This window comes from Thermostichus sp. MS-CIW-36 (genome assembly GCF_054059035.1).
In genome coordinates this window covers 1-57,041 of sequence record NZ_JBSSBR010000018.1, presented here as the reverse complement: position 1 = coordinate 57,041, position 57,041 = coordinate 1, and the positions used below count along the sequence as shown (strand labels likewise).

The window sequence follows — 57,041 nt, the reverse complement described above, 5'->3', positions numbered from 1 at the left end:
GGGATCCCTAGAAATTGGAAACCACGCTCATTTTCGTAGCGGTGCTTTGCCAGTTCGTAGTTCCCCCTTCGGGGGGATCCCTAGAAATTGGAAACAAATATTTGCGCCAGTCACCATAAACGTAACGAATTGTTCCCCCTTCGGGGGGATCCCTAGAAATTGGAAACCACGCTCATTTTCGTAGCGGTGCTTTGCCAGTTCGTAGTTCCCCCTTCGGGGGGATCCCTAGAAATTGGAAACTTTGTGGGGAGATACTCCACATACAGCTGTTCAGTGAATACGGTTCCCCCTTCGGGGGGATCCCTAGAAATTGGAAACCTCAGCGTGAACGATTTGCTCTTTGGTGTACTTCATATTATGTTCCCCCTTCGGGGGGATCCCTAGAAATTGGAAACTTCCTGGGTATACGACCCAATACTACAGTTGCAGTAGCGAGGTTCCCCCTTCGGGGGGATCCCTAGAAATTGGAAACCTTGAGTAACTTTACCTGCCAGTAGAGCTGGCTAATAGTTCCCCCTTCGGGGGGATCCCTAGAAATTGGAAACACTCGGGATCTCAGTGGAGCTTCCACCGAGTAGGGGAATCGTTCCCCCTTCGGGGGGATCCCTAGAAATTGGAAACTCCTGGGGCTTCTAGGGCCTGCTCAGAGAATATTCTGAGAAGTTCCCCCTTCGGGGGGATCCCTAGAAATTGGAAACTGTGTGAACCTGGGTGTGTTGGTGGGGAGGTTATTTACGGATGTTCCCCCTTCGGGGGGATCCCTAGAAATTGGAAACGTGGATCGGGAAAATCCACGGCTCTGGCTAAGTCGCGTTCCCCCTTCGGGGGGATCCCTAGAAATTGGAAACTAATGGCAGCCTTTGATGGTGGGGGATTAGACTACAGGTACCCGTTCCCCCTTCGGGGGGATCCCTAGAAATTGGAAACTTTTGTCTTTCACTGACCATACGGTCAGCTCACGCAACGTTCCCCCTTCGGGGGGATCCCTAGAAATTGGAAACAACAATTCTTCGGTTTCGAGTTTTTCAAACAGATCATGTTCCCCCTTCGGGGGGATCCCTAGAAATTGGAAACGAGCACCTTGGGATACGAGACAGCACGACAGTTGCAGTTCCCCCTTCGGGGGGATCCCTAGAAATTGGAAACCAGTCGGCTCGATGATCCCACGCTCTAATGCGTGTTCCCCCTTCGGGGGGATCCCTAGAAATTGGAAACACTAACTCGCTATGGAGACAGGGGACAAGCTGCAGCTTAAGTTCCCCCTTCGGGGGGATCCCTAGAAATTGGAAACCTCCACCACAAAAGAGCTATTCTGTGGAGTAGATGACCTAGTTCCCCCTTCGGGGGGATCCCTAGAAATTGGAAACCTGAGAATCCGCCGGAAGTCGACTTCCACGCTGCCTTCCTCGTTCCCCCTTCGGGGGGATCCCTAGAAATTGGAAACCTTTGATGGATTTAAAATCTAGGATTCTACGAGAAATGAGAGTTCCCCCTTCGGGGGGATCCCTAGAAATTGGAAACTTAAAGCGGCGACGTTTGCGCTCGGCACGTTGTGCCTTACGTTCCCCCTTCGGGGGGATCCCTAGAAATTGGAAACAACCAGGCCGTTGAACTTGCTACTCCCCCGAATGGCTTTGTTCCCCCTTCGGGGGGATCCCTAGAAATTGGAAACCGCACAATGTTAGGAATTAAGTTTTTACCGTTACTCTGTTCCCCCTTCGGGGGGATCCCTAGAAATTGGAAACCATCGTATTCCTGGACGAGAGTTGCCGATTGGTAATCGTGTTCCCCCTTCGGGGGGATCCCTAGAAATTGGAAACTGGGCTTCCACCTCCAGAATCAAGTTACAGATTAGGGTTCCCCCTTCGGGGGGATCCCTAGAAATTGGAAACTACCAAAGCATATGTTTGACACTGTCGTATGCATATGCTTCACGTTCCCCCTTCGGGGGGATCCCTAGAAATTGGAAACGTCGAGGACAATGGCCAGGGCCACTTGCGTGGTCTTCTGGTTCCCCCTTCGGGGGGATCCCTAGAAATTGGAAACCCTATAGCCACAAAAAATCCCCCGCCAATAAGGCGGGGTTTTTCCTTCGGGGGGATCTATAGAATTGGAAACCTAGGGATCCCCAGTTGGAAAGAAATTGGAAACAGAGAAAAGATTAGAGTAAAGCCGGTGCTGCTCGGCAGAGGCCAGGCAGCGCTGTTGGTGCTCAGGCCACTCCTGGAGGGCTAGTTTTTGTTGTTCCTGGAGAAGGGTTTGTAGGTCTGAGTCTGCAGGCAGCTCGCCTTGCAAAACCTGCAAATCGTTAAAGCGGCCCAGTTGATCCTGCAAGCACTTCAGGGTTGCTATCCAATCTTGCATGGTTTCCCCGTAAAAGGGCGCAAAAAACTCCACCTGATAGCGCAGCCGTTTGGTGGCCTTGCGCAGCTCGTGCAGTTGCTCAGCCTGGGCTTCCGTTGCGGGGAAAGCAGGGATCCGCCAGCCTGGCTGCAGCAGCCACTGGGCCAGCAGGGGAGTCAGCAAGTGGGGCAAGCTTTCCGGCAAAGGCAGCTCCGCCTGGGGCTTATAGCGGGGGTGAGCCAGCCACTGCTCGCAGGCAGCTTGAAACGCCAGGAAGTCAGCATCTTCAAGAATGCGGCGGGAGCGTTTCTCGGCTTGGGTTCGACGTTGCTGCAGATCTTGTTTTAGCTTCTCCAGTTCTGCCTGCTGGTCTGCCGGGATCCCTTCCCAGCAAGGTTCCTGCAGGATTTCCAGCAGCACGTCCAGATCCCGCTGCTTGCCCAAAGCACTGGCCAGCTTTTGCAGGCGTTTGGGCTTGAGAGGCTTGGGCAGCCGGACGGATCCCTGAAATACCTGCACCCAGGTGCCAATACGGCGCAGGGTCACCCGGATTTGGTGCAGAGACTCTGCCGCTTCTGGATGCTGGGTCAGAACTCGCTTTACGTGTTTCTGCAGCCGCTGCCATTGCTGGCTCAACAGCTGGTGGGCCCAGGCGGCCACGGTTGGCAAGGGCGCAGATGAGGGCAAGGTCAAGTGCAAGGACTCCGTCCCGCTGACGCGATCGGTTTTCAGCTCAGCAGCAACAGCGTCCACAGCCAGTCTCCTCTACCCAAAACGAGAACCAAGAGGGCAGCAGGCTCTTTTCACATTTTCACATAGGTCATCCAGCCTAGCTTGAGGTTACCCCCGCCTCTTCCCTTTTAACCTAATCTTAACCTTGGTAAACCGAGCAGGCTGTGGCCAGGGAAACTGTCGCGAGCTTTGGCCTGTCGCGCCATTCCCGTCAGCGGAACAGAGCATGACTCTAGTCAATAATAAGCTCAACTATACTGAAAATAATGTATAATATGTTCAGTACGGATTACTACCAGTTGATCTTTCTGTTTACTTTCGAGTCTGCCAACATGGTAGCCAAAGCAAAGCAGAAAATTGGTAGTAAGACGACACGGAAACTGCGCTTTGGGTATTCTACTCAAAGCTTTGCGGGATACCGCCATTCTGTTTGGAAACAAACAGAATGCTATCGCTGCATAGTTGAACAGTGATGTTCAGCAATGTTCAGCGTAAATGTATCAGTCTAGGGCTCCCGGCCTGCTGTCGCAAGTGGTAGGCGGGGTTCGACCACTGACCAGAGGCGGGCAGCCACCTCTGCCGGGGATCCCTGGGCTGAAATGCGGACAATCCGCTGTGGTTCTGCGGCAGCCAGGGTTTCGAATCCGCAGTAAACCCGCCGGTGGAACTCTAGGCCTTCTTGCTCGTTAGTGCTCTGCACCGCTAGCTCAACTGCGCCAGAAGAACGGGAGCGAGCCCGTTCTAGCCCCACCTCGGGGGGCAGATCCAGCCACAGGGTGAGATCCGGCTGTAGCCCGTCGGTGACCCATCGGTTGAGCTGGCGGATCTTCTCCAAGTCCAGCCCCCGACCGTACCCTTGGTAGGCCAGGGTGGAATCGGTAAAGCGGTCGCAAACCACCACCTGCCCTGCCGCCAGAGCCGGCGCGATGACTTTGCTCACGTGTTCAGCCCGATCCGCCGCGTACAGGAGCAACTCCGCCAGAGGGCTAAAGGGATCCCCGTGCAGCAACAGCTCCCGCAGCGTTTTGCCCAGCGCCGTGCCCCCCGGCTCGCGGGTACACAGGCAAGCGTAGCCTTCTTGGCGCAGCCGCTCAACCAAGAGGGCCTGTTGGGTGGTTTTGCCCACCCCTTCCCCGCCTTCTAGGGTGATGAACACACCGTCGTCCTGATACATTCACGCTGAACTCTCCTGAACATGGTTCAGGAAAGAAGCGATCGCATCCTGCCTATCTCTGAGCAGGAAGGCGGTATCCCGCAAAGCCCTGAGGAATACCCCCCGAGCGCTTTCCCCCTTCACTTCCCGGCAACCGTTGCGGTGGACTCAAGGATCAGGGGGAAACTTGGTCTACTATATCCCTCTCAATGACTTTTGCCAAACCGCCTAAAGCTCAGTAAATTCAGCAAAGTTCAGGGTTTTGGGGGTTAGAGGCATGCTCTGCAGGAGGGTTAGCGCAGGTTGAGTTGGGGCTGCAAATTAAAGGAGTGCCCCGGCACCACCACGTAGACGTCGGGGATGTTGGTGGGCTCCAGGCTTTGCAGGGCTAACCCTTCGATGTTGGAGCGCAGGGCGTTGTTGATGGTGGCTTCCAGTTGGGATAAAACCTGCGCCTCGTTGCCCTGAGCGGCCAAGCCAGGAAACTGGCTGTACACGGCGCGCGCCAAGCTGCTGGCCAAGGGGAGCTGGATCAGGGTGAGGTTGGATCCCCCCAGCTGGGGGCCCAAGGTGTTGGCCCGGCCGCGGATGCCCAAAGCTTGGAGGGCATTGGCCGTTTGGCTGACAGGGATGGTGCAAGTATCCATCTTGTAAACGGGCACTGAGGCCATGGTCAGAGCAGAAACGCTGGTCAGTTGCACCACAGTAAAGGAGGCAGTGCCGTTATAGGCAAAGCAAAAATCGCGAAAGGCTGCGGGCACATTGGCAGCGCGGATGGGGCGCTCATCGTCAAAGCCGCCCGACTCGGCGAAGATGTTGCGGATAGCGAATCCCCCGAAGAAGGCCAGCAGGGCCACCACCAGCAGGATCGTCAGATCGGAGGAGGAGACCCCCCCGCTGGAGCTGCCGCCTCGCCCACCACCGCCATATCCCCCACCGCCAACATAGCCGGAGGTGTAGCCGTAAGGAGCGGAACGGCTGTAGTCACTGCGGTAGCCGGATTCCCCAAGGACTCCGTCCCGCTTACGCGAGCGGCCAGCAAAGGACTCCGTCCCGCTACCGCGAAAGGCAGAGGAACGGGCGGATCCGTCGTAACCTCGGCTGCCGGAGACAGAACGGCGGGGAACTAGCGCTTGCCCAGGGCGCTCACCGGCTCCTCCTGCAGCGGCTTTCTGCCCCCCCTTTTCGCTGTCAACACGAGACCCCTCGTCTCGGCCAGTCTGGGGGGAGCGGTTGGAAGGGCGAGAAGTGGCCCCTTGCGCGGACTCCCTGTAGCTATCCCGCCCATTCTCCAAGGACTCCGTCCCGCTACCGCGATCGTCCAGCCAATCTTCTGCGCCCACAAAGGTTGAGCCCTCTTCCGGCAAAGGGGGTGGAGAACGACGACCTTGGCGCTCCCTTCCTTCACCAGAGTTTGCAACCGAGGAGACCGCGGCTTCCTCACCGGCAGAATCTGGAGCATAGCGGCTGGGATCGGGGGCAGCAGTCCGTTCCGCTGCTGCAATGGGATCTCGATCCTCAAACTCAGAAAAACCCATAGTTCTTCGAGCGCTCCCCTCAGCTGCCAAGGCAAGACGGCTTTCAATTTCACTCCCCCGAAGGGAAGGGACTATTGTATCCTAGCAGCTCCCCGGCCAGGACATCGGATGCTATTCCTGGGATCCAAGCCAGCCCATACGCTTCTCCAGGAGAGGCAACTGCGCTTTCAAGGCGCGCAAGGCTCGGCCTCGGTGGCCGATGGCCTCTTTTTGAGCTGGGCTCATTTCGGCAAAGGTTAGCCCCACTTCGGGCACCCAAAACAGCGGGTCATAGCCAAACCCCCCCTCTCCCCGCGGCTGGGTCAAGATCTCTCCTGAGCATACCCCTTCCACCAGGGCATGCACTACACCTTGGGGATCCACCAGGGCGATGGCGCAGTGAAAGGTGGCTCGGCGATTTGGGATCCCTTCCATTTCCCTGAGCAACCGCTCGATGCGGGCAGCATCGTTGGGGGCATAGCGAGCCGAGCGGATCCCAGGGGCACCGCCAAGGGCTTCTACCGCTAGGCCGGAATCGTCGGCAATGGCCCACTCCCCCAGAGACTTGGCCACGGCTCTGGCTTTGAGAAGGGCATTTTCGGCAAAGGTGGTGCCGGTTTCTTCCACCTCAATTTCTGAGGGCATGCGGCGCAGCTCCCAAGCAGGGGCATGGGCCTGGAAAAAGGCATTGAACTCGCGCCATTTGCCGGGGCTACTGCTGGCCAAGATCAAAGGACGGGTCATGGAAGGTTCCTACGAATCGTATGGATGTAGCGGAAAGCTGAGGAGGCGGAAGGCTGTCCAAGGGCTTCCTGCCTAATGGATCTCGAGAACCATGTTGTGCAGGGCTGTGTTGATCACCAGGGTGGATCCCCATCGCTCTACCTTGCCCCCATCCCAGTGCATGTGTCCGCAGATGTAGTAGCGGGGCTGCACCTGTTCCAAAAGGGGGCGCAAGGTGGGTGTGCGACGGTGATACCACTTCCCGCCTTCATCCAAAAAGCCTCGCGGCGGAGCGTGGGTCAGCAGCAGGTCAATGGGCCGGGGGGGCTGACTGTAGAGGGTGAGCAGCTCCTGCAAATGGGCGGAGGTCAGAGACCAGCTCCAGCCACAGGGGGGAGTCCAGGGTACAGCCAAAACCTGTAACCCCAGCCACTCAAAGCAGCAGGACTGGGTGATGGCCCGTCCCCAACGGCCAACCAGCAAATCCAAAACTGAAGCCGCCGGATCGTGGTTGCCAGGTAAAAAGAGCCAGGGTTTGCCCAGGCTCTCCACTGCCGCCAAAAAGGATTGCAGATGAACCACCTCTGCTTGGGCTGCCGGATGAAAGCCCTGGGTGGCCTTGCGGGAAGGTTTGCCGGCCTTGGAACAGAAATCCCCGCAGTTGATGTAAGCATCCACCTCCGGCAGATGGGCAAGGGCCTGCCGGATCAGCCGAGGGCTGCCGTGGTAGTCGGAGCCGAGCAGCAGCTTAATCCCCATGAGAATCAGCCGCAGAAGAATCCAGGTGGGATCCCTGAAGCAGGGCGGCAACCTGCTGCCAGGAGCTGCTGTACCAAGCTTGCTGGGCTTCCAGTTCTTCGTCGAGGGATCCCGTGGGGCCAAAATCCGGGCAGGCATACCCCAGAGAGCGTAATCCTGCCACCAACACTGCCGGAGACAGCCACCACTGCTGGGCCAAGCGCAGCAGATCCACCTGGCTGTGGGTTTGCAGGTATTGGCGGAGCTGGCGTTGCAAGCTGGCAGCGGAGGGCAGGGGCACCGCTTGCTGATGGACGGCAATCAACAGCTCGCTGCTGGGGGTGCAACAGAGCAGCCACTTGAGGTGATCCAGAGAAGGGGGCCAGCTCCACAACCAGAGTTGATCATAGCGGTGGCCGGCTTGGGGACGGTCGTAGTGGAGAGTCAGGTACCGCCGTTCGCGATAGCGGGCCGTAGGCCTTGAAGACAAGACCAGCGAGGGGCGGCGGAAGCCGTAGAACAGGATGGTTCCCTGCGCCTGAGGCCAGAGGACAGAAAATCGGTCTACAGCTTGCCAACGCAAAGGCTGGGTGGGCTGGGGGGTGGGGCGCCAGATCAACAGAGGTGAGGGCTCTGTCCCCCTCTGGGAGCCAGTCGAGGGCTTGGAGTTGGGCATGGGAGGAGTGGCATCCAGAGAGGCGGGGGAGATGGGAGACTTGCTCCCATCAGGGGTGCGGGGCGCTGTTTTCTCGAGAGGGGGGTTGCCGGCAGTGGCAGCCTCTTGGGCAGGTTGGATCCCGACAATTTCCAGCTCCAGTTGGGTTTCTCCCTGCCATGTTTTGGCCTTGAGGGTGTAGGCTACATCAACTCGCTCCGGCAGCGGATGGGTTTCCGCTCCCCGCCAACGGATGGCCCAAAGAGGGCGCTGGGGCTTCGCGTTTGTGATCCCCACCAACGCATCGGTGATGCTGGCCACTCCGCGGTCATCACTGGGGGTTTTGGCGGCTGAGTCGCTCCTGCCCGGACAAGAGGACTCCGTCCGAGTAGCACGTAACCCATGGGAGCGTTGCGTAGGGAGAGCAGGATCCCGGAGCAGCAGCTTCAGGTGGCCGGGAACTGGGCCAAATCGCTGCTGTTGCAGAACCTGCAGGTTGCGGCTGCAGAAGACCGGCTCAGGATTGCCGATGCCACAGGGCTGCAGATGCTGGAGCTCTCGATAGAGGTCAAGGGTGAGATCTGACAGCGACACTTCGGCATCGATTTGCACCAGCGGCTGGATCTGCTCCGGCTGCAACTGCTGTTGGGCAAACTGCCGCAATCGTTTTTCAAGAAGAGGCCAGTCTTCTGCTCTCAGGCTAAATCCCCCGGCAGCGGGGTGGCCGCCGTGCTTGGTGAACAGATCCTTGCAAAACTCCAACGCTTGAAACACGTCAAACTCGGGGATCCCCTGCCGCGCCGAGCCACTGATCTCCCCTTGCCGCGACTGGCTGCCGATGAACACCGGACAGCCAAAACGCTCTGCCAACCGCGAGGCCACAATGCCGATCACCCCTTTATGCCATTTCTGCTGAGGGGATCCCAAAATTGTTAACACCCGCTCCTGTTGCAGATCTCGGCCTTGCTGGGCAATTTGCTCGAGGGCTTCTGCCTCGATGCGCCCGCACATCTGCTGCCGCACCTGGTTGAGCCGTTCGCAGCGGCGGGCCAGTTTCTCTGCTTGCAGGGGATCGTCGGTGGTCAGCAACTGGATCCCCATTCTCGCCCGGCCAATTCGCCCAACGGCGTTGATGCGGGGCCCCAGGCCAAACCCAATCCACTCAGGCCGCAGCCCCTCCAGGGATCCCTGCATGCCCATCACCTGCAGAAGGGCGCGGATCCCTGCCACCTGGGAGGTGGGCAAGAGGTGCAGCCCCTGCCGCACCCAAAGGCGGTTAACCCCCGTCAGCGGCGCCAGATCGGCAATGGTGCCCACAGTAAACAGTTCCAGGGCCACCCGCTGCAAATGGCCATCACCACGGCGCTCGGCCAGCGCTTGGGCCAGGAGGTAGGCAACTCCCACCCCGGCCATCCCCCGATAGGGGGAAGAGAGCGGGAGCTGCTTGGGATTGAGGATGGCATCGGCAGGGGGCAACTGGGGCGGCAAGTCGTGGTGATCCGTCACGATCACCGTCAAGCCCAGAGCTTTGGCCAGTTGGATGGGCTCGTGGGCGGAGATGCCGTTGTCCACGGTGAGAATGAGGCGCACCCCCTCTCGGTGCAGCTCTTGCACCATGCGGCTGTTGAGGCCATAGCCCTCCGTCATGCGGCTGGGGATGCGGTAATGCACTGGAGCGTCCTGCAAAGCCCGCAGCAGCAGGGCCGTGCTGGTCATGCCGTCGGCATCGTAGTCGCCGCAAATGGCAATGGGCTCTTGTCGGCGAATCGCCCCGTCCAGCAAGTCCACCGCCAGGGGCAAATCGGCAAAATCCTGACTGGGTGGAGGCAGGTGGGCGGGATCCGGCTGCAGGTACTGCCGCACGGCAGCAGGGCTGGAGAGCCCGCGATTGAGTAAGATCTGAGCCAATATGGGCGAGATCCCCACTGCCTCGGCCAAGCTCTGGGCAGCCAACTTGTCCACCGGATGAAACAGCCAGCGTTGAGCAGGGATCCCGGCCATAGGGAAGGGTGGGGCTTGGATGGGGATAGAGGGTAGGCAGTGCTACAGTTGGCCTATAGGGTATCCTTTTGACGTTAGCTCAAAACGCTCCTCTGAATCTTTCCTGCCGCCGATGTATTCTCTGCTGCTTACCTATGGTCTTAACCCGCTGACAGGCTTAAAGCTGTTGGTCAAGTCCTCTGAGCAGACCTCTCTGTGGACACTGGCCCAGCAGCTTTGGGGCCGCCCCGGATCTCGGCGACGCAGGCCGCGCCTACAAATCTCGTTAGGCCGCTTGGTGCCAGAGCAAACCGAGCACTTGTCCAAGTTGGAAGTGCTGCTGCGTCTGCGGTTTTTCATTGCCCTCGAAGCGGAAACTCCAGAGAGTGCTGCCCACCACTGTCGCGAACGGTTCTTGCTTCCTTCCGGCCAGGGATCTGCCATTCAGCTTGCCCGCTACACAGAGGGCTCGCAGCAGTACAAGACGGAGATCATCCGCTTTGCCCTGGGGGGATCCCGCACCCTTGTGGCGAGGACTCCATCCCGCCGCCGTCGCCTCTGAAACAAACTCCCCGACAAGCCATAGCGATAGAGCATGACTCTAGTCAATAATAAGCTCAACTATACTGAAAATAATGTATAATATGTTCAGTACGGATTACTACCAGTTGATCTTTCTGTTTACTTTCGAGTCTGCCAACATGGTAGCCAAAGCAAAGCAGAAAATTGGTAGTAAGACGACACGGAAACTGCGCTTTGGGTATTCTACTCAAAGCTTGGCGGGATACCGCCATTCTGGTTGGAAACAAACAGAATGCTATCGCTGCATAGTTGAACAGCGATGTTCAGCAGTGTTCAGCGTAAATGTATCAGTCTTGCCAGCCTATCTATACTGGAGATGCACTAGATCTGTGTTTCTCCCGTGAACCCAACTGGGCTGCATCTTTGCGGTGGCAGTGCGGAGCATTCTATCGGTGGTGGGCGGCATCTGCAAGCCCATCCCTGGCACAGCCTTGCCCAAACTTCGGCTTACGCTAGCTTTGAGTTGTCCTTCCCGCAAGGGGGTGAACTGCGAGCTCTGGCACTGTGGGGGATCCCCGCAGGCCCAGGCAAAGACTCCATCCCGGATGCAGAGGTTTGAGTTGCCGCCAATCCCGCCAGAGGAGATGGATCCCATGTGCAACACCCGTCAGGACTACGGCTGGCTGAAATGCTCCGTACCCCTGTTGCCAGCGCAACCGGCCCTCTTTGCCGGATCCCTGGCGGCCTTTGCCCTTGTGCTCCACGCCGTTAATGGGAACGTCCTGCCGGCTGCTTTGGCCCTGACCCGTTACCAAGTGCATGTACTGGCGGATGGGGCGGCGGAGTTGGCTCAGGTGCGCACCCAGGTGCCGGATGCCTATTTTGTGCAAGGGGATGGGCAGGTTTTCATTCTGGCGGGGACGTTCATCAACCGCAGCCATGCCCAACGCCGTCAGGCCGACTTGGAACGGTTGGGGTTCTCGGTGCGGGTGGTGAGCCGCCAAGAAACGGATCCCCCTCTGCCCCCTGCTTTTCCTGCCCAAGCAGCACCCAGCCGCCCTGTTGCCAGCTCAAAAGCCTCTGTGCCGCCGACGCCAACGGCTCCCCCCTTGGATCCCCAGCGTCCCTTCGCCACCCACGTGCCCAACCCCGCCGGTGATCCTCGTCTGGAAGAGCGGGTGCGCCGCTTCTTTCCAGGAGCCACTGTGGTGCAGTACCGCGGCCAGGCTGCTTTGCAAACGGGAACCTTCTCCCGCCTGTCGTTGGCCCAGGATCAAGCCCGCTGGCTAACCGCTCAGGGGTTACCGGCAGTGGCGGTGTCGCTGGTAGGAGAAAATGCTGGCCAGGATCCCATCTCCAACCTAGCACAAGGAGAGCGCTATTGGGTGTTGGTGGCCGATCCCACCGGGGAGAAATGGCCTGCGCTAAAACAACTCCTAGAGGGATCCCTGCCCTTGATCTACGATGACCTGCGGGTGGTGCGCACAGGTGGGTTTGCCGACCCTGCTGCTGCCGCCGAGCAGGTGCGTTACTTGGCCGGCCAAGGCTATGAAGCGGGGATCTTCCCCGCCGATCTGCGCCGCTCTCAGCCTCTTTTGCAAGCGGATCCCGTCTCCTCCTCGCCTGCCCAGGCTGTTCCTCCTGGGGAAGAAGGTGGCAGCGGATTTTGGGTGGTGGTGCCGGCTGGGGAAGAGGCCCTAACCAAGCTGCAACAGTTTGCCCCTGATGCCTTCCTGCGGGGCTCAGTGATTCAGGTGGGCACCTACCGGCAACGGGCCAACGCCGAACAGGCGCGGCGCTCTCTGGCCGAAGCAGGGTTCGATGCCCGCATCCTGCCCGTGGAGTAGCCAAGAGCCACTTCCGCCATAAACGCTCTCCTCCTTCCCTGCCGTTGGGGATCCCCATTCGGCCCAAATGGCGACTTGGGTGAGTTTCTGCTTTTGACATACTCCCCACCCTACTGGCTTGTCAAAGCCTACAGCCCGCTTGGGCGAATAGAGCGGTTGACTACCCTGCCACTGCCCTGAGCCTACCGTAAAGCCCTCCTCAAGGACGGAGCGTTTGGGCAACTGGGCGAGGCTGGTAAGAAGGATAGGCCAGCCGTTGCACCACCTGTTTGCAATACACCACCTGTTTCAATAGCAGTGCGGAGCATTTTTCCTAGAGGGCTTGCTTAGCCTGCTGCAGCGTCTGCTCAAACACCTCCAGCGGCTGCGCACCGGAGAAGGCAATGCCGTTCAAGATGAAATGGGGAGTGCCACCGATGCCCAGTTGAGAGGCCAAGTCAATATCTCGCTGAATGGCGCGCTCTGCCGCCCGACTGCGCCGATCCCGATTGAATTTTTCTACATTCAAGCCCAGCTTCTCAGCAGTGGCCACATAAAACCCATCCCCAAGCTGAGATTGGTTGGCAAACAGCTCGTCGTGAAACTCCCAGAACTTACCTTGACGTTGGGCGGCCCAAGCAGCCCGGGCAGCCGACATCGCTTCTGGGTGGATGCTGGTCAGGGGCAGGTGCTTGTACACCAAGGTCACCTCATCCCCGTGGTCGGCCATGAACTGCTTGAGGGTGCTGTGGGCGCGGGCGCAGAAGGGGCATTGAAAATCGGAGAACTCCACCAACACTAACCTCAGAGCGTCGGATCCCAGTCGAGGGGAATCTCCGATGACGGCGCGTGGGTTCTCCCGCAGTTGACGGCCAAATTCTTCCGCCAGCCGCTGCTGTTGTTGCTGCTGCTCCTGGTACTGTCGCTGCTGGTATTCCTGTACGGCCTCCAGAATCACCTGGGGGTTCTTTCGAATGATCTGCAGCACCTGCTCTTCCAAATCTGCCGGGGCAGCCGCCGCCGCTGGTAGGAAAACCGGAGCTCCACTTCCCACTCCCAGCAGAACCGTCAGCCCGAACAAAAGTCCAGCCCGGGCCAAGCTCCGCCCCCAAGCGCGAAAAATCCTCACCAGCCTATGCATCCCAACCCCCCTCTCAAAAATGCCTAGAGCCGTCGCAACTCACCCAGCCTACCGTCAGATCCCAACAGTGTCTATCACTCGTTCGGGGGGGTTAGGAATTGGTGACCTGCAGAAGCTGCTCCTTGATCCGCTGCAACTGGCTGGCCCAGCGGGGATCCGGCTCAGAGGCTGCCTCACTTTCGGCGACGACGGTGGAGCGCCCACCCTTATTGCCGCGCTGGCGTTGCTTTTTGCTGGGGGCAGGGTTTTCTGCCGACTCTTTAGAGCCCTTGGCCTCAGAATCTCTGGACGCTCTGGAATCTTTGGAACCTCTGGACTCTTTGGATGAAGGCTCAGAGGTCGCTGTTTTGGATTCACCTTCTTCCCCTCGGTCGCGCGGCTGGGCGAGCTCAATGCGCAAGTTGACATCCCCAAAGCTGTGGCCGTTGAACTTTTCGATGTACTGCTGCGCCTGCTCTTCGGTGTTCACCGTTACAAAGCCGAAGCCGCGGCATTTGCCTGTCTTCCGATCCCGGATCACCTTGGTGGAAATGACCTCACCGGCAGAGCGAAAGAGCTTCTCCAGTGCCTGACGATCCACCTCTTCCGGCAGATTTCCAACATACAGACGCACAGGCATGATCCAGCGAAGCTCCTAATCGAAATAACAAAAGGCCAAAATGCAAAGCGCTACATCTAGGGCGCTCAAGCCCATAACATCAAACCCGGAACCCGGTAGTCCATTGTCACACCATAGCGCGCCGCAAAGCGCAACCCTTGGCAATCACGAAGCTATTTTTTAATTTACCTCAACCTGGAGCCGCGAAGACGAGGAGAACGGTTTTTGTGAACGACTGCTTTGTACAGCCGGTTTGTACAGCCGGCTTTTGCAGCTAAGCTAAGCCGGTGTTGTTCAGGCGATCCCGATGTTGAAAAGGTCGCGCCTGGGGGCCTGTGTAGTCGGCTACAAGATGTCCTTGCCCTCGCAGTTGGTAGCGGTAAGTCACCAAGCCTTCCAAGCCCACCGGGCCGCGCGGCGGCAGTTTTTGGGTGCTGATGCCCACTTCTGCCCCAAAGCCGTAGCGAAACCCGTCGGCAAAGCGGGTGGAAGCGTTGTGAAAGACCCCCGCTGCATCTACTTCATCCAAAAATCGCCGGGCAGCAGCGGCATCCTCGGTTACAATCGCTTCGGTATGGCGGGATCCGTACTGCTGGATGTGGGCAATGGCCTCGTCAAGGGAGTCAACCATCTTGATCGAGAGGATCAAGTCGGCGTACTCGGTGCTCCAGTCGTCCTCGGTGGCCGGGATCAGATCGGGCACCAGCTCGCGGCAGCGGGGATCCCCCCGCAATTCCACCCCCTTCTCCCGCAGGGCCTTGACCGCCAGAGGCAAAAACTGGGGAGCGATGTCTGCGTGCACCAGCAGGGTCTCGATGGCATTGCAGGCGGCGGGGTACTGGGTTTTGCTATCCACCGTCAGCTTGATCGCCATATCCACATCCGCTGCCCGATCCACGTACAGGTGACACAGGCCATCGGCATGGCCCAACACGGGGATGCGGGTATTCTCCAGGATGTAGCGGACAAAGCTGCTGGAGCCGCGGGGGATGATCAGGTCTACCAGCCCCTCCAGTTGCAGTAGGGCCTTGACCTCGGCGCGGCTGGTGAGCAACTGCAGGGATCCCTGGGGAAACTCCGGGATCTGCTGCAGGCCCGCCTGGATGGCCGCCATCAAGGCTTGACAGGAGAGCAAAGCTTCCGATCCCCCCTTGAGCAAGACGCTATTGCCGGTTTTCACCGCCAGGGCGGCAATTTGCACCAGAGCATCGGGCCGCGACTCGAAGATTACCCCCAGGACCCCCAAAGGGTAGGTGCGCCGTTCCAAGATCAGCCCCTCGTCCAGTTCCCGGATCAGCAAAGCTCGGCCCACCGGATCCCCCAGCCGGATCACCTGCCGCACTCCGGCCACCATGTCGGCCAGTTTGTGGGCATCCAGCTTCAGGCGAGCATAGGCAGATGCCGACAACTCCCCGGCTTTCACCATCTCCGCCGCCCGCTCCAAATCCGCCCGGTTGGCGGCCAAGATAGACTCTTGGTGCTCCAACAAGGCAGTGGCTATGGCCTCTAGAGCGGCATTCTTAATAGCCGTGGGCAAGGTGGCCGTGTGTTGGGCAGCAGCGCGGGCCAACTGCACTTGGGACAGCAGCGGGCGGTCTGAAGCAGAGGCAAGCGAGCTGGGGCAATCGGTGGCAAGGGACATAGAGTCAAACAGGGGCAAAGGTGCCCATTGATATGAAGAAGAGCTGTGAGGATAAGTTGTGTTGAACTGTGATCCCAGGAGCACCCCCAGAAGGGATCCCTATGCTAGGTTGGGCACAGTCGGTTGGGGTTATCTGTAGCCTACCAAAGTCTGGATCCCACTTGCTGCGGCAGGGGAGCCCTTCATCGCTCTCGATGCTTCTAAGCTGAAGTTCGCATAGGGGAAGACCCTTGCTCGAAACCCAGTTCCCTGACAATTAGAGATCCACCTCTGGAGATCCACCTCGTCAACCTTGACTTTTAGCGCCTTCCAGGAGAGCCAATGAGAAAGCGTGGGTTTGTGGTCAGTGCAACGGCTGCGGTGATGACAGCGGTATCGCTGGTCGGCGTGCAGCTATCCATGCCGGGCTGGGCGGGGTTTCGCCGGGATCCCAAAGAGGTGGTGGACGAGGTTTGGCAAATTGTCAATCGGGAATATGTGGATCCGTCCTTTAATTCCCTGGATTGGGAAGCGGTGCGGCGGGATCTGCTCAGCCGAGAATATGCCACCCGAGAAGATGCCTACGCGGCCATCCGGGAAGCCCTGAAGAAACTCAACGATCCCTACACCCGCTTTCTGGATCCGGATCAGTTTGCCAGCATGCAAATCGACACATCCGGTGAGCTGACCGGGGTGGGGATCACGCTGGGCATGGATCAGGAGACAAACGAGCTGGTGGTGATCTCCCCCATTGAAGGGTCTCCTGCCGACCGGGCTGGGATCAAATCCAAAGACGTGATCGTGCGCATCGACGACAAGTCCACCGAAGGCATGGACACCAACGCTGCAGTCAACCTCATTCGGGGCGAGCCGGGTACGCGGGTGCGGCTGACCATTCGCCGCGAGGGGGAAGGGCTAAAGGTGTTCGATTTGGTGCGGGAAAGAATTGAGCTGGCCACCGTGCGCTACGAGGTTCACGAGGAAAACGGCCTGCCCATTGGCTATATCCGGATTACCCAGTTTTCCGGCAACGCCGCCGAGAAGGTGCGCCAAGCCATTCGCGAGCTGGAAAAACAAGGGGTAGCCGCCTACGTTCTGGATTTGCGCGCCAACCCAGGGGGCCTGCTCTACTCCAGCGCCGAGATTGCCCGCATGTGGATTAACCGGGGCAGCATCGTCTCGACGGTGAACCGCCAAGGGGAGCAGGATCGCCTGACGGCCAACAACACGGCCCTTACCGATAAACCTTTGGCCGTTTTGGTGGATGGTGGCTCGGCCAGCGCCAGCGAGATTCTGTCGGGGGCTCTGCAGGATAACCGGCGCGCCGTGATCGTCGGCACGCAAACTTTCGGCAAGGGCCTGGTGCAGTCGGTGCATCCCCTGTCCGATGGCTCGGGGCTGGCGGTAACCATTGCCCGTTATCGCACTCCCAACGGTAACGACATCGACCACAAGGGCATTACCCCCGACATTTTGGTGGAATTGTCCGAGGAAGATCTGAAGCGGCTCAGCCAGAACCGAGAATTGGTGGCCACCCCAGCCGACCCACAGTATGCTGCTGCCATCCAGGCTCTGCAGGCTCAGATCTCTGCCCGTCGGCAACAGGCCCAGGAGGTCATTCGTTCCTCTTCACGTTAGCCGGTGTTGGGGGCGGTTTTGATGGGTCTCAGATCTGGCACTCCTGAGACTGGGGTTAAGCCGAGGCCCAAGCTATTTAAGACTATTAAGACTCTTCTCATTCGAGTTATTCGAGGAGTGTTGACCAGCGCCGGGCTGGGGATGCTTTTATTGTTTCTGTAGGTGGCGCGTAGCACAATGGCGGGGTCGAAGATCGCGGGATCCATAAACTTGGCCGGACGGGATCTGCTCAAGCTCAGCGACCTAACCCCGGCGGAGCTGTCGGCCCTGCTAGCCCAGGCGGCTGAGTTAAAGCGGGATCCCTATCGGGTGGAGCTGCGGGGTCGGGTGTTGGGGCTGTTGTTTCAGAAGGCGTCTACCCGCACCCGCGCCAGTTTTACGGCAGCCATGGCCCAATGCGGGGGCAGCACCCTGGATCTGGTGCCGACGGTGATGCAGGTGAGCCGCGGCGAACCCCTGCAGGATACGGCCCGCGTCCTCTCCCGCTACCTGGATGTGATCGCCATTCGCACCTACGACCAGAAGGAACTGGAAACCTTTGCCGAGTATGCCGATGTTCCGGTGATCAACGCCCTCACCGATCAGTTTCACCCCTGTCAGGTGTTGGCCGATCTGCTCACCATTCAGGAGAACTTTGGCCAACTGGCGGGCCTGACCCTGGCCTATTGCGGCGATGGCAACAACGTTGCCCACTCCCTGCTGCTGGGCTGTGCCATGAGCGGGATCCACATCCGCGTTGCCACCCCCCCCGGTTACGAACCGAATGCGGCAGTGGTGGAGCAAGCCTGCGCTCTGGCCCAGGGATCCCAGGTGTTGGTGCTGCAGGATCCCCAGGAAGCCGTCTCTGGAGCTCAGGTGGTCTATACCGACGTGTGGGCCAGCATGGGTCAAGAAGCTGAGGCCGAGGCCCGCAAGGCCACCTTTCTGCCCTACCAGGTCAATGCCGAGCTGCTGCAACGGGCGGATCCGCAAGCCATTGTGCTGCACTGCCTGCCGGCCCACCGGGAAGAGGAAATCACCACTGAAGTACTGGAGGGATCCCAGTCCCGCGTGTGGGATCAGGCGGAAAATCGCCTACATGTGCAAAAGGCACTCCTGATTCAGGTGCTGGGCGCAGGGTGACCCCTCACCCCCAGGCTAGAGAGCGGGTTAGCAAATGAGCTTACCGGAAAACTGGGTCTATGGTCATTTCGATTTAAACCAGGACACTGCACCCACACCCCAAACGTTGGTCGCGTCGGCGTTGCAGAGCAATAGCGTTGCGGAGCGATAATGCAGAGGGCCAGAAGGTTTTTCAAGGACTCCGTCCCGCTGGCGCGACCAGTAGCCTAGGCGTCTCACCCTAACCTGAAATGACTATATTTGACAAAACTGGCCCAAATCCTAAGCTGGCTACCGATTACTGCTGGGGCGGCGGGCGGCAATTGCCAGGCTGACATTGGGCACCCGCTGCAGGGTATCCATCACCTCCACCACCTTGCCGTGGGAGAGGGCCAAATCAGCGTTGATCACCACCAAGCGGCGCCCTTCAGCCGGCTTCTCGGCCAGGATGCGTTCCACTGCTGGGATCAGAGCAGAGATATCGGCAATCTTCTCCTGATTGACAGCAATCTGCCCTTCCGCCGTCAGGCTCACCGTTACATCCGGCTGCAGACGAACTTCGGCTGTGGTCGCGTCCGGCAGGTTCACATCCAGAGCCTCGGAGCGGGTGAGCACCAAGCTGGCGATCACGAAAAACACCAAGATCGAAAAAATGACATCGATCAAAGGCACGATGTTGATCTCGCCGGATCTAAAGTTTTCTTCCGGGATTCGCATAGGCTACGAGGGCTCAAGCGACGAGTAAGGGGGAAGGGTAGAGCTGCCGCTGGGGCTGGGCTTTGTGTAGGGGTACTGAGAAAGCTGCTGGGCCTGCATTTCTTGCCGCTGCCGATGCAGCAGCTCCAGCATGCCGCCGTACTCTTGGATCTTAGAGAGTTGCCGCAGGTACAAAGAGCGGAAGACGTTGGAAATCAACAGGGTGGGAATAGCCACAATCAGTCCAAAGGCCGTCGAGTACAAGGCTTCGGCGATCCCCTGACCTACCCCCTGGGTATCGGTGCCGCCGATATCCCCCAGTTGAATGGAGCTGAGGATCTGGATGATGCCGGTGACCGTGCCCAACAAGCCCAAGAAGGGGGCAACGGTGATTACGGTGTCGAAGACCGTGTTGAAGCGCTTCAGCAGAGGCACTTCTGCCGCCAGGGCCGTTTCCAGAGCCAGCTTAAAATCTTCCGGGCTGGCCTCGTTCAGCTCCAACCCGGCCAAAAAGATGCGGGCAATCGGCAGATCGGCATTTTGCTCCAGCAAATACTGGGCAGCGCGTGGGTTGCGGCGGTACTGGCTCAGGGCTTGCTGCACCACCTCCTCCTGCCGATGGGTGATCTTCCACCAAAACAGCACCCGCTCAATGCAACAGGCCACTGAGAAGACCGAGAACGTCAACAGGGGGATGGAGTAATACCAACCCTGGATCATGAGCTGCAAGACTCTATCCATCGATCCTGATTCCCCCCTCCAAGCGGCAATTTACGCTCATCTTGTCATAGCACTTTCTCGGCAGGGCTGGGATCCCTTCTTGCGCGGCGAAGGTTGCACCTTTTGGCAATTTTGCCCCCATGCCGGATCTCATCTCGTCAATTGTCAATCCAGAGGGCATACTGGTTGCAACAATTTTGGATCCCGAGGGCGTGAATTATGAAATTCAGACGCTGGTTGGGTCTTTGCTGCGCCGGCTTGATGGCCTTGCTGTTGACGGCTTGCGGCAAGGGATCCGCCCCCTACGACAGCATCGTGGTCAATTTTGTAAACACGGCCACCCCCAGTCAGATTGCTGCTATCGCTAAAGAGTATCACTTGACGCTCCGCCCCAGCAGCGACAGCGCTTTTGCCCGCCAAGAAGCGATCTACCTGTTTGACGTGGATGCCAACCACCTGGGATCCACGCGGCGGCTGGTTAAGCGGCTCACCGACGAAGCCTTGATCGAGTATGCTCACCCCAACTATCAATTCCAGGCGGCTTTCGTGCCCAACGACCGCCTCTATCCCCAGCAATGGAACCTCAGGGCCATCCGCATGCCGGAAGCCTGGGACATCTCCCAAGGGGAAGGGGTGACGGTAGCCGTGGTGGACACGGGAGTAACCCGAGTTCCCGACCTGGCCCAAACCCAATTTGTGAAGGGCTATGACTTTGTGGACGACGATGAGGAGCCGGAAGACCTCAACGGCCACGGCACCCATGTGGCGGGAACCATCGCCCAATCCACCAACAATGTCTTGGGTGTAGCCGGCATCGCCTTCAAGGCCAAGATCATGCCGGTGCGGGTGTTGGATGCCAACGGCTTTGGATCCCTGTCGGATGTGGTGGAAGGGATCCGCTATGCTGCCGACCACGGGGCTACGATCATCAACCTCAGCCTGGGTAGCCGCGCTTCTGCCCAACTGATGGAGGAGGCGGTGGCCTATGCCCATAGCAAAGGGGTGACGGTGATCGCAGCCGCCGGCAACGAAAACTCCAACCAGGTGAGCTACCCGGCCCGCTACCCGCATGTGATCGCCGTCTCGGCCACGGGGCCCAACGGGGAAAAAGCTCCCTACTCCAACTATGGGGTGGGGGTGGACATCTCTGCCCCCGGCGGAGCCAAAACTCCCGATCACCCCGAATACGGCATCCTGCAGCAAACCATCAACCGTCGTAACCCCAACGAGCCGGTCTTTGCCTACTTCCAAGGCACCAGCATGGCCACTCCCCACGTAGCCGGTGTGGCAGCCCTGATCCAGGCTCAGGGCATCAAAGACCCGGACAAGGTGGAAGAAGTGCTGAAAATGTCGGCTACCCCGGTGCCCGGCGACAAACAGAACTTCTACGGGGCCGGTCGTTTGGATGCGGCCAAGGCGCTGGCCAGGGCCACAGGACAACAGGAGGAAAACCCCTTGGTGCTCTGGTTGAAGGACTTCCTGCAGTACCTGAACAACAATGGCTACCTCAACCCACGCTTCTGGTTCGATGGTGGCCCGATTGCTCTGGTGCCGAAGCTGCTGATGGTGGTGGGCGGCTACATTATCCTGGTGCTGATCCGCTGGTGGCTGGCTCCCAAGCGGCTGCTGCAGACGGTGCCTTTGCTGGCTGGGATGCTTTTGGGCAGTGCCGGTCTTTTCCCCTTGCAGGGGCTGGCGATTGTCGGTGGCCCCCGTTGGCCCTTCCAATTGGCGGGTAGCTCCCTGCCGGAGTTGGGCACCGCCTTTGCCCAGACCAATGCCTTGAACCCCCTATTTGCCAGCGTGTTGATCCCAGGCCTGTTGATGTTGCTGCTCCTGGGCCATCGGCGCTGGCGCTGGGCGGTGATTGGCTTGTGCATTGGCATGGCCTCGCATCTGCTCTTGTCCGGATCCCTGTTTTATGAGGGGGTGCTATGGCTTGGATCCTCTGCTTGGTTGGGTCGCTCCTTCTTGCTCTTCAATGGCTTGCTCTGCCTGGGCCTGGCCTACTTGGGAGCGCAAGCGGCTACGGAATCTCAATCCACGGCAACCGGGCTGGCGCTGAGGCAGTGATGCAAGAGTACAGCGGTACCATCCAGTTCCTGGATATTGAAGGGGGGGTGTGGGTGCTAACCCTGCCTTCCGGCGAGCACTACGCCCTTTTCCGTGCCCCCAAAGAGCTCTTGCAAGAGGGGCTAGAGGTCACCATCCAGGGACAGATCAAAGAAGACATGGTGACGGTGGCTCAGGTAGGGCCGGTTTTGGAAGTCAGGAGCTTCCGGCGGCAGCCCTAGCTTGGCTTGCGGCTCCGGCCAAATAAAATCGGGGATCCCTGTTTGGGGATCCCTGCTTTTCTGGAGCGCTTTTATGTCATTTCGATTCAAACTAAGGCACTCACCCACACCTAAAACCACCTAAAACGCTGGTCGCGTCGTCGCGTCAGCGTTGCGGAGCAATAACGCATGGGGTCAGAAGGCTTTTTTCAGCAGCCCAGGCGTCTCACCCTAACCTGAAACGACGCTATTCGCCAAAGAGAGAAGGGATCCCCACTAGGAAAACGCAGCCTCCAGCTCCTGCAGCGTCTTTTTCACCTTGGCTTGGGCTGCTTCCACCTCAGGTTGGTCATAGGCTTTGGCAGCAAAGTCCAGTTGTTCCAAGCTGCGGCCCATCTCCTTGGCCAGGCGCAGCACTTCCCGCTTTTGCTTATCCGGCAGGGTAGCCGCCAGGCCGGTCAAGGTCTTACGAGTGAGTCCCATCGGCCCGTGGATGTAGGAGCGAATCTCCAACCAGTCCTCCGCCTCCACCAGGCTTTGCAGCCGCTCCACCTGTTGCTCCAGTTGTTGCAGCTCTCGGGGCAGGACAGCAGCCGCTTGCACAGGAAGGGATCCCAGCCATAGCCCCAGTGTCAGGATGGCAACCAGCAACACACTCCGCCAGCGACAGATCATCACACACCTCCCACATGCCTGCAACAGGCTTGATTTCTTGGCCATCATTGCCGTCAGTTTCTTGGCCATCATTGGGCAACCAAATGAATAGTTTACCTGCTGGCTGCACCCCAACCCCTTGGCCGCCTCTCGAAGAGCCCAACAAATCGGTTAGGCTAGAGCTGTAAAAGAATGTAAACGACACTCTCATGCAACGCATCATCCTCATGACCGGCAAGGGTGGAGTCGGCAAAACCTCGATGGCGGCGGCGACCGGCTGGCGTTGTGCCGAGATCGGCCTGAAAACTTTGGTGCTGAGCACAGATCCGGCCCACTCTTTGGCCGATAGCTTCGATCAGCCCTTGGGCCATGAGCCGGTCGAGGTCAAACCTAACCTTTGGGGGGCGGAGCTGGACGCCCTCAACGAACTGGAGCTGAATTGGGGATCCGTCAAAACCTACATTACCCAGGTGTTGCAGGCGCGAGGGCTAGATGGGGTGCAGGCGCAGGAGCTGGCGATTTTGCCAGGGATGGATGAGATCTTTGCCCTAGTGCGGGTGAATCGCCATTACGACGAAGGCAAGTTCGATGTGTTGATTATCGACTCGGCCCCTACAGGCACGGCCCTGCGCCTCTTGAGCCTGCCGGATGTTTCGGGCTGGTACATGCGCAGGTTCTACAAACCCCTGCAGGGGCTGGCGCAAATGCTGCGTCCTATTGCCGAGCCGATTGTGAAGGGGCTGACCGGGATCCCGCTGCCCAATGACCAGGTGCTGGATGCTCCTTATGAGTTCTATCAGAAGATCGAGCGGCTGGAGCGCATCCTCACCGATAACCGCATCACCTCCGTGCGGCTGGTCACCAACCCGGAAAAGATGGTGATCAAAGAATCGCTGCGGGCCCACGCCTACCTCAGCCTCTACGGGGTGGCCACCGATTTGGTGATCGCCAACCGCATCTTGCCGGATGGAGTGGTGGATCCCTACTTTGCCGCTTGGAAGGCTGCCCAGCAAAGATATCGGCAGGAAATCCACGAAAACTTTGCCCCCCTGCCGGTCTTCGAGATCCCGCTGTACTCCGAGGAGTTGGTGGGGTGGGATGCCCTGGCCCGCCTGAAAAAAGACCTTTGGGGGGATCGCAACCCGGCGGACGTGCTCTATGCCGAGCAAACTCTGAATGTGGTGACCGACAACGGCCAGTACCGACTGGATCTTTACCTGCCCGGGATCCCGAAAGAGCGGGTGGAATTGACCAAAACCGGGGATGAGCTGAACATCCGCATCGGCAACCACCGCCGCAACTTGGTGCTGCCTCAGACTTTGGCGGCCATGACCCCGGCCCGCGCCAAGATGGAAGAAGACTACCTGCGCATTCATTTTGCCGCTTGAGCCTGTAGCCGCTAACAGGCCCGTTTCGCTTACTTTTGGGTCCCCGAACGTGAAGTTGACCTTCTGGGCTTTTTTCAAGCGCATACAAGCCCACGCTCTTCCGTCTCCACCTCGACCCTGGTCGCGTCAGTGTTGAATGGCAACGACGCAGCGACAGCGCAAGATGGCACAATGAGAAAATCCCCCACCTCTAAAGATTGATCGCCAAGGATCCCTCCACAGAAGAGCATGAGATCATGCTGTTGCTTCGTATCTTCCTGGTGGCTCTGCTCATCACTTTGACGGGTTGGTTTTCCCCTCCCGCCAGTGCTCTGCTCAACGACGACCGTTACGATGGCAACATCTTTGCCCTCTACGGGGCCAACGGCGGCATGATCCCCCCCCGCGTTTCCCTGAAGCAGGCGAAAGAGCAAGGGATCCCGGCCCTCCTCGTGTATTACATCGATGACAGTAGCGATTGCAAAAAATACGCCGCCACCATTGCCAACCTGCAGGTTCGCTACGGGCTGGGGGTCTATTTCATCCCCTATTCCGTCGATTCCCTCCTGCCCGGCGACGAGCGCGGCCAATACTACACCGGACAAGTGCCTCAAACCCTCCTCTTCGACCCAGAGGGAAATATCGTCTATCAATCCGTCGGCAACCGCCCCATCACCGAGGTGGAAAACGCTATTCGCGCCCTCTTCAAGTTGGATCCCGTTCCCCCAGGGCTGATCAAAGCCAAACCCTTCAACGAGATCCAAACCGGATTTGCCGGATCCCGTTCTCCCCAAGCCTACCCCCCTACAAAGGCCCAGCCGTGACGGCCAACCCCAATCGCGATAGCGGGACGGAGTCCTTTCGCGATAGCGGGACGGAATCCTTTCCCTCCGATTCTCTCGAGGCTCTGCAGGAAAAACTCCAGAGTCTCCAGGCTCGCCTTGCCGATCTGCGGGAACTGGAGCGCATGGCCCAGCTTTCCCCTGAACAATGGGCTGAAATCCAAGCCGAAGCCAGCCAACTGGAGCAACGCCTCCAGGCTTATGTGCTAGAGGTGTTTAATCCTGTCCCTGCCACCTTTTGGCAGGTGGTGCGCTTCGGCGGCCTTGGCCTGCTGCTCGGCATTGCCCTGCAGCGCTGGGTGCTGAGCTAGCCTACCCCTTAGGATAGAAAAGCTCTCGGATCCCGGAGCTCTTGTCCATGCGCATGCGACGTTCCAAGCCGTTTAGCTAGCTCGCCGGGAAGCCCCGCACTCTCTGTAACAGCAGGAGGGTCGGGATGAAAGGCGGATATATTCTGTACTATAATCAACATGGTTGTACAAAACGGCGTTGCCGGAATCTGGTACAACTACGCGGTAGGGCATTCCGTGTCTGCGCGTGGAGGGTTCTTGCGTAGGCTCCCCGATGAAGCGCGAAGCCCACGCTGTACCCGTAGGGTCAGTGATGGGAGTATGTCACTCCCACCATCAAACTCCCCCAAATCCAAACAACCTGTCGCAGCAGCCCCAAACTTTCCTGCACCACTTGCGGGGTCAAAGGGCGAGCCGGGATCCCCAATTTGGGTTTCACCTTCGGGATCCCGCGATAGAAATTGGTTCCCCCCAGTTGGATCTGCAGCCGCCAGGCAAAAGCCGCTTCGCTCCACCCGGAATTGGGGCTGGGATCCGCCTGCGCATCCTGACGACACCGCTGCCAAAACCCCCAGGGATCCCGGCTGAGCAGGGCCAGGGTGAGCACCGTCAGGCGGCAGGGCAGCCAAGTCAGCCCATCCTCACAGCGGGCCGGCACCGTGCCCAAATGGGTGAAGGGGGGATGGCGGTAGCCTACCATCGAATCCAGAGTGCTGCTGGCCTTGTAGGCCAAAGCCAAGGGTGCCCCTCCCAAGAAGGCGTAGAACAGAGGGGCAGTCGCTCCGTCGGGGGTATTTTCGGCCACCGTCTCAATCACCGCCCGCAAAATCTCCGGCTCCGTCAGGTGCTCTGTATCCCGCCCCACGTAGCGGCTGAGCCGTTGACGGGCCTCCGGCAGATCCCCTTTTTCCAAGGGATCCAACACCTCCAACGCAGCAAAGCGCAGGCTGCGCCCTCCCAGACAACTGGCCATGAGGGTTACCTGCATGAGGATCCCTGCCCAGGGGTGGATGGCATTGCCGATGGCGACCAGCCCCCAGCCTATGCCGTAGGATCCCCCCACCAAAGTTAGGGTGAGCACTGCCCCGCCCCACCGTTGTGCTTGCGGAGTCGAACAGTGCTTGAGGATATAGCCTTGCCCCCAGGCAATAACAGCCCCCATCACCCGCACTGGATGAGGCCAACCCCAGGGATCCGCCAGCAGGTAATCCAATACCAAAGCTGCCGCCAGCACCAGCCCGGCAGTCGGTTGGGCCGGAAAAAACAGCGATGACTCCATCCCGCCAGCAGGCTCAAACCACAAATCCACTCTCCTGATCCTGAGCCGCCTGCCAGCTCCGAACATCAAAATACAGATCTTCCAAGGTGGTTTCCTCCAGCACCTGCTGCACTTGCCGAGCGATCCGCTTCCACAGGGCTTCCGTCACCCAGTCCAGCCGCTCCGCCGGATGCACGGCTGAAGGATTAGAACTGTCCATGAGAGGATCCAAGGATTCTCCCACTGCCGCCAAAATGGCGCTAATCGGGATCCGCCGCGGTGCCCGTGCCAGCCGGTAGCCCCCCTGGGCCCCCCGTTGGGAACAAACCAAGCCAGCCTGCCGCAACTCAATCAGCAACTTTTCCAGGTAGGGAGCCGGGATTCCCTGTCGCTCGGCAATGGCCCGCACCGAAGCCATTTGCCCGGAGCCGAGCATAGCCAGATCCAACAAAGCCCTGATGCTATAGGTGGCCCGCGTTGTCAAGCGCACCGGGATCCTTCTCCAGAGAGAAAAGAGGAAAGAGCAGAGAGAAAAGAGCCTCACTTCTCAATCCTCACTCCTCATTGTTGCTACGCAACGCTAGCACGAAAGGCAGATGCCTGGGTATCGGGGCACCGGCCAAGAGAAGTTAATCTGGGGATCCGAGGTGATCTCCAATTGTTGGCAGCAAGCCCTTGGAGCGGAGAATAGGTTATCGGGATGGAACACCCCACCGCCAGCCTTTACTTGGTGGCCACCCCCATCGGCAACCGCGAAGACATCACCCTGCGGGCGCTGCGGGTTCTGCGCGAGGTGGATTGGGTGGCAGCAGAAGATACTCGCCACTCCGGCCAGCTTCTTAAACATTTTCAAATCTCCGCCCGCCTCATCAGCTATCACGAGCACAACGCTGCCCAGCGGATCCCTCAACTCCTGAAGTATCTGTCGGCGGGCCAGTCGGTGGCCCTGATCAGCGATGCCGGCACCCCCGCCATTTCCGATCCGGGAGAAGAGCTGGTGCGTGCCTGCATTCAAGCTGGGATCCCGGTGATCCCTGTGCCGGGGCCGGTAGCTGCTGTTGCTGCCTTGACTGCTTCGGGCCTGCCTACAGGACGATTCGTGTTCGAGGGATTTTTGCCGCTTAAACCCAGTCAGCGACAGGCCCGCCTGCAACAGTTGGCCCAAGAAGAGCGCACCGTCGTTCTCTATGAAGCCCCCCATCGCCTGCGCCAAACTCTGCAGGATCTGCTGGATCACTGCGGCCCAGAGCGGCAGATTGTGCTGGCGCGGGAGCTGACCAAGCTGTATGAGTCCTTCTGGCGGGGATCCCTGGCAGCAGCTCTGGAGCACTGCGCCGCCCAGCCGCCGCGGGGGGAGTTCACCCTCTTGCTTGAGGGATATGTGGGTGCCGTTCCCAGCCCTAACCCTGCCAGAGGCGGGACGGAGTCCTTGAATGGGCGGGGAGACAGTGAATCGGAAGCGGAAATTCGTCAAGAAATGGCCCGATTGCTGGCCGAAGGCCTGTCCCGGTCTGCAGCCAGCCGCCGGTTGGCCCAGCGTTTACAGGGATCCCCCATCTGGACGCGGCGCCGCCTTTACAATCTATCCTTGCAGCTTGAGCCGCTCTCCAGTTCTGGCGGGACGGAGTCCTTTTCTAAGTACGTCAGCGCTCCACATTGTTTCCAAGACAACAGCGAGACTGAGTCCTGAGGCGTTCGCGTTAGCGGGACGGAGTCCTATGGCACGGATTTTGTTGGTGGACGATGAAGTGGAGTTGGCCGATTCTCTGGCCCAGCAACTGAGGCGAGAGGGCTACACGGTGGACGTCGCCTACACAGGAGGGCGAGCCTGGGAACTGCTGCAAAAGTCCCCCGCTCTGCCCTACGATCTGCTGGTCTTGGATTGGATGTTGCCGGAGCTCTCTGGGCTTTCCCTCTGCCAGCGGGTACGGCAGGTGGATGGCACCACTCCCATCCTGTTTTTGACGGCCAAAGATACCCTGGACGACCGGGTGGAAGGGCTGGATGCCGGGGCAGATGATTACTTGGTGAAGCCGTTCGAGCTGCGGGAACTGCTGGCGCGGGTGCGGGCCCTCTTGCGGCGGGCCACCGGCCCTGGAGAAGGGATCCCTCGCCTGCAGATAGGGGATTTGGAGCTGGATCGGGAGAACCAGGTGGCCTACCGGCAGGGGCGGATGATCCACCTCTCCCAAAAAGAGTTTCGCCTGCTGGAGTACTTCATGACCCACCCCGGCCAGTTGCTCACCCACGACCAGATCTACGAGCAGGTGTGGGCCGGAGAGGATCCCCCCAGCAGCAATGTCTTGGCAGCCCAGGTGCGCCTGCTGCGGCGCCGCCTCAGGTTGCCCGGGGCAGCAGAATTGATCCACACCGTCTACGGCAAGGGCTATCGCTTTGGGCCTGTTGCCGAGAATCCCTAGGAAGAGGCCCAGAAGAGGCCCATCCTACAGTCCCGCAAGCTGTAGCTGTCCCGAACAGCAGCAAACCCCAAGCAAGCGACCCAACGGGGCCCTTCCCAACGGCTTGCTGGGATTCACAGCTCCCCTCTCCCAAGAGGAGAGGGGCAGGAGCGCTTGGGGCTCACTTGGACTTGAGCTTCTCCGCTTTCTCGATGGCCTCTTCGATGGTGCCCACCAAGTAGAAGGCTTGCTCCGGCAGATCGTCCAGTTCTCCCGACAAAATGCGCTGGAAGCCCTTGATGGTGTCTGCCAATTTCACATACTTGCCGGGGGAGCCAGTGAATACCTCCGCCACGAAGAACGGCTGGGACAGGAAACGCTCGATGCGGCGGGCGCGGGCCACCACCAGCTTGTCCTCTTCCGACAGCTCGTCCAGCCCCAGGATGGCGATGATATCTTGCAGCTCTTTGTAGCGCTGCAGAGTTTGCTTCACTGCCCGGGCGGTGTTGTAATGCTCTTCGCCCACAATGTCCGCCTGCAGGATGGTGGAAGAGGAATCCAGGGGATCCACCGCCGGATAGATACCCTTGGCTGCCAAGCTGCGGGACAATACCACCGTCGAGTCGAGGTGGGCAAAGGTGGTGGCTGGGGCCGGATCCGTCAAGTCGTCAGCAGGCACATACACCGCCTGCACCGAGGTGATGGATCCCTGCTTGGTAGAGGTGATGCGCTCTTGCAGGTTGCCCATTTCGGTGGCCAAGGTGGGCTGGTAACCTACTGCCGAGGGCATGCGGCCCAACAGCGCCGACACTTCCGACCCGGCCTGCACAAAGCGGAAGATATTGTCGATGAACAGCAGCACGTCCTGCTTGTTAACGTCGCGGAAGTACTCTGCCATGGTCAGGGCAGTCAGGCCAACCCGCATGCGGGCACCCGGTGGCTCGTTCATCTGGCCATAGACCAGAGCCACTTTGTCCAGCACACCGGATTCTTTCATCTCGTTGTAGAGGTCATTGCCCTCGCGGGTGCGCTCTCCCACGCCCGCAAACACCGATAGGCCAGAGTGCTCCTCAGCGATGTTGTGGATCAGCTCCTGGATGAGCACTGTCTTGCCGACGCCGGCACCGCCAAACAGGCCCACCTTGCCGCCCTTTCTGAAGGGGGCCAGCAGGTCAATCACCTTGATGCCGGTTTCAAAGGGCTCTGGCTTAATCGTCAAATCGACAAGTGGAGGCGCACTGCGGTGGATGGGGGCAAATTCTTGGGCTTGAACGGGCTCTCCTTTGTCAACCGGCTCTCCCAGCACATTGAAAATGCGCCCCAGGGTGGGCTGCCCGACCGGCACAGTAATCGGAGCGCCCGTATCCACCACCGGCATGCCCCGCACCAGGCCGTCGGTCGAGGACATGGCCACTGCACGCACGCGGTTATCCCCCAAAAGCTGCTGCACCTCAAAGGTGACGTTAACCTTCAGGCCGCTTTCGGTTGTGCCCTCCACCTTGAGGGCATTGTAGATTTCGGGCAGCTTGCCGCTGGGAAACTCGGCGTCGATCACAGGCCCGATGACCTGAGTGATGTAGCCAACATTGGTGGCAGTAGCGGTGGCAGTAACCATGATTGAGGCTCAGCTCCTTGTGTGCTCAGTTATCGACTCAGCAATGCCGGGTGTAAATCATTATCATCATACAAATAAAGGGATCCCAGTTGCTGCCGCACTTTTGCCTGTCCAGCCTATGGGGGATCCCCGGCAGAGTGGGCTTTTCTTCGCTACCCTAGAGCTAGGTAAGACAGGGGGTTGCCAGCGATGAGCCACTACGGAGGCCGTATTGCACAGCTCAGCTCCGTTAGGTTAGGAGGACGGCGTCGCTGCCCACGTCGCGGCCGGGCCCTGCAATTGGGGATCCTTGGCTTCTTGCTGGGGTTAGGGGTGATGGGGGGAGCTTGGTGGTACAGCATCGGGCCCCGGCAAACCCTTTCCCTGTATTGGCTGACCAGTGCTGACAACTCTATTGACTACGTGCAGCAGGAGCGCACGGTTCGCGCCTTTGACACTCAAGAAGCCATCCGCCTGGCCTTGGAGGAGCTGATTGCCGGCCCCCGGGATCCCCACCTTACCAGCGCCATTCCACCCCAGACGCGGGTGTTGGATGTGCGGGTGGAAGGTGACGATATTTTTCTCAATTTTTCCCCAGAGTTTACCCAGGGGGGGGGAGCCACGGCAATGATGAGCCGGGTCACGCAGGTGCTCTACACCGCCACCAGCCAAAACCCCGGCGCCCGGGTTTGGATCTCGGTGGAAGGCCGTGCCCTAGAAGTGCTGGGGGGAGAGGGGCTGATCCTGGATCAACCCCTGACACGGGCCTCGTTTGTGCCCAGCTTTCAGTTGCCGGCGGAACCGGCAACCCCGAAGGATTCCGCCCCGCTAACGGGGTCGCCAAAGCGTCGCCTAGCGATAACGGCTTCTTGAGACAGAAACCATGAGCTGGTTGCAGCGGGTGGGCAGCAGTTTTCTCCTGACCGGTCAGGTGATTTTGCATCTGATGCGGGGTCGTATCCATCGCCGCAACACCCTGGATCAGCTTTCGGCGGTAGGTCTGGAGTCGCTGCTGATTGTTCTGATTACGGCGGTGGTGATCAGCGGCGTTTTCACCATCCAGTTGGCGCGGGAATTCATCAACTTTGGCGCTTCCTCCCTAATTGGGGGAGTTTTGGCGATTGCCCTTGCCCGTGAGCTGACGCCGGTGGTGACGGCGGTGATCTTGGCCGGACGGGTGGGATCCGCTTTTGCTGCCGAGCTGGGCACCATGAAGGTCACGGAGCAGATCGACGCTCTGCTGTTGTTGCGCACCGATCCGGTGGATTATCTGGTGATCCCGCGGGTGCTGGCTGCGGGGCTGATGCTGCCGGTGCTCACCATCCTCTCCCTGCTGACGGGGCTGGTGGGGGGGATGATCATCTGCGCTTCGGCCTACAACATCTCTCCTGCAGTGTTTCTCAACTCGGCGCAAACCCTTCTGAGCTCCTGGGATTTGCTCGTCTGTTGTTTTAAGGCGATGGTGTTCGGGTCTTTGATCGCCATTGTCGGCTCCAACTGGGGCCTTTCCACCAGCGGGGGAGCCAAGGGGGTGGGTCGCTCCACCACCGATGCAGTGGTTACGGCGCTGCTGGGCGTGTTTGTCACCAACTTCCTTATTTCTTGGCTGTTGTTTCAGGGGCCGGGGAGCGCCCTCAGCCGCGCGTTGTAGCCACTTCTGCTGTCCCGTTAGCGTTGCGGAGCAATAGGGAGAGAGCATGACTCTAGTCAATAATAAGCTCAACTATACTGAAAATAATGTATAATATGTTCAGTACGGATTACTACCAGTTGATCTTTCTGTTTACTTTCGAGTCTGCCAACATGGTAGCCAAAGCAAAGCAGAAAATTGGTAGTAAGACGACACGGAAACTGCGCTTTGGGTATTCTACTCAAAGCTTTGCGGGATACCGCCATTCTGTTTGGAAACAAACAGAATGCTATCGCTGCATAGTTGAACAGTGATGTTCAGCAGTGTTCAGCGTAAATGTATCAGCTAGGATGGGATCCCCTTTCCCTTCAGCGGTGCAGAGCACTTTGCGAGTAGAATTTCAGATTTTCCGACAGTTGCCGCCGGAGCCGCCCCGCTGGCAGTCCTTCTGGCTGGAGACATCCCCTGGCGCCACCATTCTCGATTGCCTCAACCAGATCAAGTGGGAGCAGGATGGCAGCTTGGCCTTCCGCAAAAACTGCCGCAACACCATCTGTGGCAGTTGCGCCATGCGCATCAACGGCAGGGCAGCCTTGGCTTGTGGCCGACATGTGGGCGAAGAGCTGGATCCCCGCAGCCCCCAGCCGCAGCCTATTCGCATCGGCCCTCTGGGAAACCTGCCCGTTCTGCGGGATCTGGTGGTGGATATGCAGCCCTTCTGGAACGATCTCAGCCGGGTGGATCCCTTTGTCAGCACGGCGGGGCGACGCATCCCGGAGCGAGAGTTTTTACAGCTGCCTGCCGAACGGGAGCATCTCAACGCTGCCGGTGGCTGTATTCTCTGCGGAGCCTGCTATTCCGATTGCAATGCCAAAGAGGTGAACCCAGAGTTTGTCGGCCCCCATGCTCTGGCCAGAGCCAACCGCCTCGTCCAAGACAGCCGCGACAGCCAACGGGAACAACGCCTGCAGGCTCTGGATAGCTTGGCTGGTGTCTGGGGCTGTACCCGCTGCTGGAACTGCAACAGCGTCTGCCCGATGGGCGTGGCACCTCTGGATCAAATCACCGAACTCAAACAGGGGATCCTCTCCCGCCATGCAGACAAGACCGCTGCTCTGCCCACCGACCGTTCCCCATCGCACGCTGTTCGCGCTATTCGGACGGATTCCTTGCCCATAGCCATCCGCCACCGCAAGACTCTGGTGCAACTGGTGCGCTCCGGTGGTTGGATAGATGAGCGCCGCTTTGCCCTGCAGGTGGTGGGCCGGGATCCCAAAGGGCTGCTCAGCTTGGTGCCTTTGGGTCTGCGCCTGTTGGCCAGGGGCAAATTTCCCTTTCGCTTCCAGCCCTCTGCAGGGGCGGCGACGGTACGGCGGCTTATCGACACAGTTAGGCAGGAAGGAAGGGATCCCCTCTAGGCTCCAGTTTTGAGGTTGTCTTGGCCGGAAATCAATCTGGCACTCAAAATCCGATCCCCCACTTTGATGTGGCGCAGCACCTCCGTTCCCTCTGTAACGTACCCGAACACGGCATAGCGGCCATCCATGAGGTTTAACCCCGCCGGAGTGAGATCCGGCTCAGCCATAAAGATGAAGAACTGAGAAGAGGCGCTGTTGGGATCGTCGGGATAGCGGGCCATGGCCACCGTCCCTTCGGCGGAAAAGGGCAGAGCCGGTTCCACATCCCACAGGCCCATCTGATCAAAAGTCTGGCCGTAGCGGGGCATCACCTCGCCTTTGGCGCGAATCTCCATGGGGATGGTGCGAACCTTGCCCGTGGCCGGATCCACATAGCCATCGGCAGGGCCAGGGGGATCCCCGGCCTGCGCCAGGAAGAAGGTCTCCACCCGGTCAAAGGTCAGGCCATCGTAGAAGCCCCGCTGCACCAGGTCGGCAAAGTTGCCGGCAGTGATGGGGGCGCTGTAGCCATCTAAGGTGATCACCATGCGCCCAGCGGTGGTGTTTAGCTCCACCTCTGCCCGCCCCAAGAGCTGAGGTTTGTCGGCATACTCAGCAGGCACTGTGTAGGGGAAAGCCCCCACCCAGTTGTTTTCGAGGGATCCCAACTCGTCCACTAGACGGTCGTAGGCAGCGCGGGCCTCTTCTTTGCCTTTGGATTTGCGCTCGCTGGCTTGGCCGATCACCTGCAACTGCTCCCGCAGCGCAGCCATCTGTTCAGAGGCTGGGGTCACCCGATCCGGGGGCAAGCCGGCCAGCAGGGAATCTCCATGGCGATCCAAGAGGTGCTCCACCTGGCGCACATCTCCCCGCACCGCTGACCAGCGGTTGTACTTCAGGTCGGTGTCGATTTTGGAGATGGCCTCATCAATTTCCAGCAGCTTCGTTTCTGAGATGGGTAGCGCCCGCCGCAAGAGGGTACGGGGATCCGTGATGGCATCCCCTTGGGGCAGAGCCAAGGCCGGGATCCCCCAGAGCACCACCCCGCAGAGCAGAGCAGCTACGTAGAGGCCAATCCGGCAAAGGGATCCCCATTGCCAAAATCCTTGGGCACGCTGCGTCATGGTTCCTACCGACTGCAAAACCACTCCTGTCTCAGCCTGACATCCCACCGTCACAGGCGGCAAGCGCTGTCAAACCTCGATAGATATCTCCACGACTGGCTCACTCCACCTGGGGGAAAGCCGTCATCGCTACACGACGCTTTTGCGACCGCAATAGCGGGACCAACTTCTCCAAGGGCATGGCTACACGGCTCTCCTACCTAGGAACGGTGACCTCGAAACGGATGACCCCGGCTGAGCCAGAACTGCCTCCCCCCACGTTCACCACCACCACGCCGTTGGGGTTGCTGATGCCCCCACAAGCAGGAGGCACAGCCCCACCCGGCGGAATGAAGGCCCCCCCATCCCCATCTTGGGCGTCGCTGAGGGCCACAGGGGATCCCCCTGTGCTCACCGACAGGCTGCCCGGCACATACTGCAAGCCAGGCGCCAAGGGATCGCACACCACAAAGGTGGAAGCGGGCGAGTCCAGCAGGAAGTAGATGGCAAACTGCACCCGCGCTCCTGGGCGCACCGGCAGGTTGATGGCCCCCTGCAGGAAGGTGGTGGCTCCGCCCGGCCAGGGGAGCTCTGGGTTGTCGTTGGGGTCGGTGGGCTCGTCGAAGAATTCGGGAATGGAGAGGCCATTGAGGGCGCTGATCCGCTTGACCAGTCGGATCCCTTCGCCTGGGGGAGGTGCTGGGCTGGGTGTGGGCGTCGGAGTGAGTGTGGGTGTCGGTGTTGGGGTGGGCGTCGGTGTTGGGGTGGGGGTGGGCGGAGCTTGCTCCTCATATGCTCCTACATCACACCGAACTCCAGCAGGTCGGGAAAAACCCCGCTGATCCTGGTTGACAGGGCTACTGTTCAGGTCGGTACACTGCCCGGCTGGCACAGCGTCGATGGCTACACTGCCTGCCAGAAGGGCATGGGTCTGGGTCGGCCCACCATTGTTGACCAGTGGCCCAAGGTTCAAAGCTGCTGAGGTCACAGCCGTAAGTCCTGGGCAGCTTCCATCGGTGTCGAGATTCGCCCCGCTGGGGGTGAGAGTGCCAGCGTTGGAACAATTACCTCCGCTTGTACTGTTTGCTACGATTGAGTTCCTAAGGTTGGCTGTGGCGTCGTTGAAAATACCTCCACCTTTTGAAGCTGAGTTCGATGCAATTGTTACAAAGCTTAGACTGCTGGTGCCGAGATTGTAAATGCCACCGCCTTTTGTGCCAGCACTATTTCCTGATAGGGTGCTGTTGGTAATGTTTACTGTACTGCTGCTGGAAACATAGATGCCTCCCCCCTCCTGGCCGACATTGTTGAAGGAGATCTCGCTTGCGTTGAGGGTCACCTTGCCGCCATTGCCGTTGTAAATGCCGCCCCCCTTTTCACTAACGTTATTGCCGGAGATCCCTGTTTTGCTGATGTTTGTCGTGCCTAAATTGTAGATGCCGCCCCCTTCCTTGCCAGCACCATTGTTGACAATGCCGGCGTTGGTAACCGTTACCGTGCCGCCGCTGCCGTTGTAGATGCCGCCTCCCTCCTGGCCGGCACCATTGTCGGAAATGCCCGCTGCGTCAATGGTTACTGTGCCCAGGTTGTAGATACCGCCTCCTCTTTGGCCAACACCATTCTTGGAAATGCCAGTGTTGGTAATTGTTACCTTGCCGACGCTGCCGTTGTAGATGCCACCTCCCTCCTGGTCGGCACCGTTGTCGGAAATGCCCGCTGCGTCAATGGTTACTGTGCCCAAGTTGTAGATGCCGCCCCCTTTCTCACCAACACCATTCTTGGAAATGCCAGTGTTGGTAATTGTTACCTTGCCGCCGCTGCCGTTGTAGATGCCGCCCCCTTCCTTGCCAGCACCATTGTTGGCAATGTCGGCGTTGGTAACCGTTATCGTGCCGCCGCTGCCGTTGTAGATGCCGCCCCCTTTGTCACCAACGCCATTGTTGGAAATTCCAGTTTCGCTGATGGTTGCCGTGCCCAGGTTATAGATGCCGCCCCCTTCCTTGCCGGCACCATTGTTGGTAATGCCGGCGTTGGTAACGTTTACCTTACCGCCGCTGCCGTTGTGGATGCCACCCCCTTGCTGGTTAGCACTGTTCCCCGAGATATCGGCTTTGTTGATAGTTACTGTGCCCAGGTTGTGGATGCCGCCCCCGAAAGAAAAAGCCCCATTACTGGAGATCTGAACCTCGGAGACTGCAAGCTGACTGCCGACCTCCACAAAAACACCGCCACCGGCAGTATCTGGAAAATTGGCTCCATCCGCACAGCCGCCTTTGATCGCTACACTTTGTAGATTGAGCTTACCTCCACTGCTGACATGGAAAATCCGAAACTCGCCTTTAGCTGCACTACCATTTAGATCGCACTTTACCGAAGTATCTCGCTGGATCGTCGCCCCGTTGCCTTGAATGGTGATGGTGCTGGTAATGTCCAAATCGTCGTTGTCCGCTCCAGAGTCGGTTTGGTGTCCCAGCCCATCGTCGTCTTTCGACAAGGTGTGGGTCGTCGCTGCCGACAGCACAATCGTGTCTGCACCTGAGCCCGCAGGACACTCATTCACTGCTGAATCGGTGTTTGCAGCTATCACGGCCTCCCGCAGAGAGCAGAAGCCATCAGTGGCTATAGCATCGCTTGGGGTGGTGACGATGATCGTAGTCTGTGCCGGCGAAGGCAACTGCAAACCTGCCGCTGCTATACTCGCCAACAAAGGCAATACGAACCTAGAGCTGTATTTGCCCACACCTTGCCTCTCTGTCAATCAAGATGGCCCAGTAAGAGGATCTCCCCCTGCTCACCTGCGGCAACAAGCCATAGACAGGGAGAGGGGCTTGGCAATCGGCTAACCTCGAAGACCTCCTCTCCCTAAATCTACCGCTGGCTGCGGTGGATTTCCCATTCCACTCCCACTTCCCTTCCGCCAGCCGATAAGGCATGGCCTCACCTCGGGATGAGAGGCTGCTCCCGGTTGAGGGGCAAGGTGTGGAATGGGCTTCACCTAGGAACGGCGACCTCGAAACGGATGACCCCGGCTGAGCCAGAACTGCCTCCCCCCACATTCACCACCACCACACCGTTGGGGTTGCTGATGCCCCCACAAGCAGGCGGCACGGCCCCACCCGGCGGAATGAAGGCTCCCCCTCCCCCTGTGCTCACCGACAGGCTGCCCGGCACATACTGCAAGCCAGGCGCCAGGGGATCGCACACCACAAAGGTGGAAGCGGGCGAGTCCAGCAGGAAGTAGATGGCAAACTGCACCCGCGCTCCTGGGCGCACCGGCAGGTTGATGGCCCCCTGCAGGAAGGTGCTGGCTCCGCCTGGCCAGGGGAGCTCTGGGTTGTCGTTGGGGTCGGTGGGCTCGTCGAAGAATTCGGGAATGGAGAGGCCATTGAGGGCGCTGATCCGCTTGACCAGTCGGATCCCTTCGCCGGGGGGTGCCGGGCTGGGGGTCGGGGTTGTACCTGGGCTCGGCGTTGGTGTTGGCGTTGGTGTTGGCGTTGGTGTTGGTGTTGGCGTTGGCGTTGGCGTTGGTGTTGGCGTTGGCGTTGGTGTTGGCGTTGGTGTCGGCGTTGGCGTTGGTGTCGGCGTTGGTGTTGGTGTTGGCGTTGGCGTTGGTGTTGGTGTTGGCGTTGGCGTTGGTGTTGGCGTTGGCGTTGGTGTCGGCGTGGGCGTCGGCGTGGGCGTCGGCGTGGGAGTTTCTTTTGGTGTGGGGGTGGGTGTGGGGGTAGGGGTTTCTTTCGGCGTTGGCGTGGGTGTTGGTTGCTGCTGGGTGACTGTAATAGTAATGGTTGCTTGGTTGGAAATCAGCCCTGCAGTATCCTTTACCGTGTATTTAATTGGAGTGGTAGTACCCGTGAAAGTTGGCACCGGAGTAAATGTGACCTCTCCGGTGAGTAGGTTGACGGAATATGTGCCTTCTCCAAAAACTGCCAGAGTAGTTTGCTGCCCAGGAGTGAGCGGGTCTAGGTCGATAGTACTGGGATCCAAGCTAAAAACGTAGGCTGTGTCATTGGACAGCACATTGATGGTGACCGATGTATTGGCTGGGGTGGTGGCAGTGTCATCCTTAGCAACGGGGTTGTAAGCAACAATGCCCCCCCCTGCTGTCATGTCCCAACCGCCGTTAACCTCTGTCGTATTGTTCGGAAACGTTGTGAAGTCTTGGATTGAGCCAGTTACGTCATTCCCAACTACTGAGTAACCAAAGAACGTTTGACCAGATCCTATGCCCAGATCCTGGTAACTTACGAAAACACCCGACAATTTTTGATTAACTGTGCTAGCTGTAATATTCGTATTCAGACTGGCAGTTCCGCAATTGTCGCTGTAAATCTTTGTAAGTGATATCACTGTTCCTAGTCCCCAATCAGTAGCCGAGACCGAGATGGGAGAGTTATAAACAAATTGTTTGGGATTTGGATCGAGTTTCGTAATAGCAGCAATTTTAAAACTATCGTTTCCTCCTCTATCTAGAAGTAGGAAGCCAATCTTATCAAGGTTTGTAGAAGGGGCAGTTATTCCGCCTGGGGTTATAAAGTCTACCCTCTCAATATTATTACTGTTCACACTGATAATATTTGTAAATAGATTATCCGTGCCAGCTTTGATAACCGGGTTTAAGGGATTGATTAGGATAGCTTGCTCCATCGACGTAATTCCTAGAGTGCCAGGAGTGTCTGGCGGAATAACCCAGACAATGTTGCATACACCAGATTTATTGGGGTTATCGACTCTCCTCAGAACAACTTGATCGGTTGCACCAATGAGAGACAGCTTTTGGCCACTCACCTGAATGTCTGTCAGTACAGATCCAGCACCTAAGGTGGGAACAGCAGCGGCTTGGAGTGTGTGCTGATAGCTGTGATCAATCACTCCTTCAACCACAATCGTAGGTGCGGTAACGCTGCCAGCCGTGGCTTCTAAAATCCAATCTGCTCCGGCTTTGGCATAGCCTGTGAGGTTGGTAGAAGCAGCGATATCAGCTCCTGTCAGGCGGGCTATTTGCTCTATGAAAAGTCTGCCCTCCAGCCCTGCCGCCACCTCGCAGCCGTAGATTAAAATGTCCGCATCGTCCGCAAGGCTAGATTTCCACTTTGCCAGTAGGTCCGCGTACTCGGGCAAGTTTTCTCGGTTAAGAACTCTTCTGCCCAAGGAGAGTAAGCCTGCCTGCCCGTGAGACAGGATGTGCAGGGTTTTGATGCCTTTTCGTCCTCGCAGTGTCTCTGTGATCTGCTCAATTCCATCTCTATTGGGATCCAGAAAAACAACTTCCGCTCCAGGACGAATGCCTGCCAGCAAGATCGCCAAGTCCGGCAAGGCTTGATCGATAAAGACCAGCTCATCCTGCTTGGGGTGTTGTAGAGACGTTTCCCTAGACGCAGAGAAGCTAGCTTGCTCTACCCCCAAGAGAACCATTAGCAGGGCTGTGGAAACGGTGCCCAAGCTGCGACTAAAAAAGCAAAGCAATCTTTCCAGTTGACCAGGACGAAATGAAGACGGTTTTGAGGTCAGCATTCAACACTCCTCGGCTCTCTCAGCGCGTTCTCTTGAAACACAAAATCAGCTCACATCAAACTTGACTAAAACGAGGCAACCATCAGTTATCTACCCTCACCGAAACCGTGTTGCTAAAGAGCAACGAGCCCGATGCTGAACGAACAACAGCTCTGTTGGTGATGATGGTGGGAAGAGCGGGAGTTTCAGGAGCAGGCACAAATGGAGTCGGCGTAGGTGCCGGCGGTAGGGGTACGGGAATGCGGAGGCGGCAGGGCTGATCCGATTGATTACCTTCTGGGGCATAGCAAACGCGAATAAGATCCTCCACAAAGCGGAGCTGATTAAAACTAAGTTGATCCGCTTGTCGAATAATGTCCGTAATGATTTCCTCCAGGTCTCGGGCTGTTCTGGAAAGAGGTACGCTGACAAACAGAATATTCTCCAGATCCCTAACTTCGGGGGGAGCTAAGTTGGAGAAAGGTACTCTATCCCGCTCCCGCAGCAAGATGCGATAAAGGGCTTCGCTCCAAGGGGAAACATCCACGGCTGCGCTGAAAACAAATCCCCGCAGGGGTGTAGACTGGCCGGACTGACGCCCTTGGCCCAATAGGTTGGACTGAACCGATACCAACTTCCCCGGCGGTTGAATAATCGATCCGGAAAAGGGGATGGTGAACCGCAAGTTGCCCTCCAAGGCAGTGGTTGACAAGGCAGGCAACAAAATGTCTCCTCTTGAGCTTAGGTTGAACAACTCAACCTTATTGCCCCTTGAAAAGAGCGGCCCTCCCGAACAAAGGGCGGCTGTTGAGCCTGAAGGGCAAAGCTGAGCAAAGGGATCCACCACCAATCCCAAAATGGCAGAGGTAGAGACAGAGCCAGAGCCGGGATCCCTTGGCGGCGACCCCACGGTCGAGGGGCTGCTGGAGGTGCCACCGCAACCTTTCAGGAAAACCGTTAGGGAACCTGTAAGCACTGCCGCCAGGACAAGCGCAGCCGGTTGCCAAAATCTTCTGGGTATACCGAGTCGTCGAAACATTTGCTTATCGCCTCGCTCTCGATTAGGGATGTTGTCAGCCTGCGGAATGACTCTAGCGGGATCCCACCGTGAGAACAGCGTCGCTGAATGGCGCCACAAAACGGCTGCCTTCTCTCTCAACTCTCAGCTCGCCACTGAGAAGATAAGAACCAGCAGATAGCGGAACGTTGCTTTGCACCCTCACCTGCAGGCGGTGCTCCCCAATAGCAGCAGGGAATAAGTTGGCAAAGGGAGCTTCCAGCCCTTCAGAAAACCGTGCCAGCACAAAAGTCCCCTCAGTAGCTGCAGCCAGACGCTGTAACTCCAGAAGATTCAAATCGACCCCCAACCCAACCACATACACGGTGAGTTTTTGTCCTCGCTCTCTGGCCAAAGTTGTCAGCTCCTGAGTAGCTTGGTTGATGGAGCGGGTGCTTTCGTTGTCAATCCCATCGGTAAACACCACCAAACGGCGGTTGAAACGCTCGGTGGGCCGAAAGTCGCTTAAGAAACGCCCGGCTTCTACTGTGGCATCGTAGAGGGCAGTGTTCCCCCCCGGAACAGCGCGCAAAACGCCTCGTCTCAGCAGCTCTTTGTCGCCGGTGAAGTCCTGCAATAGCTGAGCCGTGCGCAGGGGCTGCCCCAAAGCTGTAAGGCCAAAACCTGCCCCCCGGTTGTCAAAGCGCAGAATGGCGCCCAGATCCAGGGGTGCAGGGCGAAATTGATCCAGGAGCCGAAAAACAGCCAGGAAGCGCCGAGATTGGGGATCCAAAACCAGCAAGCTGCCTGAGCCATCCATCAGCACTGCCATGAGCAAAGGCCGCTGAGCCAGATCCGGCGGGGGGTTCTCGATCCGGGTGGGTGTCAGGGTCAAGGCTACCGGCTGCGGGATCCCTAGCAAGTCGGTTACCCGGTTTACCTGCAGGCTGACCTGGCCGGCAGAGAGCTGGGTTATTGGTTGGGGCGGATCCCCGCCTTGCAGGAGGGCGATGTTGAACTCCATTTCCCCTTGTGTGCCAGAAAAGGAGCGGGTCAGAGCCCCATTGAATGTCAGGCGAGCTTGGGATCCCACAGCAGACGGCTCAATGCCTGTACCGCCGGAAGAGCCACAGCCGACAAGGCAGCTTCCCACGAGCACCAGGAGAAGCAGCCAACCAGCTTTTTGGCTTTTTACTTGACCGGGCTGTATTTTTACAGTCATTGCAGCTGCCAGTGCAAGCATAGTGGGGTGGCATGAAAGTACGGAGTTAGAATACCACCCAGTAATTCCGAAAGCTACTGTAGCGCTTGGTGTAGGCGTAAAGATTTTTACTGCAGTTAGAGGATCTCGAGTTCATCTTTTTTCACAATGCGAGCACAGCGGGTCTCAGCTTTGAGCCTAGTAGGGCGGCTAAAGCCTGTCTGCTCCGAGAATTGCTTCGAGATAAAGACCCCTTTGTTTTGCCACTTGTGGCAAGCGTTCTCGCTGACCAATTGTCAAATAAGCCGGCGCTCTCCTCCGTGGCCTATAGTTCATAGCAGCTCATCAGTGCAGGTGTAAGCTCTAAAAGGATCCCCTGGGTGAGGAGGAGAACTGAACATGGCGGCAAAGCAACTCAAGTTCTATTGGAGCCCCCAACACCAGCTCTTTAGCTGCGATGGCGCCAAGTTGGAGGGGCACGGCTACATCCAAACCAACCCCTCCCATGACCTGGTTCACCTGCTCATTGCCGCCAACGGCAACATGCCCTGGCAGCCGGTGGAAAGCCGCGAGCAAACTTGCTTTGCCGAGTACAACGCGGTAATGCTGGAGCACCTGTTGGTCAACTGCTTCAACGCAGCGGTGCTGGGATCCCTGCCTGCCCAGCAGATCATCCCAGAGGCGCGGAAGTTCTTGCGGTGGTTTGTTTCAGAACATTACGCCCCTTTTCCGGTGTCTGAAGAAGAGGCTTTTCGTCGCTTTGCTGCGCACCTGGATATTGAGCGCATTGTGCGTTTGTTCCCCTATTTTTACAGTCTGCGGGCTTGGGAATGCTTCAGCCCCGATTACCGCGCCGAGACCTACGACCTGGAGTTCACCTCCGAGGATGATCCCGTTCGAGAGGCCCCGGAATGGGCGGCGGATCCCAACATTTTGGAGACTCAGGAGCTGGTGCGGCAAAAGCTCTCTGAGGCAGTAGCCGAGGCGGGCTCGATCCGGCCCAAACCGGAGCCCGTTTTCCCGCCAACTTCGTCAGCTAGAAATCGCAGGAGCCCCGCACTGTACCCGTAGGGTCAGTGCCGGGAGGAATGCGGAAGTCACAATAGAACCATGACCCAAGTCCTGACCGTATCCTGCAAGCTCAAGGTGTCCCAGTCGCAGGCCGCCAAATTGGACGCGACTTTGGAGGCTTTTGGCCAAGCCTTGAGCTGGGTCAACCAGAACACGCCGGAGAAAGTCGCCAACGCCGTTAAGCTCCAGTCTCTGTGCTACCGCGAAATCCGCGCCCGGTTCGGCTTATCCAGTAACTTGGCTCAGCAGGTCTGCAGACGGCTGGCCGGTGCCCGTAAAGTTGCCCAACAGAAAAACCGCCCCGTCAAAGCGTTCAAGAGAGGCTTTGCGACCTACGACGCTCGTATCTTTTCGTTCCGCGAGAAAGACTGGACGGTGTCGCTGACCACGGTGGAGGGTCGAGAGCGCTTTGAGCTGGCGATTGGCCGCTACCAGAGAGAACGGCTGGCGGGCTCCAATCCCAAATCTGCCACTCTGGTCAAGCGTAAAGACGGCTCCTACTCTATTCAGATCTGTGTGGAAACGGAGCCATCCCCACCGCAACGCACGGATAGAGTGCTGGGCGTGGATTTAGGAAGGGCGGATATTGCTCATACATCGGAAGGAGATAACTGGAATGGACAGCAGTTGAACCGAGTCCGAGACCACTACTCCAAGCTGAGGGCGGCACTCCAACGCAAAGCCAGTAAGGGCACACGCAGTTCGCGGCGCAGATGCCGTCAACTGTTGCAACGGCTGTCTGGCAAGGAAAGACGCTTTCAAACGTGGGTCAATCATCGCATCTCCAAAGCTATTGTCTCCAGGGCAAAGGCTACCAACAGCGCTATCGCTCTGGAAGACCTGACGGGGATCCGGGAAAGAGTCAATCAACAACCCCGCAGCAAAACCGAAAGGCGCAGGGCCAACAGTTGGGCGTTCTACCAACTACGTCAATTTCTGGAATACAAGGCGAGGGTTGCAGGGGTTTCTCTGATTCTTGTTCCGCCTGCCTACACGTCGCAGACCTGCCACCGGTGTTTGCACATCCATCCCGATCCTGCGCAATCCTACCGCAGTGGTAAGTCGTTCAAGTGTGGGCACTGTGGATGGGAAGGAGATGCGGACTTGAATGGTGCGAATGTGATTGCGCTTTTGGGGGCTGTCGTAAACCAGCCTAGAGGTTCGGGCCTGTTTTGTTCTCTAGTAGAGCAGGGCAGGCTCAGGGCTACTGAAAGCCCGCTCCGTACCGCTTTAGCGGTCGGAGTCGGGTAGTTTACCTTCTCCTCTGTCCGATCCCCCAGCCAAGACCAGGCAGAAAAAAACCGGACTCGGCTTCAAGCCTGCCCGTTGATGGATCCCCTCACCCCTTTCCCACAGGGAGAGGGGAAGACTAATCTGCGCCTTTCACTAGCCGACGAAAGGCCTTTTTGCCCACCTGCAAAATCCGCCCGGCCAGCTCCGAGGCATGGGCAAACTCCAGGTCGGGATCCTCCACCTTTTGCCCATCCAGCCGCACGGCGCCCCCTTGAATCTGCCGACGGGCCTCGGCGGCACTCTTGCACAGGCCACACTCACGCAGGATGTAGCTGAGTTTAACAGGGTAAGACAACCCATCGATGGCAAAGGTGGGGATGGATCCCGTTTCGGCAAGAATACCGTCTAGCACCAGGGCTTGGGCGGTGCGCTGGGCCTCTTCTGCCGCTGCAGGGGAGTGAAACTGGGCCACTAGGGTCTTGGCTAGGAGGATCTGCCGCTGGCGGGGATCCTGCGGCAGCTCGGCAAGGGGCACTGAGGTGAGCAACTCAAAGTAGCGCTCCACCAGGTGATCCGGCACCTTCTCCAGCTTGGAGTACATGGTGAGGGGATCCTCAGTCAGCCCCACGCAGTTGTTTTTGGACTTGGACATTTTCTGGTACCCGTCCAGCCCCTCCAAAAGCGGCACCGTCAGGCAAAACTGCGGCGCTTGGCCCTTCCAAATTTGCAGATCCCGACCGGTGAGCAGGTTAAAGCGCTGGTCGGTTCCCCCCAGTTCTACGTCGGCTGCCAGAGCCACCGAGTCGTAGCCCTGCAGGAGGGGATAGAGAAATTCGTGCAAGTATACCGGCGTCCCGGCTTGGTAGCGCTGGGCAAAGTCTTCTTTGGCCAGCATCTGCCCCACCGTCATCTGGGCCTGGAGTTCGATCAGCTCGCTGAGAGTCAGGTGGGCCAGCCACTCGCTGTTGCGGCGCACCTCCAGCCGGCCAGGGGTCTCAAAATCCAAGATCTTGCCGGCCTGCTCCAAGTAGGTGCGGGCGTTTTCCTCCACTTCTGCCGGGGTGAGGCGGGGACGGGCCTCCGATTGGCCGGTGGGATCCCCTACCAGAGCTGTGAAGTCCCCAATGAGCAAAATGGCCACATGGCCCGCATCCTGAAACTGCCGCAGCTTGCGCAACACCACCGAATGCCCCAGGTGCAGATCCGGTCGGGTGGGATCGATGCCCAGCTTCACCCGCAGGGGACGATCCGCTTGCGCCAAGCGCTCCGCCAGGGCAGCAGCTCCTCCTGGAAAGATCTCGGCCACTCCCCGCTCAACAATTTGGGCTATCAACGGATCCCGGTACGCTGGCGAAACTGAGGCTGACGATATACTCAAATCCTGCTCCTCCGGCTGAACCCATGAGCCATTTTAAGCCCACGCAAAAGATGCTCGATTCTCAACTCAAGATCTTCTCCCCCTAGCCCGGTTGGAGTTGTCGATGGGCAGGGTTGGCCATCCTGCTGCCCCAATAGACGCCGCCCTATAATGGGTCTGGCTTGTTGTTGCTTTGCAACACGGACGTGACAGGGTTTTTGACGTGACCTACGGTCGCAGACCATTGGCCCGCCGGGCGAGAAAGCCGGGGTTGGAGCGTGTCTCCAATTCCCCTTTTTCCGGATCGGGGTTTGACGAGCATGCCGACTATACCCCACCCACCCGCCCCTCCCGGATTGCCCAGGTTGCCGGTGTGGTGGGCAATCTGTTGCTGGGATCCCTGCTCTTGGGATCCACGGCAACGGCTGCCGGATTGGTGGGGCTGGCCATTAGCTTCCGCAACTTGCCGGACGTGCATCAATTGCGGGATTACGTGCCCATTGCCACCACCCACATTGTCGATATTCGGGGCGAGCCCATTGCCAGCCTACACGGGGAGGCCAACCGGGAAGTGATCTCCCTTGAACAGGTCTCGCCGGAGATGAAAAAGGCCTTGCTGGCCATTGAAGACAGCCACTTTTACACCCATCCAGGCATTAATCCGGTCAGCTTGGGCCGGGCGATCCTAGGCAGTGTGGAGGGGGGTATAGGCTCGGCGGGGGGGGGATCCACCCTGACAATGCAGTTGGTCAAGAACCTGTTTTTGAGGCCGGAGCGTACCCTCAGCCGTAAAGTCGCCGAGATCGTGTTGGCGGTGCGCCTAGAACAGGTCTTCAGCAAAGACGAGATCCTGGAGATGTACCTCAACCAGGTGTACTGGGGGCACAATCTCTACGGCATCCAGGCGGCGGCCCGCAGCTACTTCAACAAGGATGCGTCTGAACTGAACTTGGCTGAAGCGGCGATGTTGGCTGGGATCCTGCCGGCCCCGGAAACCCTCAGCCCCTTTCGCAACCTGGAGGGAGCCAAACGGCGGCAACACCTGGTGCTGGATCGTCTGGTGGAGCTGAAGTGGATTACCCCCGAGGAAGCCCAGGCGGCGCGGGAGCAAAAGCTGACCTTAGGCCGCATTACCTCCTTTCAAAGTAACGCCCCAGCAGTTACCGACGCCATTGAGGCGGAGCTGCGGCGCCGCTATGGGGAACAAGCTCTAATGCAAGGAGGTCTGCGGGTTCAGTCCACCATCGATCTGCGTCTGCAGCGCCTTGCCCAGCGCATTGTCAATGAAGATGGCCCCCGCATTGGGGCAGCTCGTCGTGCCGATCAAATGGCTTTGGCGGCAGTGGATCCCCGTACCGGCTATGTGAAAGCCATTGTGGGCGGGATCAACGCTCAGCGGGGCCAATTTAACCGCGCCACCCAGGCGTTTCGCCAAACGGGATCCACCTTTAAGCCCTATGTGTACTACGCGGCTCTGGCCAGCGGGCGCTATTCACCCGGCAGCATCTTGGAAGATACCCCCGTCACCTATCCCGGCTCGCCACCCTACAGCCCGAAAAACTACGACAACACCTTCTATGGCCCCCTCACCTTTGCTCGGGCTTTGGAGCTCTCCCGCAACGTGCCCACGGTCAAGTTGGCCGATGATGTCGGGATCCGCAACGTCATTGCAGCGGCTCAGGCCACGGGTATTACTGCCGAGATGTTCCCCAACTTGGCTACAGCTCTGGGCTCGGCCAGCGTCAGCCCCCTGGAGATGGCGGCCAGCTATGCGGTCTTTGCCAATGGCGGATATCGGGTGGAGCCGACCCTCTTGGCCCAGGTGGTGGATCGCAACGGCCAAATCCTCTTCGAGGCCAGGCCTCAGCCGCAGCGGGTTTTGGATCCCTGGGCGGTGGCTACGCTCAACCAAATCCTCAAAGGGGTAGTGACCCAAGGCACCGGGACGGCGGCTCGTTTGGATGACGGGCGACCCGTGGCCGGTAAAACCGGCACCACCTCCGATTTCCGCGACGCTTGGTTCATCGGCTACGTGCCGCAACTGTCCACCGCCATTTGGATCGGCAACGACAACAACTCTCCCATGCTGCCGGGTACGGCAGGAGGCGCTTTTGTGGCCCCCACTTGGAAGCGCTTTATGACCGAGGCTCTCCAAGGGATCCCACCTCAGGACTTCCCCAGCCCGCATCAATTTCCCCCTCCCCGACCATGACCTACAGCGAAGAGCGGCTGGCGCGTATCGAGCGCACTGTCGAGGCCAACGCTCAGGCCATCGCCCAACTGGCCCGGCAAAACCAAGAGCTGATGCAAACCATTGCCGGCACCGAGGAGCGCATTGCCAGAGCCGAGGAACGCATTGCCAGGGCCGAGGAGCGCATTGCCAGAGCCGAGGAGCGCATTGCTGGCGCCGAAGAACGTCTGGAGGCCGAGGTCAAACGCTGGGACGAGCGGTTTTTCCAGCTCAGCCGCGATACCCTCAACTTCACCCGCAATGTAGTGACCATCGCCGCCATCACGGCGGTTTTGATCCCCCTGCTCAGGGATGTCGCTCCCCTGCTGATCGAGCTGCTGCGGGAGGGATCCCGTTAGCCCTCTGTAGCTGGGACATCTCGCTTTTCCAACCGCTGGCCAACAAGTGGTTATCGGCAATTGCGCTGAGACAGCCGCGATTCCACCTCTCTGGGGTCGAGCAGGGTTCCAACCGGAATCGAGGTGTCCAAGGGATCCCAGCGCGTACTGATTCTGAGTTACACTAAAACTGCAAAGAAAGGTAACGCCTTTTTCTGGTTCTCCTGACCCTTCACCGCGTTCTTTCTTGCATTCCTTGCACAAGACACAGAGGACAGACGATTATGGCTTTTGAACTCCCGGCTCTGCCCTATCCTGCCGACGCGCTGAAGCCCTACATGTCGGCAGAAACGTTTTCCTTCCACCACGGCAAGCACCACGCGGCCTACGTAGCCAACCTGAACAAGCTCATCGAGGGCACCGATCTGGCCAACAAGTCTCTGGAAGAAATCATCAAGGCCACCTTTGGGGATCCCAGCAAAGCGGGTATCTTCAACAATGCTGCCCAAGTTTGGAATCACACCTTTTTCTGGGAATCCATGAAGCCAGGCGGGGGAGGTGCGCCTACCGGGCCTATTGCCGACAAGATCAACGCCGACTTTGGCGGCTATGACAAGTTTGCAGAAGCCTTCAAGACGGCAGCCGCCACCCAATTTGGCAGCGGTTGGGCCTGGCTGGTGCTGGACAACGGCACGCTGAAGGTTACCAAAACCCCCAATGCCGAAAATCCGCTGGTTCACGGTCAAACGCCCCTGCTCACCTTGGATGTGTGGGAGCACGCCTACTACCTGGATTACCAAAACCGGCGGCCTGACTTCATCAATGCCTACCTGGAGCACCTGGTGAACTGGGATGCCGCCAATGCCCGGCTGGCTGCCGCCTGACTCCACCTGTTCTGGGATCCCTTGACGGGGGATCCCATCGAAGACTAGCCCTATGTCTCTGTTTGCGAAGGGATCCTTGGGGATCCCTTTTTTGCGCCTAGTCTCTTCCCAGGCGTTCCCGCTCCTCGCACAACCGCTCCAGAAAGCCGGGGGTAGGGGGTTGGGTTGGAGGGGCTGCAGGGGGAGCAGGAGTTGGAGCAACCCGGTTCATCTGGGGGAACAGGGGTTGGTTGATGGGCGGCGGGGGGAGAGGCTTGGCCGGGACAGGGGCTGGAGAAGGTGGAGCAGGGGGAGGGGGTGTGGGCACGGCAACCGGTCGGGGTGGAGGCACAGCAGGGGCTGGAGGAGGAGGTGACACCTGCTGAGTTGGAGCAGGGGGCTGAGGGGTAGAGGACACTGCCTCTGGAGTTGCTGCTGGCCTGGGTGTGGGCTCGCTTGCGGACTCACCGATTCCCAGATCTGGGGCGGGATCATCCTCAAACACCGGTTTGCCCTCCGGATCCCGCGGCAGCCAGTCCAGCAGAGGTTCAGGAGTGGCTGAGGGATCCCGCTCAGGGTGCTCTGCACCGCCGACTGGAAGGGGGCGTTCGGGGGCAGCAGGCGGTCTTTCGCTGCCTGGGCCCGGATCCAACAGCAGACGCAGGCCCCAGAAGGTGCTCCCCGCAATGACAACAAAAAGGGCTATCCCAGCCCAGAGGGGAAACGGCTTGGCCTCGGGCTCTGCCTGGGTACTGAGCAGGTGTGTGCCCGACTGCCCTGCATCCACCGCCGCCAGGGTGCGCTCGGAGAAGATGGGTGCGGCTGGGGGGGGCGCGAGGGAAGAGCTGGCAGCGCTCTGGGAGCGCAGGGATCCCTCCAATTGGGCGCTGAGAACCTTCATATCTTGGGGCCGCCGGTCGGGATCTTTGGCCAGACAGGAGAGCACCACCTGTTCCAGCTGCAGCGGAATCTCATAGGGCAAATTCGAGCGATCGAAGGGCTGAGGCTGTTGGTAATTGTGGGCCTCGTACCAGCCGGGGAAAGAATCGCTCTTCGGCTGGAGGGGGTGTTGCCCGGTCAACATGCGGTAGAGCACTACGCCAAGCGAGTAGATATCCGAGCGGGCATCCAGGGCTTCCCCGCGCACCTGTTCGGGAGAGGCATAGCGCACCGTACCCAAAAAGCCGGTGGTCTGGGTGCCGAGGGCAAGGGAAACGTCGCTGAGGAGCTTGGCAATGCCGAAATCCAAGATTTTGACGGTCTCCCCCAACGTTTCATCTTTTAGGACGAAGAGGTTGCTGGGTTTGATGTCGCGATGGATCACCCCCTTGATGAGATGGCCATCCTGCTCGGTCTCTAGGTTGTGGGCGTAATAGAGACCGGCGCATACTTGGCGGGCCATCCTCACCACCTGTTGAGGCGGCAGCACCGGCTGCTTGAGCATTAGCTCCCCCAAACTGCGCCCCGTCAGGTATTCCATCACCAGGTAAGGTTGGTCGTTCTCTAGGCCATAGTCCAATACCTTGACAATGGCAGGGTGCTCCCCCAGCAGCGTGCTGATGCGAATTTCCTGCTGAAAACGTTTGTGCAACTGGCGTCGGGTGTTGTCATCGCCTGCCAAGTTTTGGTGCAACAGCTTGACCGCCACCGGACGGTTGAACAGGCGCGTATCGACAGCCTTGAACACCCGCCCCATGCCACCTGCTGCAATGCTGTGAACCAGTTGATAGCGCTGGCCGATCACTTTTCCAGGAGCAAGCTGGTTCATGGGCAGCCCAAGAGCATGTACCCTCTGATTTTAATGCGTGTTTCTCGGGGGTTTCTCCCGCCTTTCTCTGGGCACTACTGCCAAGCTGTTTTCACTGCTTAATGTGTCTTAATGTGTCTGATGTACTTACTTTTGAATACTTATTAAACGCCCTGCCAGTAATTGAAGGCCGGACAAAGTCTGTGGGGCATCGAGAGCTACTTGGATCTGGAGGGATCTGATAGACTCATGCGGGCGCTTTGCCGGGTTTGTTCATTAGCTGTCTGTCGGGTGATTTATGCTGGCTAACTGGCTGGAAATGTCGGGGATCCCTCTAGCCCTGATCGGCCCTGTTGAGAATCCGGTGCTGGTGTTTTTGATCATCCTGACCATCATGCTGGTGGCTCCCTTGCTGTTTGAGCGGCTGCGCCTGCCGGGGATCATCGGGTTAATCTTGGCTGGGCTGGTGGTGGGGCCCTACGGCTTGGGCATCTTGCGGCGGGACGAGACCATCATCCTGCTGGGCACGGTGGGGCTGTTGTTTCTCATGTTCATGGCGGGGCTGGAGACCAGTCTGGAAGATTTGAAGCTCAATGCCGGGAAGGCCACCCTCTTCGGGGCGCTCACCTTTCTGTTGCCCATGCTCATCGGCACAGCAGCCATGTTGGCCATTGGGTATGGCTTTCTGGCGGCGGTGCTGGTGGCCTCTTGTTTTGCCTCTCACACCCTGATCGGTCTGCCCATCATCTCGAAGCTGGGGTTGATGCGCCTGCAGACGGTGACGGCAACTTTGGGGGCCACCCTTATCACGAATGTCCTGGCTTTGTTGGTGCTGGCGGTGGTGGTGCGCGCCCACCAAGGGGAGCTGTCGCTGCGCTTTTGGCTGACGTTGATCCCTTCCATTGCCCTCTACACCTTTGCCACCCTCTGGGGGGTGCCTAAGCTGGGCAGTTGGTTCTTTCAACGCTTTGGTCACGACGAGGGAGCAGAGTTTACTTTCGTGATCGCCACTTTGTTTGTGGTGGCCTATGGAGCGGGGTTGATCGGCATTGAGCCGGTGGTGGGAGCCTTTCTGGCCGGGACGGCCATTACCCCCATCATCCCCCAGCTCAGCCCCCTGATGAACCGGATCCAGTTTATCGGCAACACCCTGTTTGTGCCTTTTTTCTTGATCTCGGTGGGGATGCTGATCAATCCCGGTATTCTCTTGGGGGAGCCGCGCACGCTGCTGGTGGGCGGAGTGATGATCGCAGCGGAGGTGGTGAGCAAGTTTCTGGCCGCTTGGATCCCGGCCCAACTGTTTGGCTGGCGCTTTGCCAGCACGATGATCATGTTCGGTTTGTCGATGGCTCAGGCGGCGGCTACCCTGGCGGCCATCACGGTGGCCTTTCAGGTGAAGTTGGTGGATGAGCTGACGGTGAACGGCATCATTGCCATGATCCTGGTGACCTGTGTTGCCTCGCCTTGGATTGTGGCCCGCTGGGGAGAGCAAATGCAGCCCACCGAAGTGGCGGCAGAGTCCACTGAATTGCCCAAGCCAGATTGGGGAGCTCGCGTCTTGGTGCCGGTGGCCAACCCGGATACTGAGAGGAACCTGCTGCAGTTGGCTTTGATTTTGGCCAAAAAAGATGGGGGAACGCTGCTGCCGCTGCATGTTTTGTCTGACCGCGCCGGGATCTCGCCGGCAGCCCTGGCTCGGCAGGAGCAGTTGCTGACTTTCGCAGAAGCTCTGGCCCACAGCGCCGTGGCCCGAGTGGAGCCGATTCGGCGGGTGGATGACTCGGTGGAAAAAGGGATCATTCGCTCGGCGGCGGAACGGCAGGCAACCTTGGTGATCCTGGGCTGGAAGGGCTACTCCACCTATACAGAGAACTTTTTCGGCAGCATCATCGACGCGGTGGTGCGGCAGGTGGGGATCCCAGTGTTGATCACGCGGTTTCCGGTACCCATCGAGACGGCGCGCCGCATCCTCTTGGTTGCACCGGAGCTGGAGGTCTCTCCCGGATCCCTACAGCAGACCATTGGGCTGGCGCAAACGCTGGCCGGCGAATTGAAAGCGGGTTTGCAGATCCTGCTGGTGCAAACCCGACCTGGGCGGGAACGCTCCCCAGCCTTGCCGGCAGAAAGCTATGCCCACTTGCCGGTTCAGCGGGTGCAGGGGGGGGTGGTGGCGGAAGTCTTTAAAGCGCTGCAGCCGGGAGATGTGTTGGTGTTGATTCCCAGTGAAACCGGCAACCGGTCGCGCCTGGGCCGAGAGCCGGAGACCATCGCCCGCAACCGACCCAGCCTTCCCATCATCGTGGCGCATTTGCCGCGGGATTCAGCTCATCCCTTGCGCCAAGGAGATGGGGTTCTGGCGGCCGCAGAGCCCACTTGACAGGAATGGCATTGGGGTGTTGTCTGGCGGACTGGAGCTCTTGTCTCAACGACGCCCCGGCTCCCCTGGTAAACTGGGATACCCCAGGTTCGGAGCAGTCGTGAGCCAGAAGGGAGGCCCAGAGCCATAGACTATGTTGATTGAGGAAGTGGGGATAGTGCCCTGCGGAGCACAGGAGTATGGTTGCCTATTTGCTAGAAGTCGGCTGTGAAGAGCTCCCAGCCAGTTTTGTGGATTCGGCTCTGGAGCAGTGGCGAACCGGGATCCCGGCCTCTTTGGCGGAGGCTCATCTGCAAGCGGAGCAGATGCAGCTTTTCGGTACGCCGCGCCGCCTGGCGGTTCTGTTGCAGGGGTTGCCCACCCAGCAGCCGGATCGCACCCTAGAGGTGAAAGGGCCACCGGTTCAGGTCGCCTACCAAGATGGCCAGCTCACTCCTGCCGGGGAAAAATTTGCCCAAAAACAAGGGGTGGATCCCGGCAGCCTGGAAATCCGGCAAGTGGGCAAGGGATCCTTTGTGTTTGCGGTGCAGCGGGTGCGGGGCCGACCGACGGCAGCCGTGCTCCAAGAATTGGCACCCGCCTGGATTACCAACTTGAGTGGGGAACGGCTGATGCGCTGGGCCTGCGGGGATCTGAAGTTTCCGCGCCCCATTCGCTGGCTGGTCTCCCTTTGGGATGATCAGGTGCTGCCTTTGCTGCTGCCGACCCACGAGGGCAATACCATGCCGGGCTTGGTGGCCGGGCGGGTTAGCCGGGGGCACCGCGTTTTGGGATCCCAGCAGGTCACTCTGGAGCGGGCCGAGAGCTACGTTCAGCAAATGCAAGAGGCGGGGGTCAGCCCCGATCCAACAGCGCGAGAGGCATACATTCAGGCTGAGGTGACCAAGCTGGCCAGGCAAGTGAATGGGGAAGCCCAGATCCCTGCTCCTTTGCTGCGGGAGGTGGTGCACTTGGTGGAGTGGCCGACGGCGGTTTTGGGGCGTTTTGAGCCGGAATTTTTGCGCCTGCCGCCGGCGGTGATCGAGACGGTGATGATCATCCACCAACGCTATTTCCCGGTACGGGATGGCCGGGATCCCAGAAAATTGCTGCCCTATTTCATCACCATCTCCAACGGCGACCCCCGGCAATCGGAGCGGATCGGGGCAGGCAATAGCCGTGTGGTGCGGGCGCGCCTGGCGGATGCCCGCTTTTTCTACGAAGAGGATCGGCGGATCCCTTTGGCGCAGCGGGTGGAACGCCTGCAGGCGGTTACTTTTGCCGAAGGGCTGGGCTCCATGCGGGACAAGGTGGAGCGCATCCGCCACATCAGCCGCCTCATTGCCGCTGCCCTGAACTTGGATCCCCAGGAGCAGGCGCTGGTGGATCGCACGGCTTACCTGTGCAAGGCGGATCTGGTTACCCAAATGGTGTACGAATTCCCCGAGCTGCAGGGGATCATGGGAGCCGACTACGCTCGGCAGGATGGGGAACCGGAGGCGGTGGCCGAGGGGATCGAGCAGCACTACTGGCCTTTGGGGGCGGGGGACGCTTTGCCCACAGCACTGACGGGGCGGGTGGTGGGCTGGGCGGATCGCCTGGATACCTTGGTGGGCATGTTTCGCTTGGGGCGGATCCCCACCGGCTCCTCGGATCGCTTTGCCCTGCGGCGGGCCGCCAACAGCCTGGTGCTGGTTGCCTGGGATGCCGGCTGGACTTTTGACTTCAACTTGCTGTTGCAGAGCGTGGTGCAGGACTATGCCTTTGGCGATGTCCACACCTTGCGAGCCTTGCAGGAGTTTTTGGCCCAACGGATACAGACCCTTTTGCAGGAGGAAAAACGGATTGATTACGACTTGGTCAGGGCTGTGGTGGGGGATCCCGAGTCGGTCAAAGCGGAGGATCCCCAGAAGGCCGAGCTCACCATGCGGGCCCTGGGCAACCTGCCCTTGACTTTGCTGCGGGCGGAGTACCTGCAACACCTGCGGGCCACCGGGGAATTGGCGGATCTCTATCCCACCCTCAATCGCTGCGCCCGCCTGGCAGCCCAAGGGGACTTGGACTACGCCGTGGTGGATCCGGCAGCCGCCGTGGATCCCGGTCAGTTGCAGGAGGCGGCAGAAAGGGAGTTGTACGAGGCTTGCCAGAAGGTCTATCGCCTGGGGGTGGAGCCGGCCTTACGGGGAGATTTTGTTCCCTTGGTGGAAGCTCTGCAAGCGGCAGCCCCTCAGGTAGCCCAGTTTTTTGAAGCCGTTCTGGTGATGGATCCGGATCCTGTGCGACGGGCCAGCCGGCTCAATTTGCTGGGAGTATTGCGCAACCAGTCGCGCCTGTTGGGGGACATGGGGGCTGTGGTTATGGCAGGGGAATCCTCGCCGGAGAAGACCTCCTAGCTGGCCAATCCAGACACGCTTGGAACCCTCACTCCCGGCCCCTCGGGAGCTTGGGAATGGACATGCAACCTATTATCCAAGGAAGCGCAGACATTGCCGCAAAGCCCGCTGCACCGAGGCCAGGTAGCCCTCTCCAAACAGGTTGAGATGGTTGAGCCAGTGGTAGAGCTGGTAGAGGGGCTTGCGGTGGGGATACCCCTCGTCCAAGGGGTAGGCCTGCTGATAAGCCCGATAGAACTCGGCTGGAAAGCCCCCAAACAATTCTGTCATCGCCAGATCTGTCTCCCGATCCCCGTAGTAGGTGGCCGGATCGAAAATCACCGGGGATCCATCGGCCAAGGCCCCGTAGTTGCCGCCCCACAGATCTCCATGCAACAGAGCGGGTTCTGGCCTGTAGTCCTGAAAAAAGGCTTCCAGCTCCGCCATTACCCGTTCGGCTTGGGCCACCCACGTGCCGCGATACCCCTGTTGGCAAGCCAATTTCACCTGGTAGAGCAGCCGCTGTTCCCGATAAAAATCCGGCCAATTCTGCCGCCAACTGTTGATCTGAGGCGTAGAGCCGATGGTGTTGTCCCGCTCCCAGCCGTAGCTGCCGTTGGGGGATAGGGTGCGGTGCAACTGGGCCAACTGGGATCCCAACAAACCCGCAGTGTGCGGACGGGGCGAGGTTAGCTCCAGGTATTCCAGCACCAAGTAGGCCTGCTCTCCTACGGATCCCCAGATGATGGGCTGAGGTACGCGAATGGCCTGGGCAGCCGCCAGGGTTCGCAAGCCCGCAGCTTCCGCTGCAAACATCTCCAGCGCTCTTTCTCCCCCACGGGCCAATTTGACAAAGTAGTCTCTTGCCCCTTCTGCAAGAGGGTTTTGGGAAGCGCAAGAAAACCGATAGGTGGCGTTGATGCTGCCCCCGCCCACAGAACGATACTGCAGGGGCCGTAAGGGATCCCCTGTTGCTTCTGAAAGGTGCTGGGCGATGGTTTGCCAAAGAGTTTGCATCAGCAGCCAAAGTCAATTGTCGGAGAAAAACAGGTACTTAATCAGACCTGTAAGCACACCACCCACTAGGGTAATAATTGCCCCTCGGCTGATGAACTCCTGGTTGTCCAAGCGCTTGCCAATCCCGTCCATCTTCTCGCTCAGTTTGCCTTCCATCCCGTTGATCCTTTCGTTCAACTGGGCCTCAATGCCATCAATTTTCTCGGTGAGCTTGACCTCGACGCTGTTAATCCTTTCGTTCAACTGGGCCTCAATGCC

General features: G+C 58.9%; 45 protein-coding genes, 4 pseudogenes and 1 CRISPR repeat array. Of the genes and pseudogenes, 23 read left to right on the top strand and 26 right to left on the bottom strand.

Annotated features, from left to right (window positions below):
- Positions 1–59: 59 nt before the first annotated feature.
- Positions 60–2,046: a CRISPR direct-repeat array (repeat unit 36 nt; unit sequence GTTCCCCCTTCGGGGGGATCCCTAGAAATTGGAAAC).
- 72 nt (positions 2,047–2,118) lie between these two features.
- Positions 2,119–3,096, bottom strand: a complete 978-nt coding sequence (locus ACVWVQ_RS09215) for a CHAD domain-containing protein (protein WP_457508118.1) — start codon at positions 3,094–3,096, stop codon at positions 2,119–2,121.
- Between the two features lie 257 nt (positions 3,097–3,353).
- On the opposite strand from ACVWVQ_RS09215, the pseudogene ACVWVQ_RS09210 reads away from it, so the two are divergent.
- Positions 3,354–3,537, top strand: a pseudogene (locus ACVWVQ_RS09210) (hypothetical protein); the annotation flags it as partial.
- Between the two features lie 43 nt (positions 3,538–3,580).
- On the opposite strand, the gene tmk reads toward ACVWVQ_RS09210, so the two are convergent.
- From tmk to recJ, 5 genes are all read right to left on the bottom strand, one after another.
- On the bottom strand, positions 3,581–4,231 hold the full coding sequence (gene tmk, locus ACVWVQ_RS09205) for a dTMP kinase (RefSeq protein ID WP_457388748.1): 651 nt from the start codon (positions 4,229–4,231) through the stop codon (positions 3,581–3,583).
- A gap of 290 nt (positions 4,232–4,521) precedes the next feature.
- A complete protein-coding gene (locus tag ACVWVQ_RS09200) occupies positions 4,522–5,766 on the bottom strand; it encodes a hypothetical protein (protein WP_457508116.1) in 1,245 nt (414 codons plus the stop codon).
- 111 nt (positions 5,767–5,877) lie between these two features.
- A complete protein-coding gene (rdgB, locus tag ACVWVQ_RS09195; RefSeq protein WP_414357613.1) occupies positions 5,878–6,489 on the bottom strand; it encodes an RdgB/HAM1 family non-canonical purine NTP pyrophosphatase in 612 nt (203 codons plus the stop codon).
- 72 nt (positions 6,490–6,561) lie between these two features.
- Positions 6,562–7,227 (bottom strand): metallophosphoesterase family protein, encoded by a 666-nt coding sequence (locus tag ACVWVQ_RS09190; protein WP_457491164.1) that lies wholly within the window; start codon positions 7,225–7,227, stop codon positions 6,562–6,564.
- Positions 7,217–9,862 carry a single-stranded-DNA-specific exonuclease RecJ gene (gene recJ, locus ACVWVQ_RS09185; RefSeq protein WP_457508115.1) on the bottom strand — a complete coding sequence of 882 codons (2,646 nt, stop codon included), beginning with the start codon at positions 9,860–9,862 and terminating at the stop codon, positions 7,217–7,219. The genes ACVWVQ_RS09190 and recJ overlap by 11 nt, the downstream gene beginning before the upstream one ends.
- A gap of 112 nt (positions 9,863–9,974) precedes the next feature.
- On the opposite strand from recJ, the gene ACVWVQ_RS09180 reads away from it, so the two are divergent.
- A complete protein-coding gene (locus ACVWVQ_RS09180; protein WP_414331038.1) occupies positions 9,975–10,403 on the top strand; it encodes a hypothetical protein in 429 nt (142 codons plus the stop codon).
- A gap of 388 nt (positions 10,404–10,791) precedes the next feature.
- Positions 10,792–12,210 (top strand): SPOR domain-containing protein, encoded by a 1,419-nt coding sequence (locus ACVWVQ_RS09175; RefSeq protein ID WP_457508113.1) that lies wholly within the window; start codon positions 10,792–10,794, stop codon positions 12,208–12,210.
- 313 nt (positions 12,211–12,523) lie between these two features.
- Here the strand turns inward: ACVWVQ_RS09175 and ACVWVQ_RS09170 are convergent, their stop codons facing one another.
- From ACVWVQ_RS09170 to ACVWVQ_RS09160, 3 genes are all read right to left on the bottom strand, one after another.
- The gene (locus tag ACVWVQ_RS09170) at positions 12,524–13,330 is read right to left on the bottom strand and encodes a DsbA family protein (protein WP_457440207.1); all 807 of its coding nucleotides are present in this window, start codon (positions 13,328–13,330) and stop codon (positions 12,524–12,526) included.
- 91 nt (positions 13,331–13,421) lie between these two features.
- Positions 13,422–13,949, bottom strand: a complete 528-nt coding sequence (locus ACVWVQ_RS09165; protein ID WP_011432462.1) for an RNA recognition motif domain-containing protein — start codon at positions 13,947–13,949, stop codon at positions 13,422–13,424.
- A gap of 253 nt (positions 13,950–14,202) precedes the next feature.
- Positions 14,203–15,570: a glutamate-5-semialdehyde dehydrogenase gene (locus ACVWVQ_RS09160; protein ID WP_457508111.1), complete on the bottom strand. Its 1,368-nt coding sequence runs from the start codon at positions 15,568–15,570 to the stop codon at positions 14,203–14,205.
- Positions 15,571–15,891: 321 nt separating this feature from the next.
- Between ACVWVQ_RS09160 and ctpC the strand changes: the two genes are divergently transcribed.
- Together ctpC and argF are read left to right on the top strand one after the other, a co-directional pair.
- Positions 15,892–17,187 (top strand): carboxyl-terminal processing protease CtpC, encoded by a 1,296-nt coding sequence (gene ctpC, locus ACVWVQ_RS09155; protein ID WP_457407182.1) that lies wholly within the window; start codon positions 15,892–15,894, stop codon positions 17,185–17,187.
- Positions 17,188–17,364: 177 nt separating this feature from the next.
- Positions 17,365–18,309 carry an ornithine carbamoyltransferase gene (gene argF, locus ACVWVQ_RS09150; RefSeq protein ID WP_457388713.1) on the top strand — a complete coding sequence of 315 codons (945 nt, stop codon included), beginning with the start codon at positions 17,365–17,367 and terminating at the stop codon, positions 18,307–18,309.
- A gap of 270 nt (positions 18,310–18,579) precedes the next feature.
- Here argF and ACVWVQ_RS09145 read toward each other — a convergent pair whose 3' ends face one another.
- Both ACVWVQ_RS09145 and ACVWVQ_RS09140 read right to left on the bottom strand, forming a co-directional pair.
- Positions 18,580–19,005 carry an ExbD/TolR family protein gene (locus ACVWVQ_RS09145; protein WP_414522108.1) on the bottom strand — a complete coding sequence of 142 codons (426 nt, stop codon included), beginning with the start codon at positions 19,003–19,005 and terminating at the stop codon, positions 18,580–18,582.
- Between the two features lie 3 nt (positions 19,006–19,008).
- Complete coding sequence (locus tag ACVWVQ_RS09140; protein ID WP_457508109.1) at positions 19,009–19,725, bottom strand: MotA/TolQ/ExbB proton channel family protein; 717 nt, start codon at positions 19,723–19,725, stop codon at positions 19,009–19,011.
- Between the two features lie 198 nt (positions 19,726–19,923).
- Here ACVWVQ_RS09140 and ACVWVQ_RS09135 point away from each other — a divergent pair, with 198 nt between their 5' ends.
- Positions 19,924–21,777 carry a S8 family serine peptidase gene (locus ACVWVQ_RS09135; RefSeq protein WP_011432456.1) on the top strand — a complete coding sequence of 618 codons (1,854 nt, stop codon included), beginning with the start codon at positions 19,924–19,926 and terminating at the stop codon, positions 21,775–21,777.
- Complete coding sequence (locus ACVWVQ_RS09130) at positions 21,777–21,998, top strand: hypothetical protein (protein WP_414356853.1); 222 nt, start codon at positions 21,777–21,779, stop codon at positions 21,996–21,998. The genes ACVWVQ_RS09135 and ACVWVQ_RS09130 overlap by 1 nt, the downstream gene beginning before the upstream one ends.
- 255 nt (positions 21,999–22,253) lie before the next feature.
- Here ACVWVQ_RS09130 and psbQ read toward each other — a convergent pair whose 3' ends face one another.
- Positions 22,254–22,652 carry a photosystem II protein PsbQ gene (gene psbQ / locus ACVWVQ_RS09125; RefSeq protein WP_414356854.1) on the bottom strand — a complete coding sequence of 133 codons (399 nt, stop codon included), beginning with the start codon at positions 22,650–22,652 and terminating at the stop codon, positions 22,254–22,256.
- Between the two features lie 188 nt (positions 22,653–22,840).
- On the opposite strand from psbQ, the gene ACVWVQ_RS09120 reads away from it, so the two are divergent.
- The 3 genes from ACVWVQ_RS09120 to ACVWVQ_RS09110 all read left to right on the top strand — a co-directional run bounded on the left by ACVWVQ_RS09120 (position 22,841) and on the right by ACVWVQ_RS09110 (position 25,151).
- The gene (locus ACVWVQ_RS09120; protein ID WP_457466650.1) at positions 22,841–24,019 is read left to right on the top strand and encodes a TRC40/GET3/ArsA family transport-energizing ATPase; all 1,179 of its coding nucleotides are present in this window, start codon (positions 22,841–22,843) and stop codon (positions 24,017–24,019) included.
- 236 nt (positions 24,020–24,255) lie between these two features.
- Complete coding sequence (locus ACVWVQ_RS09115) at positions 24,256–24,822, top strand: thylakoid membrane photosystem I accumulation factor (RefSeq protein WP_457388580.1); 567 nt, start codon at positions 24,256–24,258, stop codon at positions 24,820–24,822.
- Positions 24,819–25,151: a hypothetical protein gene (locus ACVWVQ_RS09110; RefSeq protein ID WP_457508107.1), complete on the top strand. Its 333-nt coding sequence runs from the start codon at positions 24,819–24,821 to the stop codon at positions 25,149–25,151. Before ACVWVQ_RS09115 ends, ACVWVQ_RS09110 begins: the two co-directional genes overlap by 4 nt.
- 286 nt (positions 25,152–25,437) lie before the next feature.
- Here the strand turns inward: ACVWVQ_RS09110 and cbiB are convergent, their stop codons facing one another.
- Both cbiB and ACVWVQ_RS09100 read right to left on the bottom strand, forming a co-directional pair.
- The gene (gene cbiB, locus ACVWVQ_RS09105) at positions 25,438–26,409 is read right to left on the bottom strand and encodes an adenosylcobinamide-phosphate synthase CbiB (protein WP_457508105.1); all 972 of its coding nucleotides are present in this window, start codon (positions 26,407–26,409) and stop codon (positions 25,438–25,440) included.
- Between the two features lie 13 nt (positions 26,410–26,422).
- The gene (locus ACVWVQ_RS09100) at positions 26,423–26,878 is read right to left on the bottom strand and encodes an Rrf2 family transcriptional regulator (protein ID WP_457508103.1); all 456 of its coding nucleotides are present in this window, start codon (positions 26,876–26,878) and stop codon (positions 26,423–26,425) included.
- 210 nt (positions 26,879–27,088) lie between these two features.
- On the opposite strand from ACVWVQ_RS09100, the gene rsmI reads away from it, so the two are divergent.
- Together rsmI and rppA are read left to right on the top strand one after the other, a co-directional pair.
- The gene (gene rsmI, locus ACVWVQ_RS09095) at positions 27,089–28,078 is read left to right on the top strand and encodes a 16S rRNA (cytidine(1402)-2'-O)-methyltransferase (RefSeq protein ID WP_457508101.1); all 990 of its coding nucleotides are present in this window, start codon (positions 27,089–27,091) and stop codon (positions 28,076–28,078) included.
- A gap of 28 nt (positions 28,079–28,106) precedes the next feature.
- Positions 28,107–28,808 (top strand): two-component system response regulator RppA, encoded by a 702-nt coding sequence (rppA, locus tag ACVWVQ_RS09090; protein WP_457508099.1) that lies wholly within the window; start codon positions 28,107–28,109, stop codon positions 28,806–28,808.
- A gap of 160 nt (positions 28,809–28,968) precedes the next feature.
- Here the strand turns inward: rppA and atpD are convergent, their stop codons facing one another.
- Complete coding sequence (atpD, locus tag ACVWVQ_RS09085; RefSeq protein WP_457508097.1) at positions 28,969–30,402, bottom strand: F0F1 ATP synthase subunit beta; 1,434 nt, start codon at positions 30,400–30,402, stop codon at positions 28,969–28,971.
- Positions 30,403–30,591: 189 nt separating this feature from the next.
- Between atpD and ACVWVQ_RS09080 the strand changes: the two genes are divergently transcribed.
- From ACVWVQ_RS09080 to ACVWVQ_RS09065, 4 genes and pseudogenes are all read left to right on the top strand, one after another.
- Positions 30,592–31,254, top strand: a complete 663-nt coding sequence (locus ACVWVQ_RS09080) for a GerMN domain-containing protein (protein WP_457508095.1) — start codon at positions 30,592–30,594, stop codon at positions 31,252–31,254.
- Between the two features lie 10 nt (positions 31,255–31,264).
- Positions 31,265–32,032 carry an MlaE family lipid ABC transporter permease subunit gene (locus tag ACVWVQ_RS09075; RefSeq protein ID WP_414342839.1) on the top strand — a complete coding sequence of 256 codons (768 nt, stop codon included), beginning with the start codon at positions 31,265–31,267 and terminating at the stop codon, positions 32,030–32,032.
- 98 nt (positions 32,033–32,130) lie between these two features.
- Positions 32,131–32,314: pseudogene (locus ACVWVQ_RS09070) on the top strand (hypothetical protein); the annotation flags it as partial.
- Positions 32,315–32,397: 83 nt separating this feature from the next.
- Positions 32,398–33,429: a succinate dehydrogenase/fumarate reductase iron-sulfur subunit gene (locus ACVWVQ_RS09065; RefSeq protein WP_457508122.1), complete on the top strand. Its 1,032-nt coding sequence runs from the start codon at positions 32,398–32,400 to the stop codon at positions 33,427–33,429.
- Here the strand turns inward: ACVWVQ_RS09065 and ACVWVQ_RS09060 are convergent.
- The 7 genes and pseudogenes from ACVWVQ_RS09060 to ACVWVQ_RS09030 all read right to left on the bottom strand — a co-directional run bounded on the left by ACVWVQ_RS09060 (position 33,426) and on the right by ACVWVQ_RS09030 (position 42,151).
- Complete coding sequence (locus ACVWVQ_RS09060; RefSeq protein WP_457508092.1) at positions 33,426–34,532, bottom strand: peptidylprolyl isomerase; 1,107 nt, start codon at positions 34,530–34,532, stop codon at positions 33,426–33,428. The two genes, ACVWVQ_RS09065 and ACVWVQ_RS09060, sit on opposite strands and share 4 nt — an antisense overlap.
- A gap of 196 nt (positions 34,533–34,728) precedes the next feature.
- A complete protein-coding gene (locus ACVWVQ_RS09055; RefSeq protein ID WP_457508091.1) occupies positions 34,729–37,098 on the bottom strand; it encodes a choice-of-anchor Q domain-containing protein in 2,370 nt (789 codons plus the stop codon).
- A gap of 404 nt (positions 37,099–37,502) precedes the next feature.
- The gene (locus tag ACVWVQ_RS09050) at positions 37,503–38,618 is read right to left on the bottom strand and encodes an Ig-like domain-containing protein (protein ID WP_457508120.1); all 1,116 of its coding nucleotides are present in this window, start codon (positions 38,616–38,618) and stop codon (positions 37,503–37,505) included.
- A gap of 744 nt (positions 38,619–39,362) precedes the next feature.
- Positions 39,363–39,923, bottom strand: a pseudogene (locus ACVWVQ_RS09045) (DUF4347 domain-containing protein); the annotation flags it as partial.
- 181 nt (positions 39,924–40,104) lie between these two features.
- Positions 40,105–40,722, bottom strand: a complete 618-nt coding sequence (locus ACVWVQ_RS09040; RefSeq protein ID WP_457508089.1) for a hypothetical protein — start codon at positions 40,720–40,722, stop codon at positions 40,105–40,107.
- A 20-nt stretch (positions 40,723–40,742) separates the two neighbouring features.
- Positions 40,743–40,937, bottom strand: a complete 195-nt coding sequence (locus ACVWVQ_RS09035; protein WP_457508087.1) for a hypothetical protein — start codon at positions 40,935–40,937, stop codon at positions 40,743–40,745.
- A 155-nt stretch (positions 40,938–41,092) separates the two neighbouring features.
- Positions 41,093–42,151: a vWA domain-containing protein gene (locus tag ACVWVQ_RS09030; RefSeq protein ID WP_457508085.1), complete on the bottom strand. Its 1,059-nt coding sequence runs from the start codon at positions 42,149–42,151 to the stop codon at positions 41,093–41,095.
- Positions 42,152–42,598: 447 nt separating this feature from the next.
- Here ACVWVQ_RS09030 and ACVWVQ_RS09025 point away from each other — a divergent pair, with 447 nt between their 5' ends.
- Together ACVWVQ_RS09025 and ACVWVQ_RS09020 are read left to right on the top strand one after the other, a co-directional pair.
- Complete coding sequence (locus tag ACVWVQ_RS09025; RefSeq protein ID WP_457508083.1) at positions 42,599–43,270, top strand: hypothetical protein; 672 nt, start codon at positions 42,599–42,601, stop codon at positions 43,268–43,270.
- 39 nt (positions 43,271–43,309) lie between these two features.
- The gene (locus ACVWVQ_RS09020; protein ID WP_457508081.1) at positions 43,310–44,521 is read left to right on the top strand and encodes an RNA-guided endonuclease InsQ/TnpB family protein; all 1,212 of its coding nucleotides are present in this window, start codon (positions 43,310–43,312) and stop codon (positions 44,519–44,521) included.
- A gap of 118 nt (positions 44,522–44,639) precedes the next feature.
- Here the strand turns inward: ACVWVQ_RS09020 and tyrS are convergent, their stop codons facing one another.
- Positions 44,640–45,881, bottom strand: a complete 1,242-nt coding sequence (gene tyrS / locus ACVWVQ_RS09015) for a tyrosine--tRNA ligase (RefSeq protein ID WP_457508079.1) — start codon at positions 45,879–45,881, stop codon at positions 44,640–44,642.
- A gap of 202 nt (positions 45,882–46,083) precedes the next feature.
- Between tyrS and ACVWVQ_RS09010 the strand changes: the two genes are divergently transcribed.
- The 3 genes from ACVWVQ_RS09010 (at position 46,084) to ACVWVQ_RS09000 (ending at position 49,312) form a co-directional block, all read left to right on the top strand.
- Complete coding sequence (locus ACVWVQ_RS09010) at positions 46,084–48,072, top strand: transglycosylase domain-containing protein (RefSeq protein ID WP_457508078.1); 1,989 nt, start codon at positions 46,084–46,086, stop codon at positions 48,070–48,072.
- Complete coding sequence (locus ACVWVQ_RS09005; protein WP_457508076.1) at positions 48,069–48,449, top strand: hypothetical protein; 381 nt, start codon at positions 48,069–48,071, stop codon at positions 48,447–48,449. Before ACVWVQ_RS09010 ends, ACVWVQ_RS09005 begins: the two co-directional genes overlap by 4 nt.
- A 263-nt stretch (positions 48,450–48,712) precedes the next feature.
- On the top strand, positions 48,713–49,312 hold the full coding sequence (locus ACVWVQ_RS09000) for a superoxide dismutase (protein WP_414375281.1): 600 nt from the start codon (positions 48,713–48,715) through the stop codon (positions 49,310–49,312).
- Between the two features lie 97 nt (positions 49,313–49,409).
- Here the strand turns inward: ACVWVQ_RS09000 and ACVWVQ_RS08995 are convergent, their stop codons facing one another.
- Positions 49,410–51,059: a serine/threonine protein kinase gene (locus tag ACVWVQ_RS08995; protein WP_457508073.1), complete on the bottom strand. Its 1,650-nt coding sequence runs from the start codon at positions 51,057–51,059 to the stop codon at positions 49,410–49,412.
- 277 nt (positions 51,060–51,336) lie between these two features.
- On the opposite strand from ACVWVQ_RS08995, the gene ACVWVQ_RS08990 reads away from it, so the two are divergent.
- On the top strand, positions 51,337–53,415 hold the full coding sequence (locus ACVWVQ_RS08990; protein ID WP_457508071.1) for a cation:proton antiporter domain-containing protein: 2,079 nt from the start codon (positions 51,337–51,339) through the stop codon (positions 53,413–53,415).
- Between the two features lie 179 nt (positions 53,416–53,594).
- Positions 53,595–55,787, top strand: a complete 2,193-nt coding sequence (gene glyS, locus ACVWVQ_RS08985) for a glycine--tRNA ligase subunit beta (protein WP_457508069.1) — start codon at positions 53,595–53,597, stop codon at positions 55,785–55,787.
- 72 nt (positions 55,788–55,859) lie between these two features.
- On the opposite strand, the gene ACVWVQ_RS08980 is transcribed toward glyS, so the two are convergent.
- Together ACVWVQ_RS08980 and ACVWVQ_RS08975 are read right to left on the bottom strand one after the other, a co-directional pair.
- Positions 55,860–56,783: a fructosamine kinase family protein gene (locus ACVWVQ_RS08980; RefSeq protein WP_457508067.1), complete on the bottom strand. Its 924-nt coding sequence runs from the start codon at positions 56,781–56,783 to the stop codon at positions 55,860–55,862.
- Positions 56,784–56,795: 12 nt separating this feature from the next.
- A pseudogene (locus ACVWVQ_RS08975) lies at positions 56,796–57,041 on the bottom strand (hypothetical protein); the annotation flags it as partial.

Bases quoted from the DNA above. Each gene is read 5' to 3' on its own strand.
- ACVWVQ_RS09200 (WP_457508116.1), bottom strand. From the start codon at position 5,766: ATGGGTTTTTCTGAGTTTGAGGATCGAGATCCCATTGCAGCAGCGGAA.
- rdgB (WP_414357613.1), bottom strand. From the start codon at position 6,489: ATGACCCGTCCTTTGATCTTGGCCAGCAGTAGCCCCGGCAAATGGCGC.
- ACVWVQ_RS09190 (WP_457491164.1), bottom strand. From the start codon at position 7,227: ATGGGGATTAAGCTGCTGCTCGGCTCCGACTACCACGGCAGCCCTCGG.
- recJ (WP_457508115.1), bottom strand. From the start codon at position 9,862: ATGGCCGGGATCCCTGCTCAACGCTGGCTGTTTCATCCGGTGGACAAG.
- ACVWVQ_RS09180 (WP_414331038.1), top strand. From the start codon at position 9,975: ATGTATTCTCTGCTGCTTACCTATGGTCTTAACCCGCTGACAGGCTTA.
- ACVWVQ_RS09170 (WP_457440207.1), bottom strand. From the start codon at position 13,330: ATGCATAGGCTGGTGAGGATTTTTCGCGCTTGGGGGCGGAGCTTGGCC.
- ACVWVQ_RS09165 (WP_011432462.1), bottom strand. From the start codon at position 13,949: ATGCCTGTGCGTCTGTATGTTGGAAATCTGCCGGAAGAGGTGGATCGT.
- ACVWVQ_RS09160 (WP_457508111.1), bottom strand. From the start codon at position 15,570: ATGTCCCTTGCCACCGATTGCCCCAGCTCGCTTGCCTCTGCTTCAGAC.
- ctpC (WP_457407182.1), top strand. From the start codon at position 15,892: ATGAGAAAGCGTGGGTTTGTGGTCAGTGCAACGGCTGCGGTGATGACA.
- argF (WP_457388713.1), top strand. From the start codon at position 17,365: ATGGCGGGGTCGAAGATCGCGGGATCCATAAACTTGGCCGGACGGGAT.
- ACVWVQ_RS09145 (WP_414522108.1), bottom strand. From the start codon at position 19,005: ATGCGAATCCCGGAAGAAAACTTTAGATCCGGCGAGATCAACATCGTG.
- ACVWVQ_RS09140 (WP_457508109.1), bottom strand. From the start codon at position 19,725: ATGGATAGAGTCTTGCAGCTCATGATCCAGGGTTGGTATTACTCCATC.
- ACVWVQ_RS09135 (WP_011432456.1), top strand. From the start codon at position 19,924: ATGAAATTCAGACGCTGGTTGGGTCTTTGCTGCGCCGGCTTGATGGCC.
- ACVWVQ_RS09130 (WP_414356853.1), top strand. From the start codon at position 21,777: ATGCAAGAGTACAGCGGTACCATCCAGTTCCTGGATATTGAAGGGGGG.
- psbQ (WP_414356854.1), bottom strand. From the start codon at position 22,652: ATGATCTGTCGCTGGCGGAGTGTGTTGCTGGTTGCCATCCTGACACTG.
- ACVWVQ_RS09120 (WP_457466650.1), top strand. From the start codon at position 22,841: ATGCAACGCATCATCCTCATGACCGGCAAGGGTGGAGTCGGCAAAACC.
- ACVWVQ_RS09115 (WP_457388580.1), top strand. From the start codon at position 24,256: ATGCTGTTGCTTCGTATCTTCCTGGTGGCTCTGCTCATCACTTTGACG.
- cbiB (WP_457508105.1), bottom strand. From the start codon at position 26,409: ATGGAGTCATCGCTGTTTTTTCCGGCCCAACCGACTGCCGGGCTGGTG.
- rsmI (WP_457508101.1), top strand. From the start codon at position 27,089: ATGGAACACCCCACCGCCAGCCTTTACTTGGTGGCCACCCCCATCGGC.
- rppA (WP_457508099.1), top strand. From the start codon at position 28,107: ATGGCACGGATTTTGTTGGTGGACGATGAAGTGGAGTTGGCCGATTCT.
- atpD (WP_457508097.1), bottom strand. From the start codon at position 30,402: ATGGTTACTGCCACCGCTACTGCCACCAATGTTGGCTACATCACTCAG.
- ACVWVQ_RS09080 (WP_457508095.1), top strand. From the start codon at position 30,592: ATGAGCCACTACGGAGGCCGTATTGCACAGCTCAGCTCCGTTAGGTTA.
- ACVWVQ_RS09075 (WP_414342839.1), top strand. From the start codon at position 31,265: ATGAGCTGGTTGCAGCGGGTGGGCAGCAGTTTTCTCCTGACCGGTCAG.
- ACVWVQ_RS09060 (WP_457508092.1), bottom strand. From the start codon at position 34,532: ATGACGCAGCGTGCCCAAGGATTTTGGCAATGGGGATCCCTTTGCCGG.
- ACVWVQ_RS09050 (WP_457508120.1), bottom strand. From the start codon at position 38,618: ATGACAGCAGGGGGGGGCATTGTTGCTTACAACCCCGTTGCTAAGGAT.
- ACVWVQ_RS09025 (WP_457508083.1), top strand. From the start codon at position 42,599: ATGGCGGCAAAGCAACTCAAGTTCTATTGGAGCCCCCAACACCAGCTC.
- ACVWVQ_RS09020 (WP_457508081.1), top strand. From the start codon at position 43,310: ATGACCCAAGTCCTGACCGTATCCTGCAAGCTCAAGGTGTCCCAGTCG.
- ACVWVQ_RS09005 (WP_457508076.1), top strand. From the start codon at position 48,069: ATGACCTACAGCGAAGAGCGGCTGGCGCGTATCGAGCGCACTGTCGAG.
- ACVWVQ_RS09000 (WP_414375281.1), top strand. From the start codon at position 48,713: ATGGCTTTTGAACTCCCGGCTCTGCCCTATCCTGCCGACGCGCTGAAG.
- ACVWVQ_RS08995 (WP_457508073.1), bottom strand. From the start codon at position 51,059: ATGAACCAGCTTGCTCCTGGAAAAGTGATCGGCCAGCGCTATCAACTG.
- ACVWVQ_RS08990 (WP_457508071.1), top strand. From the start codon at position 51,337: ATGCTGGCTAACTGGCTGGAAATGTCGGGGATCCCTCTAGCCCTGATC.
- glyS (WP_457508069.1), top strand. From the start codon at position 53,595: ATGGTTGCCTATTTGCTAGAAGTCGGCTGTGAAGAGCTCCCAGCCAGT.
- ACVWVQ_RS08980 (WP_457508067.1), bottom strand. From the start codon at position 56,783: ATGCAAACTCTTTGGCAAACCATCGCCCAGCACCTTTCAGAAGCAACA.